We start from the raw sequence: 57671 nt of genomic DNA, 5'->3' as shown, positions 1-57671 counted from the left end.
ATATCAGGTGACTTCAATACAGCCAGACTCGCATACACAGGTTTTTTCGAGTGCAGGCGCGTCACACGTCCCATCTCGGCTAGCACTTTTAATGCCAGTTTATTGCCTTCGGTTTGCGAATGGCTAAATTGTAAATCCAATACAGTTTGGCTCACGTTACGATCATTATTATTACGCGCAAGAAGCTCACCACCCCCACCGAGAAGCTGTGATTGTTCTTCTTTTTTCACCACCCAACGACCAATTTCGGTATTTGCACGGCGCGTACTTAACACAAACACAGAACCGCCACGTGGTCTTGGCGATGTAAAGCTATCAGCGTGAATAGATAGCAATAACAATGACTTGTTACGACGTGCAATACGTGAACGCTCATCAAGGGTGACAAATTTATCACTGCTACGCGTCAATACTGCACGCATGCCCGGGGTGGCATTGATCTTGGCTGCGATCTTTTTCGCTATCGCTAAGGTCACGTGTTTTTCTTGGTTACGCCCAGGACCAATTGATCCTGGATCTTTCCCGCCATGACCCGCATCAATTGCGACGACAATTGGTACACTACTTTGAGTGTAAGTCTTAGTTGCAACTGGGGCTGCGGTTTTAGTTGTGGTCGTAACTGCTTTGCTCGCAGGAGCAGTTCTAACTTGCGTTGTTACCGTGCTCGTATTGAGCGCAGAACCACCGGATCTTGGCGTTAAATCAACAACCAAACGACTTTTTGCAGCGCCAGATGGGCCTAAAGTGAAAGCCTTAAAACTGGCTGCACGCGTCAAATCAAAAACCAAACGATAAGATCCAGCACGTGCAGGCGTACTTTTACGGATCTGGCTAACTAAATTACTTTTTGGGACACGATAAGGCAGATTCATCCCAAGGTTGGTATTGTCTAAATCTAATACTAAACGATCAGGCCCAGTTAAGGTTGAGATCTGATACGTAGTTTTATCTGATAATTCAATCACAATACGCGTCTTATCTGGATATGCACCCGTACGCATATTTTGTAGCGTTGCAGCTATGCTAAATTGAGAAAAACTAAATAAAGCTAAAAAGATAAATGTAAACAAGCTGACTTTAATTGTATTGCTACACAGGCCTAACTTTTGGCCTTGGGTTTGAAACTTTGAAAAATATCTCAACACTTTGATAATCGCTCTAATAAGTCCTTTCCATATTCAGAGTGCGCCGTGAGGGTAAGTTCGCGCGCTTGATCGCGATATTTCAATGTCAGCTCTAAATCCGCTGTTGGTAAAATACCTTCCCCTTTCTCTGGCCACTCCACCAAGCAAATCGCATCATGCGAAAAGTAATCTCGGATCCCCATAAATTCAAGTTCTTCAGGATCAGCAAGACGATAAAGATCGAAATGATAGACCTGCCAATCTTTTAGTTGATAAGGTTCGACTAGTGTATAGGTTGGGCTTTTTACATTACCTTGATGGTCTAAAGATTGGATAAATCCACGGCTAAAGGTTGTTTTGCCTGCGCCTAAATCTCCATGTAAATAAATTGTCGTTTGCTGACTACAGATATTGGCTAATTGCGCACCAAATGCCACGGTTGCCGCTTCATCGTTAAGGATGGTTTGATAATTTTGCATGGATCACTAACTCTAATATTTAAACGAACAAATATTCTACCATTTCATATTGATTTGTCTTGAAAAGATTTAGTCATCTGAGTAAGTTTTTATCCTCTAAATGAACAAAAGATCGTCGCATCTTGTGAAAAGATCCTTTATAATCTCGCCCCCTCATTTGTCTCAAGAGCGCTTTATGACCAAGACATCCTCTCAACCCCAAGATTTAGCGGCAACTCAAGATCTCGCGCAAAACTCAGATCTAGCGGTAACGCCTGCGCAGCTTTCAAAGCTAATTAAAGAATGGGGAAAAGAGATTGGTTTTCAAGCGATTGGGATCACAGGTGTTGACTTAAAAGCACATGAAGCTTATTTGCAAAAATGGCTAGATAATCAATATCATGGCAGCATGGATTGGATGGCTCGACATGGCATGATGCGCGCAAGGCCAGATGAATTACACCCTGGCGCAATTAAAGCGATAAGTGTGCGCCTAGACTACCTGCCACCAGAAGCTAAGTTTGCTCAAAATCTTGCGGATGATTCACAAGCTTATGTCAGTCGTTATGCGCTTGGGCGTGATTACCATAAGCTTATGCGCCAAATGCTGAATAAGCTTGGTAAAAAAATAGAACAAGAAGTTGGTCAACTTGGCTTTCGCCCTTTTGTTGACTCTGCGCCAATCTTAGAAAGACCACTTGCAGCCAATGCAGGCCTTGGTTGGGTTGGTAAGCATTCTTTGCTCTTACATCAAGATGCTGGCTCTTGGTTTTTCTTAGGCGAGCTGCTTGTTGATATTCCGCTTGTAGAAGACGAGCCAATCGAGGAGCAATGTGGCAAGTGCAAATCTTGTATCACCTCTTGTCCAACGGGCGCGATTGTCGAAGATAAAATCGTGGATGCTAGACGCTGTATTTCTTATCTAACAATAGAATATTCAGGCGTGATCCCTTTAGAATTTCGCCCTTTAATGGGGAATCGAATCTATGGTTGTGATGACTGCCAGTTAGTATGCCCATGGAACCGACAAGCTGAAATCACCAAACAAGCAGATTTTCATTTGCGCCCAGCGTTAAGCTCACCAGATTTATGCAGTTTGTTTGCATGGACAGAAGAAGAGTTTCTCAGCAAGATGCAAGGCTCTGCGATTCGACGCATTGGGCATGAACAATGGCTACGAAATTTATCTATCGCGATGGGGAACGCCAGTGCCAGTCCAAGTATCCTTGCTGCCCTTAAATCACGCTTAAATCAATCAGAGTTATTGGATGAACATATCAAGTGGGCCATTGCAGAGCAAGAGTCAAAGATCCTTCAAAGTGCGCCTCAAAACACTAAACTGGCACGATTGATTCGAATTGTAGAAAAAGGCCTACCCCGCGATGCTTAACCCTTCCTTAGGAATAACTGAATAAACTTATATACAGCAATGTGGAAAACCTTTGGTAAAGCAATCAATTTTGTTTTCATTGTAAAAGTTAAGCACAACCAAAAAAACCACTAAAGATCAAGCAAAGATGATAAAAAGATCAAAAAAAATAACTGTATATTTGATCATGTAATTTATCAAAAACATAAGAATCAATGACTTATACTTGTTTTCATATTTGATTTTTGATTTTTTAAAATTGAAGATCTTTATAAAATCAATAACAAAGTAGGCTAGAATACAAGTTATGAACTGAGTTATCCACAAAATATAGCCTGTGAATAAGTCTGTGGGCTTTCGCTTGAAAAGAGGTTTTTAGGTAGGTATAAGTTTACAGATTTTGGCTTAAAATTTTCTAGCTCAGACTAGATTGTAAATGGTTACTTACTCCAATCACTGAACGATCTAAAGGATCCTTTATGATCATTTCTTCTTACCTTACTAGCAACATCTGACTCTAAGCTTGTGTATAAATCTACTCACACTTTAAGGCATATTCAAAGCTCAAATAAGAGTATAGATAAGAATAAAAGACTAGCGAATAAAATAGCTAAATAATTTAATCAAAGCTGATTCTTTAGATTGAATAAGTATTGTATGTGGGAGAAGACTATCTCAGATATGCTTAATTTTAAGCATAAAAAAACACCTAATCCATAGGTGCTTTTTTTTAATTTGGAGCGACATACGAGGTTCCCTATCTTCTAGGTATCAGGCGTGACCTCAACCCTGGTAAGGTTGCTCGACCATATAAATAATGGTATTCGCTTTAAAACTTGGAGCGACATACGAGGTTCGAACTCGTGACCTCAACCTTGGCAAGGTTGCGCTCTACCAGCTGAGCTAATGTCGCATAAATTCTGGTAATCACTTTTAAAGTAAGTGAGAACTTAAATTGGTTGCGGGGGCCGGATTTGAACCGACGACCTTCGGGTTATGAGCCCGACGAGCTACCAAGCTGCTCCACCCCGCGTCCGTGCTAACTTTTCAGTTAGTTGTGTTTTTGAAGATTTTTCACTTCAAAATTTAAAGCCTGAATAGATTCAAACTTTTAAATTTGGAGCGACATACGAGGTTCGAACTCGTGACCTCAACCTTGGCAAGGTTGCGCTCTACCAGCTGAGCTAATGTCGCATAAATTCTGGTATTGGTTGCGGGGGCCGGATTTGAACCGACGACCTTCGGGTTATGAGCCCGACGAGCTACCAAGCTGCTCCACCCCGCGTCCGTGCTAACTTTTCAGTTAGTTGTGTTTTTGAAGATTTTTCACTTCAAAATTTAAAGCCTGAATAGATTCAAACTTTTAAATTTGGAGCGACATACGAGGTTCGAACTCGTGACCTCAACCTTGGCAAGGTTGCGCTCTACCAGCTGAGCTAATGTCGCAAATGCTAAGCTTTTCGTTGAAGCAATGTTTTTGTTTTCAACTGCTTAGGGCTGCGTATTATAGGGAGTTTTTTAGAGATGGCAATACTTTTTTCAAAAAAAATTAAAAAAAATTGCATTTATTTTTCATAGAACCCCAAAATACAGACTAAGCAGTTGATTTTAAACTATATTTTAAACACAGTTTGACGATAATATTTTAGCTCATTGATGGATTCACGAATATCATCCAAGGCTAAATGCGTCCCTTGCTTTGAAAAACCATCTAAAATTTCTGGCTGCCAACGACGCGTTAGCTCTTTAATTGTACTCACATCAAGGTAACGATAATGGAAGTACTCTTCAAGCTTAGGCATATGACGATATAGGAAGCGGCGATCTTGCCCTATGCTATTGCCACAGATTGGTGATTTCCCTGCGGGTACCCACTCTTGTAAGAACTCAATCGTTTGACGCACAGCTTCTGCTTCATCTACTTTACTTTCTTTTACGCGTGCAACAAGGCCACTCGCTGTATGGGTGTTGGTACACCAGTCATCCATCTGCGCAAGCACATCATCACTTTGGTGAATTGCAAGCACCGGCCCTTCTGCAAGGATATTGAGCTCACTATCTGTCACGATAGACGCTATCTCTATGATTTTGTCTGTATCAGGTTCAAGACCTGTCATTTCCAAATCAACCCAGATCAGGTTGTCTGCACTATATGCTGGATTTTTTTCCGTGGACATAAGGGGAATTCACCTATTTTGTTAGATATGGGTGTATTATACTGGTCAAATAGAATTATTTAAATGAATTACGGAGCCTATGTGGCAAAGAAGAAGAAACTGACTAAAGGCCAAGTTCGCCGTGTACGTCAAAACCGTCATAAACACTTAAAAGCAGAAGATAACTTCCAGTGGGATGAAGAGATGCTAGGGCAAATGAAAAAAGGCCTAGTGATCACGCGTTTTGGACAACATGCTGATATTGAAGATCTTGAAACCAAAGAAGTACATCGTTGTAACTTAAGACGCGGTATCGAAACCTTAGTTTCAGGTGATGAAGTCATGTGGCGCCCAGGACTTGAGTCTATGGCTGGCATTTCTGGCGTTGTCGAAGCCGTTGAGCCAAGAAAGTCTGTTCTCACCCGCCCTGATTATTATGACGGCTTAAAACCAGTTGCAGCCAATATAGATCAAATGATTATTGTCTCAGCTGTGCTTCCGGAATTGTCTTTAAATATTATCGATCGTTATCTAGTCGCCGCTGAAACCCTTTCTATCTCACCTGTGATTGCTTTAAATAAAATCGATTTGCTAACCCCAGAGCAACTTGCGGATTACAAACAGCAGCTAAAAATCTATCAAGACATAGGTTATAAGGTGTTATTTGTCACCCGTGATGATAAAGAAAGCCTGACTGAGCTTGAAGCTATGCTGGTTGATAAAACAAATATCTTTGTCGGCCAATCTGGTGTGGGCAAATCTAGCCTTGTAAATGTGATCATGCCTGAGCTTGAAATTGAAGAAGGCGCCGTGTCTGAAAACTCAGGGCTTGGACAGCACACCACGACCGCTGCACGTCTTTATCATATCCCAACAGGTGGTGAACTGATTGACTCTCCTGGAGTGCGTGAGTTTGGTCTATGGCACTTAAGCCCTGAAGAAGTCACCAATGCTTTTGTTGAGTTTCGTGAATATCTAGGTGGCTGTAAGTTCCGCGATTGCAAACATAAAGATGACCCGGGCTGTCTGCTTCAAGAAGCGATTGAAAGCGGTAAAATTCATCCGAGCCGTTTTGAAAACTACCATAAAATCATTGATAGCATGGGTGAAAACAAGGCCAATCGAAACTTTTCACGTAATAAAAAAGACTTGTGATTCAACCTATTAGGTTGATTTAGACAAAGCTTATAAACTTGCGTAAAATCACCGCCCTATATTTTATTATTTTAAATGGTATTTGAAGTGCTAGATTCATTAAAAATTAAGTTTCAACACCTATTGCCAAAGCAATTTGTCACCGAAGCCGCAGGTAAGCTTGCAGGCGCCAAACTTGGCTTTGTGACCACGGCTATGGTGCGCGGCTTTATTAAAGCTTATAAAGTTAATATGCAGGAAGCACTTCATAGTGATCCTAAGCATTATCAAACCTTTAATCAGTTCTTTGTGCGTGAGCTAAAGCCTGATGCGCGTCCGATTGATTCGGCTGACGATGTGATTGTGCACCCTGCCGATGCACGTGCGAGCCAATTTGGCCCGATTGAAGATGGTCGCCTTATTCAAGCCAAAGGACATGATTTCTCTGCGCTTGATTTATTAGGTGGTGACAAAAAGCTTGCTGATGAGTTTATCGATGGCGATTTTGCAACACTTTATCTTTCACCAAGTGATTATCACCGCGTGCATATGCCGTGTGATGGCACCTTACGCCAAATGATTTATATTCCGGGTGATTTGTTCTCGGTAAGCCCGTTAACGGCTGAAAATATTGAAAACCTATTTGCGCGTAACGAGCGTTTGGTGTGTATTTTCGATACGCAGTTTGGCCCGATGGCGCAAGTCTTAGTCGGCGCAACCATTGTTGGAAGTATTGAGACTGTATGGCAGGGTTTGATCACGCCACCTCGCGGTAACTCTATCTACAAATGGGATTATCAAAGTGAAGGTGAGCAAGCGGTTAAGCTGAAAAAAGGCGAAGAAATGGGTCGATTCCAGTTAGGATCCACTGTGATCAACTTGTTTGCGAAAGATAAAGTGAGCTTTGATGAGTCTATGGCGGTTGGCGCTAAAACCACTTTGGGCACTGCATTCGCTAAGATTAAGTCTTCTCAGACTTCTGAGTAAAAGCGAACCCCATCCCCGCTTCCCCTTGAATGCGCTCTGTTCAATATTTGAATATTGCGTGCAAGGGGAAGAGCTTTAAAGCAACGCAGCTGCCGCTTGAGCTATGCTGCTAAATTAAAGTCTTCTAGGCTTCATTTAAAGACTAACCCCATCCCCGCTTCCCCTTGAATACGCTTTGTTCAATATTTGAATATTGTGTGCAAGGGGAAGAGCTAAAAGCAACACAGCTGCCGCTTGAGCTATGCAGTTATGTAATAGTCAAAATAGTTTAAGTAGCAGCAAGGCAACAAGATGATAAGACCCTAGGAGCATATAAGCATATGTGACTAGGGCGAATCAGCGCAGTTAACGCAGCTGCCGCTTAAACTATGCAGATTATTTAGATGCCAGCGCCATCCACAAGCTTATGCTCACCATTAAAACACTGATCCATATCCAATGACGGCTTTTCACTGTCTGGGCGGCCGACTATTTTGGCTGGCACCCCTGCGACTGTTGTATGAGGTGGAACTGAGTTTAGCACGACGGAACAAGAGCCAATTTTTGCGCCCTCGCCAACTTGAATATTACCAAGAATTTTTGCACCTGCACCTATCATTACGCCTTCACCGATTTTCGGGTGACGATCGCCACATTCCTTGCCTGTTCCGCCTAGTGTCACATCTTGTAAAATCGACACATCATTACCGACGACGGCTGTTTCTCCGATGACGATACCTGTGGCGTGATCCAGCATGATCCCATGGCCAATTTTAGCCGCTGGGTGAATATCCACTTGGCATGCAACTGAGATTTGATTTTGCAAATAAGTCGCAAGCGCCATGCGTCCGTTTTGCCATAGCCAATGCGCGACACGATACCCTTGTAAGGCGTGATAACCTTTTAAATATAATAATGGGATCAAATGCATATTGACGGCAGGATCGCGAGTGACAGTTGCAATAATGTCTTTCGCAGCAGATTCAGCTAGCTCACAATCGGCAAGCATCGCGCCTTCGATCACTTCTCGCACTGTCATGGCTGGCATCGATGCCGTATTCAGCTTATTAGCAAGAATATAACTTAAAGATGCAGCCAAACTATCATGATTCATGATGGTAGCATGATAGAAACTTGCTAGCATGGGCTCTTGTTCAGCCATTTTCTTTGCTTCAGCAACAATTGCTTGCCAGACGATATCTTGTTGATATCCCATATAAAAATCCTTTTATTCTTCTTTTAATTATATGAACTTGTTGTGTTAATTTCTGGGGAAGTTTATCTATTTATGCGCCTTCTGACTTTTTATCGCGCGCCAGCAAATCTTTTGCCGCTTGCTTTGCATCCTTACCTTGATACAAAACTTGATAAATCTGCTCAACGATTGGCATTTCAACACCCATACGCTTCGCAAGCACATAAACTTCTTTGGTATTACGATAACCTTCAACCACTTGACCAATGTCTTGTTGCGCGCTATCTACATCTTTGCCGGCGCCAAGCGCCATTCCAAAGCGGCGGTTACGCGACTGGTTATCGGTACAAGTTAGCACAAGATCGCCCAAACCTGCCATGCCCATAAAGGTTTCTTTTTCAGCGCCAAGAGCTAAGCCTAAACGCGTCATTTCCGCAAGGCCTCGGGTGATTAACGCAGTGCGCGCATTGGCGCCAAAGCCTATCCCATCAGACATACCTGCGCCGATGGCAATCACGTTTTTGACTGCGCCGCCAAGCTGCATCCCAGTGAAATCTGAGTTGGCATAGACGCGAAAAGACTTACTACAGTGAATGGTTTCTTGCAGCTCTTCCAAAAACACAGGATCATTTGATGACACAGCAATCGCTGTTGGCATGCCTGCGGCAAGTTCTTTGGCAAAGGTTGGGCCAGATAGCACCGCAAGTGGCACAGCATCACCCAAAACTTCTTGGGCAACATCTTTAAGCAGGCGACCCGTTTCTGGCTCAAGCCCTTTGGTTGCCCAGCAAATGCGATGCTTAGGCGTTAAATAAGGTTTGATTTGTGCGAGGACTAATCCAAAGACATGGCTTGGCACAACGATTAGCAAATCATGGCAGGCATCGATAGCAACTTTGAGATCGGATTCAATCACAAGGGATTGCGGAAACTGCACACCCGGCAAAAATTCATGGTTAGCGCGCTCACTCTCAAGTTTTGCCATATGATCGGCTTCATGACCCCATAGCAGCACTTTTGCGCCATTACGCGCGAGCGCTATCGCCAAGGATGTCCCATAAGATCCTGCCCCAATGACAGTCATACTGGTCTCTTGATCTGCGATATTTAAGTCTTGCTTTTGCGAAGTAGCCATAATTCTACCTTATTAAATATAAAAAATGCACATACGTGCTTGCATGTGCATTTTTGAATGATTTACAAAATTTATCAAATATTTCATTCGCCCTAAGCGTTAAACCTAGAGCAAATTCAATTTATATGATTAAGCTTCGCCTTCTTCTGCTGGCGCTTGTTCTTGCGCTTGGCTTTGAAGATAGTTCATGAACAATGCATCAAAGTTTACAGGTTGAAGGTTAAGTTGCGGGAAAGTACCTTTGATCACAAGGTTAGAAATCGTTTCACGCGCATATGGGAATAGGATATTCGGGCAGAAAGCACCTAGGCAATGTGCAAGTTGACCTTCGTCCATATTTGTTACTGTGAAGATACCTGATTGTTGAACTTCACAAAGGTAAGCTGTTTCGCCTGCGCTTTTCACTGTTACAGTTAGACGTAATACAACTTCATAAACGCCTTCACTTAGTTCACGGCTTTTAGTGTCTAAGTCTAGTTGAACGTCTTGATCCCACTCTTTTTGAAAAACTTGAGGAGAGTTAGGCGCTTCAAAAGAAACGTCTTTTAGGAAGATACGTTGAATTGCAAAGTTTTGTTGTGCTTCTTGTTGTGATGCGTCAGACATACTGAACTTTCCTTTTTATAATCTTAAATTTCCCATCTGGGGTATCTTTTTAATTTGGGGATGGGTAAATGAAATATCAAGTACCCACACTCATTTATTGATTAAGCTTGGGTCGCTTTTTTAGCTTTTTTCTTTGAAGCTTTGGTTTGCTTATCACTCACAAGCGGCAAACTACCTTCATTCCAAGAGATTAAGCCATCTTTAAGAACCGAAACATTTTCAAAACCAGCCGCAACAAAAGCCGCTGCATTCGCTTGCGCAGTTTGTGATGTTTTACACACTAGGATAATAGGGTTTGATTTTTTAGACTCGATGACACCAAAATTGCCTTCTTTGATATCTGCCGGCAATAAATTGATTGAATCTGTAATATGACCACGTGCAAACTCTTCTTTTGAACGTAAATCAACCACTACACCTTGTTCACGGTTCATCAAAAAGGTGAGTTTATTTGGATCAATAACCTTATATTTGGCTGTTAAAGATTTAAAAATCGTCACAATTAAAGTTACTGTCACACCTAGCCAGATTAAGACTAAGATTTTATTTTGCATGAAAAAATCGTTAAACTCTTGCATAACTCGCTCTTTTTTATTTAAGAATGAATACCAATTACAGCAATAACCGAAAACATCTAGCGATTAAGCTATTTTTATTGCATTCTTACTTTAGATATAGATAACGCTTGCAATACTTTAACAAAACAAGATTGCCAGCACAAAAACAGCGCCTAGTATATACCTAAGTCGCTTGAAGATGCCATTTCCAAAGAAATAAAATCCAAGATAAAGAATAAAAGTGGCACAAATGAGAAGATCTGCGCAAAATAATTGATGCAGCAATCGCTTCACTGTAAAATCAAAAGTAGATTTATTTTATTTCATTAAAAATTTACTCACTAAATGAGGTTACCATGTCAAATAAAAAACCTATGGCACTTGTCATCCTTGATGGCTGGGGTTCGCGCGAAGACAACGCAAACAATGCTATCGCCAATGCTAACACACCTGTATTAGATGCACTTTTTGCCAATCAGCCAAACACGCTTATCTCTGCATCTGGTATGGATGTAGGCTTGCCTGATGGTCAAATGGGTAACTCTGAAGTTGGTCACACCAACATCGGCGCTGGCCGTGTGGTATATCAAGACCTAACTCGTATTACTAAATCAATCGCTGATGGCGAATTTGCACATACGCCTGCACTTGTTGAAGCTGTTGATAAAGCAGTGAAAACTGGTAACGCTGTACACATCATGGGTTTAATGTCTCCAGGTGGCGTACACAGCCATGAAGATCACATCAAAGCGGCTGTAGAAATGGCAGCAGAGCGTGGCGCTGAGAAAATCTATGTGCACGCATTCCTAGATGGTCGTGACACGCCGCCACGTAGCGCGCAAAATTCACTCCAAGCTTTCCAAGATCTATTTGATAAACTAGGCAAAGGCCGCGTTGCATCATTGATTGGTCGTTACTATGCAATGGACCGTGATAACAACTGGGATCGCGTGCAAAAATCTTATGATCTATTAACGCAAGCTAAATCTGAGTTCACAGCAACATCTGCTGTTGAAGGTCTAGAAATGGCGTATGCGCGTGATGAAAATGATGAGTTTGTGCAAGCGACTCAAATCATCGCTGAAGGTCAAGAAAGCGCAGCTATCCTTGATGGCGACGCAGTTATCTTCATGAACTACCGCGCGGACCGTGCGCGTGAAATCACTCGTTGTTTCGTGCCTGAGTTTGACGGCTTTGAACGTGAAGTATTCCCAAGCATCGACTTTGTGATGCTGACTCAATATGCTGCTGATATTCCACTAAAATGTGCTTTCCCACCAGCATCACTAGAAAACACTTTCGGTGAGTGGTTATCAAAAGCAGGTAAAACTCAGCTACGTATTTCTGAAACTGAAAAATACGCGCACGTGACTTTCTTCTTCAACGGCGGTGTTGAAAGCGAATTTGAAGGCGAAGAGCGTCAGCTTGTTGCATCACCTAAAGTAGCAACTTATGACCTACAACCTGAAATGAGCGCACCTGAGCTAACTGACAAACTTGTTGCGGCTATTAAATCAGGTAAATTTGATACCATTATCTGTAACTATCCAAACGGCGACATGGTTGGTCACACTGGCGTTTATGAAGCAGCAGTGAAAGCATGTGAAGCAGTTGACTCTTGCATCGGCCGCGTAGTGGAAGCAATCAAAGAAGTTGATGGTCAGCTACTTATCACAGCCGATCACGGTAACGCAGAAATGATGGTTGACCCTGAAACAGGTGGCATCCACACAGCGCACACTAACTTACCTGTGCCACTAGTATACGTAGGTTCTAAAGATCTAAGCTTCAAAGAAAACGGTAAGCTTTCTGATCTAGCGCCAACTATGCTTGCACTTACTGACATGGAAATCCCGCAAGAGATGACAGGTCAAGTATTGGTTGATTTAAAATAAATCTTCCGTAGAAGAAGTAGGAAGGTTTAAAGATAGATGAAGCCATTTTTTGAAATTAATCAGGTTCAAGTATTAGACTTACAATCTAAATTTCAGGCAAAAAAATTCATCCCACAAAAGGCTAGCAAAGTTTGCGCTAGTCTTTTGTTGTGTATGTCTTTTGGCCTTCCTAGCTATTTTCTGTCATCGAATTTAGCGCATGCAAACTCAAGTTCAGATTTAAAAGGCATGGCGAGTCAAATATCGCAACATGCCTCTCAAATTGCTAAGCAGAAAAAAGAGCTCAACTCTTTGCAAAGTGATTTAAAAAAGTTTGAAACCTCGATTGCAAATATCAACAAAGATATCAATCAAACGTCGAAAGAACTTGCCACAGTTAAAGCTAACTTAAATAACTTAAACAAACAAAAGCAAGACCTTGAAGCGACTAAAGCGAAGCAAACGCACGATCTTGAAGAGCTTATTCAAGCCTACTACCTGACCTCTCGTCCGCAAGATATCACTAAACTTTTTCAAGCTGGAAGCTCAGTGGATACCGACCGCATGAGTCAGTACTACCAAGCCATCGCTGCTGAGCGTAGTAAAGCGATTGAAAAACTTGAAGCAACCACGCGTGAGCTTGAGGCAAAAGAGAAAGAATTAAACGCTCAACAGAAAAAACAAGAACAACTTCTAGCTCAGCAAAAATCTAAACAAGAAGAGCTGCAAGGGACGCAGAAAAAGCGTCAAACCACTTTGGCTAGCATGAAAAAGAGCATTCAAAGTGATGAAGTTAAACTTGCTGAGCTACGTAAGAACGAAGAAGCACTAAAACGTAAGATTGAAGAAGCAGCTAGACGTGCGGCCGAAGCCAGACGTAAAGCTGAGCTTAAACGTAAGCAAGAAATTGCCCGTCGTAAAGCCGAAGAAGAACGTCGTCGTAAAGCGGCAGAAGCGGCGAAAGCGGCAGGTAAAGCTGCGCCAAAAGAAGCGCCAATTGAAGAAACCGCGCCAGTTAGTTTAGTCCGTGGCCCATTAAATGGATTAAGCAGTCAGAAAGGCCGTTTACCTTGGCCACTCAAAGGCACAATTTTGCACAACTATGGCAGTATTCAAAGTGGGCAAATCACATGGAAAGGTTTAGTTATTGCGGCTAACCCAGGGATGAATGTGCGCTCGATTGCGCCCGGTGAAGTCGTCTTTGCCGATTGGCTACGTGGTTATGGTTTAGTGATCTTGGTCGATCATGGACGTGGTGACATGAGTCTTTACGGTTATAACCAAAGCTTACTGAAAAAAGAAGGCGATCGCGTCGCCGGTGGTGAGCCAATTGCCAAAGCAGGTAGCTCTGGTGGGCAAGACAGAACCTCGCTGTATTTTGAGATCCGCCGTAACAGTAAGGCGCAAAACCCAAGAAGCTGGCTAAGCCGTTAGGCCCCATATGCATAAGTTAATTCAGCTGTCTTTATGTCTTTTATTATCAGCCAGTACTCAGGTGTTGGCTGATACTTATGACTCAAGTTATGACTTGAAATGGGACAGTGCGCGCCGCCATACTGCTGACGATCCACATCAAGAGTGGGTTCAAGGTAAGAATAAAGCACAAGACTCTGCGTTAAATAGCGATAAAGTTGCGCCCTATTCCTATGAAACCCCGACAGAAGAGCCAGATAAAGCGCAAGAGAAACAAAACCAACTCAAAGCGCCGTATGAGTATGAAGTCTACCCAGATGGAATCAGGCCTTATACAGATGAGCCACAGATCCCTTGATGTTTATTTATCTATTTGTTGGTGTGAATCCAGCATGAAATTTTACTTATTTAGATAAACCAGATTCTATTTCTATACATCACTCACCACAAGATTAAACAACCCCATCCCCGCTTCCCCTTGAATCAGTCTTTGCAAATCTTTGGCTTTCACTGGCAAGGGGAAGTGCTTATTAAGCCTATTTGTTAGTATGAACCTAGCGTGAAATTTTACTTATTTAGATCAACCCAATTCTATTTTTATACTTTACTACCCACAAACTCAGGGTCAAAAAAGCACTTCCCCTTACCCGCCGTGTTCAATAATTAAACCAAAATAACATAAGGGGAAGCGGGGATGGGGTTAGATTAATCACTCAAAATTAAACAGTTATCACCACTTCATATCCCTGCTCAACTTTCACAAAATCAACAAAGTTTTGCACCGCAGGTAGGCTATCTTCTAAGTGATGCGTGACGTATAGAAGCTGGCTTAGATTTTGCTGCGCAACCAAATTTAAGCTCGTATGAATCAAACGACGGCTTAAAAAATCCAACCCTTGGTATGGCTCATCTAAAATTAAAATAAGCGGCTGCTTGATTAAAGCCCGTGCAATCAAAAGCAAACGTTGCTGACCATAATCCAACGACTTAAAACCGACCTTGGCATACTCTTGCATTGAAAATAATTCAAGCCACTGCTGGGCTAGTTTAATCTGCTTTAAACTTGGTCTTTGATACAAGCCAATCGAATCAAAAAGCCCGGATAACACCACATCTAAAGCGCTACAATTGACGCGATATTGCAAATGCAGACTCGATGAAACTATGCCGATATTTTGCTTAATTTGCCAAATGCTTTCACCGCTGCCACGTTTATGGCCAAAGATTTCAATATCATTGCTATAGCATTGCGGATGATCACCTAAAATAAGCCCGAGTAAGGTACTTTTACCGCAACCATTGGGACCGCGAATTTGCCAATGTTCACTAGCTTTAATTTGCCAATTCACATCTTTAAAAATAAGCCCATCTGTATATTCAACCTTGGCGTTATGCAGAGCTATTAAAGGATCAGGCAGTTCTTCTTTACAACTTTGCTCAGCCTTAACGAGTGTGATTAACGCATCGGTTTTCTGATTCGACATTGCGTTGAGTTGGCGCAAAATCGGGCTATCAAGCCATGCCTCACGGCTCATTGGTTTACTTAATTGATACTCCAATTTATCTTGTACTGAGGTTTGGATAAAAGATAAAACATGACTAATGCACTCAGGCAACTGCTCTTCACGTGAACTCACCATCATGATTTGAATATGCGCAGAAATCTCATCTAAAAACCCTGTTAGCCAAGCTTGATGCTCCAAGTCGAGCCCTGCATAAGGATCATCTAAGATCAAAAGTTGTGGCTGCTTTGCCAGTGCCAGCGCGAGCATTAAACGCCGCGTCTCACCTGTTGAAAGCAAACGAAAGCCGCGATCTTTCAGGTGAGTTAAATGAGTCAGTTCTAATAACTGCTCTGGATTTTGAAACTTAGACTGAGCCGAAAGGGATTGATTTAAGCGCAACTCATTTTCAATAAAACTCAGTACGCTATGCCCGTGATCTAGACTATCTTGAAAATCTGTTTCATCGGTTGCAATTTCTTGCTCGAGGATCTGCTGCTGAATGGATAAAGAGACAGCGCCAACCCGCAAATCAAAGTCTGGCAAATCCCCTTTAAGTAACTCGACTTGTTTATTAAATAAAGCAATAAACTGTTCACCGACTTGGCCTTGTGTGGCAAAAATAAGCCAATGTTGAGCTGTTTCAAGAAGCCAATCAGTGATCACAAAGCTCGGCTTTTGTAGCGCTTGGCCTTGCGCCGCTTGCTGACTTAAGGTGAGTTGACGTGGCTGCTTGGAAGCAGGTTTGGCTCTAAAAGTTAACCCTTGAAAGTGGATCGAATCACGCATGGCAAGTCCTTTGCTTTAAAATAAGAGATATGAGTATGCTTGTTTTTAAATCTCAAATAAAGTACTGCAAAGAATCGATAATATAGAAAGCAAAAAGCCCGTCACATCAGATGACAGGCTTAATCGTTTGAATGAAATGGATGAATGCTTAGGCGGCGGAGGTATCTAAATCTTTTTGTGCTTTTGCCTCAGCTTGCATGTTTTCAGTTGAAGTATTGCTAACAAAAGGCGCGATATAATCTGTAATGCGCTCAACCGCCTCTTTATCCAAAGTCAGGCCAAGTTTAGTTCGGCGCCATAAGACATCTTCTGCTGTGAACGCAAGCTCTTGATTAATCATATAATCAATCTCAATTTGATACACGCCTTGAGCAAATCTTTCACCCATTTGGCTTTCATTTTCAATCCCTTTTAGCATTTCAAGAGTCAAATCACCAAATTGTCTTACCAAGCGCTGAGCCGATTTTTGATCAATCCAAGCACATTGTTGCGTCACTTTATCGACAATCTCTTGCGCCGAGTAATTTGGTGTATTTTGCGCACCAGGCAGACAAGATTTATCGGTCCAACTTGGTTTCATATTCGGGAAAAATGGCGCCAATTGCTTCATCGCAGCCTCACCAAGTTTTCGATACGTTGTTAACTTTCCGCCGAAAATAGAAAGCAATGGCGCTTGATCGCCCTCTTGTTCTAATGACAGCGTGTAGTCACGGGTGATTGCTTGAGGCGAATCCGATTCATCATCACACAAAGGTCGCACACCAGAATAAGTCCATACGACATCTTCACGCGCAATTTGATTGATAAAGTGTTTATTTGTCACTTCAATCAAATAGTTAATTTCTTCTTCGCTAATTTTTGCTTCACGTGGATCGCCATGATATTCCACATCTGTCGTACCAATAATCGAGAAATCATCAAGATAAGGGATCACAAAGACAATGCGCTGATCATCATTTTGCATAATGTAAGCTTCTGGTTCTGCGTGAACTTTTGGTACAACAATGTGCGAGCCTTTAATCAAACGTATGCCATAAGGGGACTCGGCTTGCATATTTTCAGTGATAAAGCTTTTTACCCAAGGGCCTGTTGCATTGACTAAAGCATGGCATTTGCGTTCGAAACTTTGATTGGTGCGTTTATCCACTAAACTCACATGCCAAATGTCAGCCACGCGTTTCGCCGATACCACTTCGCAATAGTTCATCACTTCTGCGCCTTTGTTTTTAGCGTCTAAGGCATTTAATAAAGTTAAGCGTGCATCATCGACCCAACAATCAGAATACTCAAAACCTTTGGTGATCTCAGGCTTTAAGGTTTTTGTTTTAGTAAAATCAACACTATGGCTCGCCTTTAAGGTTGTGCGTTTGCCTAAGTGATCATATAAAAACATCCCTGCACGTATCATCCAAGCTGGGCGTAAAAATGGACGATGAGGCAAACGAAAACGCATAGGCTTGGTGATATGTGGCGCCTTGCTTAATAAGACTTCACGCTCAGCCAAAGACTCACCAACAAGGCGAAATTCATAATGTTCTAAATAGCGTAACCCACCATGAATAAGCTTGGAACTTGCAGATGAAGTCGCACTCGCAAAGTCTTTTGCCTCATACAAACCAACAGATAACCCACGTCCGGCCGCGTCCAGTGCAATGCCTGCACCATTGATGCCACCCCCAATAACAATTAAATCAAGTGTTTTGTTTAAATCAGCCATAGTATTACCTTTAATTTGTATGAATGAACTACTTTTAATGTTCGTTCGAGCAATAACAAACAATATATATGAGTAAATCTGTTTGTCCAGCATTTATACTTTTTATTAAAAAACACCTAAAACAAGTGTAAGCATATGAAAAATAATTATTATTCTCTTATTTTGTTGATTTTAAGAATAATTACACCCAAAAATGCAAACTTATTTTTATGAGCGATAACACACTTTATACTTTCCAATCTTTACATTGAACCCAGATATTATAGGTTTAACTCGTTACATAAACATAACAATATAAAAACGAGCTTTACTTTACTTTCCAATAACACAATAAGGATTCAAGACGATGAGACAAAAAAATCAACTCTTGGGTGAATGCATTGCCGAATTTATAGGTACAGGGTTACTTATCTTTTTCGGAGCCGGCTGTGTCGCGGCATTAGTTTTAACCGGCGCAAGCTTTGGCCAATGGGAAATCAGCATTATTTGGGGTTTAGGTGTCGCAATTGCCATCTATTGCACTGGTGGCGTTTCTGGCGCTCATATCAATCCAGCTGTGACAATTGCCTTAACTCTATTCCATGGTTTTGAAAAACATAAAGTTTTACCTTATATTAGTGCCCAACTGCTCGGTGCATTTTCTGCAGCAGCACTAGTATATGGCTTATATAGCAACTTATTTTATGAGTTCGAAGCTGCGCAAGGGATCACCCGTGGCTCAGTTGAAAGTTTAGCAACCGCTGGGATCTTCTCCACTTACCCACATCAAGCCTTAAGCTTTTTCGGTGCATTTGCAGTTGAATTTGTGATAACAGCAGTCTTGATGTTCGCTATTTTAGCTCTTGGTGATGATAAAAATGGTGCACCAAATAAAGCCATGACTCCGCTTTTAGTTGGTATTTTGATAGCAGTGATCGGCGGCTCACTCGGCCCATTAACTGGCTTTGCAATGAACCCAGCGCGTGATTTTGGTCCAAAACTCTTTACTTTCTTGGCGGGTTGGGGCGATGTTGCGCTCACTGGCGGGAAATCGATTCCTTATTTTATCGTACCAATTTTGGCGCCAATTTGCGGTGCATGCTTTGGCGGCTGGCTATATCCAAAAGTAATTTCGCCATACCTTGAAGCAGAAGAAGAACAGCCAAAAGCGACGCTAAAAGAAAAATCTTTATAACTACAAACAAACATAGACGTGAAAGAAATGATACAAAGTTTAGAATTTGATAACTACCAAGAAGATAGTTCAACACACAAGGACACCCCTACCATGAATAAAAAATATATTGTTGCACTCGATCAAGGTACGACTAGCTCGCGCGCTGTGATTTTGGATAAAGATGCCAATATTGTCTGTAGTGCGCAGCGTGAATTCACTCAAATCTACCCTGAAGCAGGTTGGGTTGAGCATGATCCATTAGAAATCTGGGCATCGCAAAGTTCGACATTAATTGAAGCGCTTGCAAAGCAAGGTATTCGTTCAAATGAAATCGCCGGAATTGGAATCACCAACCAAAGGGAAACCACGATAGTTTGGAACCGTGAAACAGGTAAGCCGGTTTACAATGCGATTGTTTGGCAGTGCCGTCGTACTGCTGAAATCTGTGAAGATCTCAAACGCCGTGGTTTAGAAGAATATATCCGAGACAATACCGGCCTTGTGGTTGACCCTTACTTCTCTGGTACAAAAGTGAAGTGGATTTTAGATAATGTTGAAGGTGCGCGCGAACAAGCTGAGCGTGGTGAATTAGCCTTTGGTACTGTTGATACTTGGCTGATCTGGAACATGACTCAAGGCCGTGTCCATGTGACCGACCCAACCAATGCAAGCCGAACTATGCTATTTAATATCAATAGTTTGGAATGGGATAAGAAACTTCTCGATGAGCTTGGTATCCCAGAATCCATGATGCCTGAAGTAAAATCTTCATCTGAAGTGTATGGTCAAACCAATATCGGTGGTAAAGGTGGCACGCGTATCCCTATCTGCGGCATTGCAGGAGATCAGCAAGCAGCGCTCTTTGGCCAAATGTGTGTTGAAGCCGGACAAGCTAAAAACACTTATGGCACAGGCTGCTTCTTATTGATGAATACGGGTAAGAAAAAAGTCAATTCAAGCAATGGCTTATTAACAACGCTAGCTTGTGGTCCAAAAGGTGAAGTGAGCTATGCGCTAGAAGGTGCAGTCTTTATGGGCGGCGCAGCCATTCAATGGCTAAGAGATGAACTGCGTTTAATTAACGACGCTTCAGATACTGAATACTTTGCGACCAAAGTTGAAACCTCAAATGGCGCTTATGTGGTGCCAGCCTTCACCGGCCTTGGCGCGCCACATTGGGACCCATATGCACGTGGCACCATTGTTGGCTTAACCCGTGGCGTAAACCGTAATCATATTATTCGCGCAACTTTAGAAAGTATTGCTTATCAATCACTTGATGTTATCTCTGCGATGCAAGCGGACTCAGGCATCAAGCTTGATTTCTTGAAAGTTGATGGGGGCGCGGTTGCGAACAACTTCTTGATGCAATTCCAGTCTGACGTTCTGAACACTCAAGTCCAACGCCCTGTTGTGACCGAAGTGACAGCGCTTGGCGCAGCTTACTTAGCCGGCCTTGCAGTGGGCTTTTGGGAAAGCATTGATGAGTTAAAAGATAAAGCAGTGTTAGATCGAAAATTTGATCCATGTGCTGATGATGGCAAACGTGAACGCCGCCATAAAGGTTGGCAACGTGCGGTGCAATGCTCAAAAGGTTGGATAAGCGAATAATATCCTTCTCTGAGCAAATAAAAAAGAGAGCTAAGTTTCCCCTTAGGTCTCTTTTTTTGTGTCTTGAATCACTCGATGAAGCCAGCTAAATAATGATTATGTAAGTGGCACTATCTCAAGCTGGATCTCTTGCTCTTTCAATAAATTACATAGCTCTTTTGGTGGCGTTTTATCTGTTACAACTAAATCCACATCTTTAATTGAGCCTAAATTAACCATCGCATTGCGTCCAAACTTAGAGTGGTCGGCAGCTAAAAATACCGCGCGGCTATTTTCAATAATCGCACGTTTAACTCGCACTTCATGATAATCAAAGTCTAATAACGATCCATCATAATCGATCCCGCTGATCCCTAAGATCCCAAAGTCTAAACGAAATTGTGAAATAAAATCTAAAGTCGCTTCACCTGTCACGCCACCATCTTTGTTGCGCACTTGGCCACCAGCTAAGATTACATGAAAATCCGGTTTCGCCATTAAGATCATTGCGACATTTAAGTTATTGGTCACGATACGTAATTGATTGTGCTCATGCAGTAATGCTTTGGCAACCGCTTCTGGGGTCGTGCCGATATCAATAAATAAGGTAGAGCCATCCGGAATATGCTTGACCAAGGCTTTTGCGATCAAATCTTTTGCCTGCTGATTCATCACCTTTCTATCTTGATAAGAAGAGTTTTCAGCGCTATTAGGCATAGTTGCGCCACCGTGATGACGGCGAATTTGATTGCTATCTGCCAGTTCGTTTAAATCTCGGCGAATCGTCTGCGGACTGACTTCAAACATCTCAACTAAATGCTCAGTGCTGACATAGCCTTGCTGATGAACCAGTTCGATAATCTTTTGATGTCTTTGCGTTGCTCTCACTGTATATCCCTCAAATAAAGCCTTCTATATGGACAATTTTTATTTATTTGCTTTCGTTCGTCCAATTGATTTGCGCTATTGAGCATATAGGATCTGCTTAAGTTTGAAAATCTTTAAAGCATAAAAAAGCCCCAGAGATATCAAAAATAATACTCTCTGAGGCTTAATTATCTTAAACGCCTAATAAAGGCAATTTAATGGCTTGCTCGGGTTACATCATACCACCCATGCCGCCCATTCCACCCATGCCGCCCATATCAGGCATAGCAGCAGCGTCATCTTTAGGTAGCTCGCTCACCATTGCTTCTGTTGTGATCATAAGACCAGCAACTGATGCAGCAAATTGTAGTGCGCTACGTGTTACTTTTGTTGGATCTAGGATACCCATTTCGATCATGTCGCCATATTCGCCAGTTGCAGCGTTGTAACCATAGTTACCTTCACCCGCTTTAACATTGTTCGCAACCACTGATTCTTCATCACCAGCATTGGTTGTGATTTGACGAATCGGAGCTTCCATTGCGCGTAGTGCCACACGGATACCTACGTTTTGCTCTTCGTTGTCACCTTGAAGCTCAGTTAGTTTTGAAGCCGCGCGGATAAGTGCAACACCACCACCAGCAACAACACCTTCTTCCACTGCAGCGCGTGTTGCGTGAAGTGCATCTTCAACACGGTCTTTCTTCTCTTTCATTTCAACTTCAGTTGCTGCGCCAACTTTAATGACAGCAACACCGCCTGCAAGTTTAGCTACACGCTCTTGAAGTTTTTCTTTGTCGTAATCAGAAGTTGCGTCTTCGATTTGTTGACGAATTTGCGCCACGCGACCTTGGATCATCTCTTCTTCACCCACACCATCAATGATAGTTGTGTTTTCTTTGGTGATAGTGATGCGTTTTGCTTGACCTAGATCTTCTAGGGTTACTTTTTCAAGCTCAAGACCAATCTCTTCAGAGATAACTGTACCACCAGTTAGCACTGCGATGTCTTGCAGCATAGCTTTACGACGATCACCAAAACCAGGTGCTTTGACAGCTGCAACTTTCACGATACCGCGCATGTTGTTGACAACTAGTGTTGCAAGCGCTTCGCCTTCTACATCTTCAGCAATGATAAGCAGTGGACGTGATGCTTTAGCAACAGCTTCTAGCGTTGGAAGCAGTTCACGGATGTTAGAGATTTTCTTGTCAACCAATAGGATGTATGGGTTTTCTAGATCCACACTGCCTGCTTCTTGGTTGTTGATGAAATATGGTGATAGGTAACCACGGTCAAACTGCATACCTTCCACAACGTCTAGCTCATCTTGCAGCGCTTGGCCTTCTTCAACCGTGATAACACCGTCACGGCCTACTTTTTCCATCGCTTCTGCAATGATGTTACCAACAGTGCTGTCAGAGTTTGCAGAGATAGTCCCTACTTGTGCGATTGCATTTGAGTCTGCGCAATCTTGAGATAGTTTTTTAAGCTCTTCAACCGCTGCGATCACAGCTTTGTCGATACCACGTTTTAGATCCATTGGGTTCATGCCCGCAGCAACAGCTTTTAGACCTTCAGTGATGATAGATTGTGCCAGTACAGTTGCAGTTGTTGTACCGTCACCGGCTGCATCGTTTGCTTGTGATGCAACTTCTTTTACCATTTGTGCGCCCATGTTTTGGAACTTGTCTTCAAGCTCGATTTCACGTGCAACAGACACACCATCTTTTGTGATTGTTGGAGAGCCAAAAGATTTGTCTAAAACAACGTTACGACCTTTAGGGCCAAGGGTAACTTTTACCGCGTTTGCTAGAACATTCACGCCTTCAAGCATTTTAATACGTGCGTCATTACCAAATTTTACTTCTTTTGCAGCCATTTTAATTTCCTTTCTAAAAATTATTAAAACTTAAATTAATATCCTGATATCACAGATATTTTATTCGACGATAGCCATGATGTCTGACTCAGATAGAATCAAAACTTCTTTACCATCAATTTTTTCAGTTTTAGTGCCATAGCCTTCAGCAAAAATAACTTGGTCGCCAACTTTTACGTCTAAAGGTTGAACGCTGCCGTTTTCAAGAATACGACCTTTGCCAACAGCAAGAACCTTACCGCGAGTTGATTTTTCCGCAGCAGAACCAGTTAAAACGATACCACCGGCAGATTTTGACTCAACTTCTTGGCGCTCAATAATAACTCTGTCATGTAAAGGACGAATGTTCATTTGTGCATTTCTCCTGATTAATACTCATATGATTTGGATTGCCAATTCCGTTGTGTGTGGCAATCGCTATCGGGTTAAAGTATAAGTTTTATGTTTTATTGGGATTAATGAAAAACCGTTTTTATGCTTTTCATTCAACTGCTTTAGATCTTGGGGACGTTTTGGAAGATCCCAAGGGGCAAGCGTAAAAATTTTTTCTTCTAAAGCGATTTTTTTGTGATCTGGAGCGGGGTTTAAATCGATAAACCTAAACCTTTAAGTCTGAGCATTTATCTTCGAGGGTTAAATTTGTCCTAAAATACATTGTCCTTAATTTAAAAAGTGTCCTAAGTTAGACTATAATGTCCTAAAAAGAGTTACTTTTCGAAGAAGAACCTAAGCTAAAGGAACAAGCATGAGCCAAGCAGACCAAATACATTTTGAGCTATTAAGCATTGAATTGCTTGTAAATAAAGAACTAGCGCCTCTGTCGCGAAGCCAAATCAAAGCCAAGCTTGGGTTAAATATTCACGATAAAACCCTTCAAAGACGCCTCAAAACACTTGTCGATGAAGGACGTATTCAGTCCCAAGGGAATCGCAGTGGGCTAAGATATATGTCTCTAAAGCCGGCTCATCTTTCAACCGATGATAATATTGAACGTGAGACGCACTTCAACCCAGCAAGGCAACTACGTTCACCTAAAGCGCCTAATTACACAGCATCAAATGATAATAGTCTCACTCAGCTTATTTTATCTCGTTCATCACGTGAAAAATTCAAGCACTTTGATACGCCATCATACGCGAGAGAAAAGACGCATTATGACCTCTCTTTTATTGAAACCTACATCCCAAATAAAAGCCGCTATCTATCAGCTGAAACTTGTATGCAGTTGCATCAACTTGGAAAGCGTTTCAATAAAAAACTTGCCGCTGGGACTTATGCAAAAAATATCACCCAAAGGCTGTTGATCGATCTGTCATATAACTCAAGCAGACTTGAAGGCAATACTTATTCAATCTTAGAGACGCAAAGGCTCTTAGAGCTGGGTGAAGCTATCGACGGTAAGTTTGATGACGAAACCGTTATGCTGCTGAACCACAAAGAGGCGATTTTATTTTTAATTGAAAATGCACCAGAGCTGTCACTTAATAGTTTTGTGATCCGCAATTTGCATCAAATTTTAGCGCAAGATTTATTGCCAAAGCCCGAAAGTTGCGGGCAGTTGAGAAAAATAGATGTAAAAATTACCCAAACTTCTTACACACCTTTAAGCGCAGGCTTGCAACTCGAAGAAGCCTTTCAACTTTTGCTTAGAAAAGCGAGTCAGATTTTAGACCCTTTTGAGCAATCATTTTTCCTCTTGATCCATATATCTTATCTGCAAGCCTTTGAAGATATAAATAAACGTACCGCTCGTTTAAGTTGTAATTTACCTTTTATACAAGAAAACTTATGTCCTTTAAGCTTCATTGATGTCCCAAAAGATGATTACATCCAATCTATGATCTACTTTTATGAAACTGGTGATCACCTACCTATGCTCGAAGTATTTATCTGGGCATATCAACGTTCAAGTCAGCAATATCAAATCGTAGAAGAATCCTTAGGAAGTATTGATAGTTATAGAATTTTGTACCGCGTCCAAAGAAAGCAAGCTATTGGCGAAATTATTCACAAAAATATTGTCAAACTCCAAGCCATCGAAGATTTTTTAAGTGATTTTTGCCATGATAAACAAATTGAAAATCCAGATAAATTTATTGCAATGACGCTTGCAGAGCTAGACTCGCTCCACACTGGCGCCTTAATAGCACTTGGTGTGACAGAGAGATCATTTTTAGCTTGGCAACAAAGCTATCTTCAGCAAGCTACTATTCATAAAAAATAAGCTATAAAAAATAAGCTATAAAAACTAAACCAATCTAAACCCAAAATAGTTGAAGATGCAGCAAGGCAACAAGCGATGAGACCCGATGAGCATATTGTAATATGTGATTCGGGCGATAGAGCGCAGTTAACACAGCTGCAGTTTCAAATATAAAGGGTATAAACCATTAACATAAGGCGCTTTATGCAAGATAAACACGGCCTACTGACAGCGCCAATCAACCAAGTCCTAATGGGAATGACCTTGCCTATGGTTTTTGGCATGGTCGCCATCTTGATGTTTAATCTTGTCGACACTTATTTTATCTCACGCCTTGGCACCAGCGCACTGGCTGCGATTAGTTTCACCTTCCCTGTCACCTTTGGCGTAAGTTGCATCACCATGGGCGTAGGGATGGCAATTTCTGCTAATGTTGGGCGCTTTTTAGGTCAAGGCGACACCAAAGGCGCTGCGCAGTTTTCCACTCACGGGATTTTATTAGCATTAGTATTAGTTAGCCTTGCCGCAGCTTTGGGCTTTTTTACGATTACACCTTTATTTCGGCTCTTAGGTGCGAGTGACGATCTCATCGACTTAGTCAGCCAATATATGCAAGTTTGGTATCTGACCATTCCGCTGCTCGTGATCCCGATGACAGGTAATAGCGCGATCCGCGCCAGTGGTGACACCAAAACCCCAGCGCAAATCATGCTCTTATCTGGGGTGATGAATGGCATTTTAGATCCTCTGCTTATTTTTGGTATCGGCCCTTTTCCCGAGCTTGGGATCCAAGGCGCAGCAATTGCCAGTGGGATCAGCTGGTCCTTCGCCTTGCTTGCATCGCTTTGGGTATTAATCTACCGTGAAAAGCTCTTATGCAAACTCAAGCTTTCACAAATTATTCCAGATTGGCAACAGATCTTAAAGATAGGGATGCCGGCTTCATTTTCCAATGCCATGAGTCCACTTTCTGGCGCCATTATCATGAGTTTTTTAGCTAGCTTTGGCGCAAGCGCAGTTGCATCCTACGGCGCTGCGCAACGGGTTGAATCTTTAATGCTTTTAGTCATGATGTCACTCGCCTCCAGCATGACGCCTTTCATCGCACAAAATATGGGCGCGGAGCAATATAAGCGCAGCTTTAAAGCCTTATTTAAAGGCATGCACTTTGCCATCGGCTTTCAATTTCTGTTATTTATCATGATGGTGCCGCTGAGCATTCCGATTGCTAACATGTTTAGTCAAGACACCCAAGTCCAAGATTTATTATGGATATATTTATTGATTGTCCCCATTAGCTATGGCGCACAAGGCATGGTGATGCTTTTAGTCAGCAGCTTAAATGCCATGCACCTGCCGCTAAAGGCTTTTGCTTGGAACTTTGCGCGCCTGTTCTTATTTAACTTATTCTTTGCTTGGATTGGGATGCAGTTTTACGCAGTAAAAGGTTTATTTATTGGGATTTGCTTGGGGAATTTAAGCTCAGGGATTTGTGCTTATTTGTATGCGAGAAGGCTGAGGAAAGAGTATGTAGAGCCATTGAATGTTGCACCATAACCCAAGATGCGCTTCACTCTAAAGGCTCAAAGTCAGGTTGCCTGACAGATATGTGAAGATAAGGTAAAGATTTCAACTTATTGGGAATTTATACACACTTCACCTATCTTATTTAAGTTCCCTATCATAACGAGGCTTATTCATGAAAAAACTTCTTTTAACTGCTATCGCAATTTCAACGACTTTTGCCGCAACCTCTAGCTTTGCATTCGGTTTTAGCGAGGACAAGTGCAACATTGGTGGAGACAAGGTTATTTTAAAGCAACTTGAGTTAACTGATGCACAACAAAAGAGCCTTGCAGATGTAAAAGATAAAGCCACTGCAGCGAAAAAAGCGAGTATGCAGACGAATATGCAAGCTGCGCAAAAGGCGCTCAAAGAAATGGCTGATATTGTCTATGCTGATAAATTTGATGAAGCCGCTGCGAAACAAGTCGCAACTGAAGCATCTAGCTATCAAGTCAAAAACCAAGTGGAAGCTGCCAAAGCACGCTATGATATGCTGCAAGTCTTAACCCCAGAGCAGCGTACTAAATTTCGTGAGCTTGAAACCAAAAATGCACAGAACTGCATTAAAGAATTTCAAGAGAAAAAAGCGAAATGGGAAAAGCGTTTGAATAACTGATTAGCTTAGAACTAAAAAAACCCTTATTGAATACAAGTAAAATGCTCAATAAGGGGATGCTTAGATTAAAATTTGTAATAACAACCTAGTCACTACCAAACAAATCACGCGTATAGACTTTGTCTGCCACATCAGAGAGCTCGCTCGCCATGCGGTTGGATACAATCACATCAGAGATTTGCTTAAATTCTTCTAAATCACGCACCACACGTGAGTTGAAAAACTCATCTTCTTTTAAGACAGGTTCATATACCACAACCTCAATACCCTTCGCCTTAATACGCTTCATAATTCCTTGAATGCTTGATGCGCGGAAGTTATCTGAGCCTGCTTTCATGATAAGACGATAAACCCCAACGATTTTAGGCTGACGGCTGATAATAGAGTCCGCAACAAAATCTTTACGTGTACGGTTCGCATCCACAATCGCGCCAATAATATTATTCGGTACGCTGTCATAGTTAGCAAGAAGCTGCTTGGTATCTTTCGGTAAGCAGTAACCACCATAACCAAATGATGGGTTGTTATAGTGATCCCCGATACGCGGATCAAGCGAGACACCTTCAATGATTTGTCTTGAATCTAGACCTAGTGCTTCAGCATAAGAATCTAACTCATTGAAATACGCCACGCGCATTGCAAGGTAAGTATTAGAGAAGAGTTTTACTGCTTCAGCTTCAGTTGAATTCGTAAACAGCACATCGATATTCTCTTTTTGCGCCCCTTCAACCAAAAGATCAGCAAAGATCTTCGCTCGCTCTGATTGCTCACCAACAATGATACGTGATGGGTTCAAGTTATCATATAGTGCGCGCCCTTCACGCAAGAACTCTGGTGAGAAGAGAATATTCTCACAGCCCATGTCTTGTTTGATTTGCTCTGTATAACCCACTGGTACAGTTGATTTAATTACCATCACAGCATTTGGGTTAATCGCAAGAACGTCTTTAATCACAGCTTCAACCGATGACGTATTAAAGTAGTTGGTCTTGACATCATAATCAGTTGGAGTCGCAATCACGACAAACTCAGCATCTTGATAAGCTGTGTTTTTATCTGTGGTCGCGGTTAGGTTTAAGTCTTTATTTGCTAAAAAATCTTCAATCTCAGCATCTACTATTGGAGACTTTTTATTGTTAATCAATTCAACCTTTTCAGGGATGATATCGACGGCAACAACTTGATGATGCTGCGCCAGGAGCACTGCGTTTGAAAGGCCGACATAGCCAGTACCTGCGATTGCAATTTTCATGTTATACCTTAAACCTATTTAAGTTTTGGATTTTAATGCTTTTTAGTATTTGTATCTGTCTTGATTCTATCACCAGAGCCTTTGCCAAATACAGTCTGAAATATATATTTGAAGTAATGGGTAGTGTTTAATGCATCAATCATTTGCTTATCTACCTCAGCAAGCTTTTGCGGCGTCGACATATCAATGCCATTAACTTGCGCAAGGCCTGTGATCCCTGGACGCACTTTATACACCCCATTAGCTTCACGCGCTTGAATGAGTTCGGTTTGATTAAATAAACACGGCCTTGGACCGACAAGACTCATTTCACCTTTGAGCACATTCCAAAGTTGTGGCAACTCATCTAATTTAGTGCGACGTAGAAAATGGCCAATTTTTGTTACCGAAGAGGCGTCTACTTCATGAGTTGCAACTGATTTTGTGCTCTCACACATAGTACGAAATTTATATAAAGTAAAAGGCTTTTGCCCCCGTCCGACACGCTCTTGCTGAAACACTGGCGTCTTACTATCTTGCAGGCCAATTAAATAAATAATAATAAAAATCGGCCAGCCAAATAAAATACCTAAAGCCGCAAAAATAAAATCAAAGCTGCGTAATAAAAATGCCGTTTGCTTATTCAGCCCTTTTGAGCTTGCGGTTTGCTTTTCGGCCAAGGGTTTCGCTTGGATATAATCTTCTACTGTCGCAGCAAAGCCTTGTTCGACACTATATTTGGCTTGCCAGCCTAGCAATGTTTGCGCTTTGGTTACATCGACCTGTAAGCCTTGGGTCAAACGTTGTGCAACCGCCTCTTTGCCTAAGCCTTTGGCAAGAGTAGTTAAAGCTTTTTGCGGCAAATGAATTAAGCGCGATGGACGCCCCATCACAATCGCAAGCTTTTGTAGAATTTGTGCCAGCGATAAATCCGCACCGTCACTTATCACAAAGGTTTGGTTCGCAGCAGCTGGGTGATCGACACAGGTAAAAATAAAATCAACCAAGTTATCAAGGTAAATTAAACTACGTTTTTGCGAGCAACTAGCCAAGGGTAAAGGCAAGCCCTTATCCACCCATTTCATCATGGATGCAAAGTTCGCTTTAACGCCCTTGCCATAAATCAGTGGCGGTCGAATAATCACAACTTGCATATCGGTTTGCTTCGACATTTCAATTAAAGCAAGCTCAGCTTTATATTTACTTAAGCCATATGGGTCGCTCGGTGGTGTGCTGATTTCTTCATTAAAGCTTTGATCTGGCGCTGTGGTTTCACCATTAACTTTAATTGAACTTAAGAAGATAAAACGCTTTACGCCAGCATCTGCAGCTTGCTTGGCAAAGTTCACACTTGCTTGATGATTCATCTCATCATATAAATGCTCAGAGCCTGATTGCATTTGATGCGTAAGCGCTGCGCAATGAATGACGCACTCAATACCTTGTAGGGCTTGCGAGTAATCAAAATCTGGAGTAAGTTCAAAGCTGACCGTATCTAGGCCATTGAAGCTTGATGCAAGTGGCGATGCTGTGCGCAGCCCAAGACGTAAATCCTTTCGATAGTCCGATGCAAGGCAGGCAATACGCTGGCCAACAAAGCCTGTCGCACCGCTTAATAAAACTTTAGATAACACTTTAGACAAAACTTGCCTCACAAATTAATTTCAATGGATAATCCCTTCCAAAATAAGAATTCAGTAATAGGGTCTAGATAATGTCAAAATTATACCTTAGCTTGTGCATATATGGCTATCCACGCCAAAGCATATTACAATAGCATGTCACTCAAATATAAATAAGAATTATGATCCAAGCATTTAAGCAACTTCTCAGCACAACCAAACAACAAAAACGCCTTCTTACCATTTGTTATGATATTTGTGCCATCACTTTAGCCTTATACCTTTCTGTTGCTGTGCGCCTAGGTACTTTTTCTTTTGAAATTACCCCACGCGAGTACGCCAGTCTTGCAGTCACGATAGCTGTGACCATTAGCGTATTCATCCGCACTGGGATGTACCGCGCGGTAATGCGTTATATGATGCTGCCTGCGCTTGGGCATATCTTCATGGGCGTGACCATCTCAGCTATGACCTTGGCTGTTTCTAGTTTTTATTTTTATTCCTTTGTGCCGCGTAGTGTACCGCTAATTTTTATTGGCTTTGGTTCGATTTTACTCGGCTGGCCACGTATTTTTGTACGTAACTATTACGATAATGTGTATAAAAAACGTAAGCCAAACGTCTTTATTTATGGCGCTGGCTCAACTGGCCGTGAACTCACCTACGCTTTAATCAATGGTAAAGAATACAACCCTGCGATTTTATTTGATGACGATCCTGCAAAAGTTGGCCAAATTATTTGCGGCATTCGTGTCCATCACCCGCGTGAATTTGAAAAACAAAGAAAGCTATATGAACCGATCAAAGTCTTGCTTGCAGTAAATAATATCCCGCAAACCGATCGCCTAGCTTTATTAAATCGCATTTCAAATTGGCCACTTCAAATCCAATCTGTACCTTCGGTTGAAGATATTGCCACTGGTCGCGCTAAAATAGCTGATTTAAAAGATTTAAATATTGCAGATTTACTTGGCCGTGCTGCAGTGGAACCTGACCAAGATTTATTAAAACGAAACATCAGCCATCAAGTTGTTATGGTCACTGGTGCAGGTGGCTCGATTGGTAGTGAATTGTGTCGCCAAATTATGCTCCAGCGCCCTGCGAAAATCATTTTATTTGAATTAAATGAATACAATCTTTATAAAATTGACCAAGAAATTCACTCGATGAAGCAAAGCATGAAGCTTGATACGCAGATAGTTTCTGCCCTTGGCTCTGTGCAAAAGCAGCATCGCTTGCAGATTTTAATGCAAAAACATAAGGTAGACAGTGTTTATCATGCTGCAGCTTATAAGCATGTTCCACTGGTTGAAGATAATATCATTGAAGGCGTGCGTAACAATATATTCGGCACCCTCTTTTGCGCGCAAGCTGCAATTGAAAGTGGAGTGCGTAACTTTACCTTAGTTTCAACAGATAAAGCCGTGCGACCAACCAACATTATGGGCGCAACTAAGCGCATGGCTGAGCTAGTGCTCCAAGCTTTAGCAGAAAAGCAAGATGGTACTATTTTCACTATGGTTCGTTTTGGTAATGTGCTCGGCTCTTCTGGCTCTGTTGTGCCACTGTTTAAAAACCAAGTCAGACAAGGTGGGCCTATTACCGTCACGCACCCTGAAATCACCCGTTATTTTATGATGATCCCAGAAGCGGCGCAGCTCGTTATCCAAGCCGGTGCCATGGGCATGAATGGGCAAGTCTTTGTGTTGGATATGGGTGAGTCAGTCAAAATTTTAGAGCTTGCCAAACGTATGATTCATTTAATGGGTAAAAAACCTTATATCCCAGAGTTTGAAGACTGCGCAGAGGAACACGGCAAACAAAGTGATTGCATTCAAATTGAATTTACTGGCCTTAGACCTGGCGAAAAGCTTTATGAAGAGCTATTAATCGGGGATAATGTCGAACAAACGTCTCATCCTAAGATTATGACGGCAAGTGAAGTGAAGCTAACTTGGAATGAAATGGAAAAGATTCTAGGTGAGTTAGATAAAGCTTGTCATGTGTTTGATGAGGAAGGGGTTAGACGCCAAATAAAATTAGCGCCTAGTGGGTATGTGGGAACAAAGTAATATATAAATAGGAATTATAATGTCAAAGGTCTTAGTTTGTTCTGGCTTTCATCGTAGTGCAACATCTGCAACAGCTAACTACTTACATGATGCAGGGTTGAACATGGGAGTTAATCTCATGGGAGGAAATATCTCAAACCCCAAAGGACATTTTGAAGACTGGCCTTTAGTTAATTTGCACGATGAACAACTTGCTTTATCTGGTACAACATGGCAATTTCATGATGAAGTAGAATTAAATCCACAAAACAATTTCCTTTCTAAATATATTAATACGCGTTCACAGCATAGTGAATATTGGGGGGATAAAAGACCCTAGAAGCTGTTTATTTTTAAATGAATGGCATGAATCGCTAAATTCTAATGGTCATTATTTATTAATAATTCGTCATTGGGCAAGCTGCATTGAATCATTATTACATCGAAGTAGTCGAGAACTTGCACATAATCTTCCTGAGAATTTAAACAATAATATACACATTAACTTTTGGATAGATCCTGAACTGGCTGCAAAAATGTGGCTTGCGTATAATAAAAAATTTCTTAGTTTTGCTAAAAGCACCCAAGCAAAATTATACTTGTCACTCAAAGATCTTTGTTTAATCAAGCTCCTATAATTAAGGAAATCAATCAAAAATTTGGATTTCAGTTAGATGAATCTATAGCATCGCCATATAATCCTAATCTTTTAAGGGATACAGCGAACGAAAATATACTTCAAAATATATCTACTTCACTGAATGTAAAACTAAACCTAGTTTGGAATGAGTTACTTAATTTATCTACTTTTAAACATTCGGACGAAGAACCTGTCTTTTATACGCCTAAACCAAGTGAAATAGTAAAAAGTAACAAGTACCTACAAAACATCCAAGATATTCAAAAGATAGAATTAGATAATGAAATAAGTCATCACTCAAATACAGAAAACATTGACTTTAACTCTTTCACAGCGAAAGATCTTAAGAGTTTTATAATATCTAAACAAAATAATAATTCAGTAATCAAAAATGAAGATGCTGATTTAATTTCAAATATCATATCAAATAAATTCAATACCGATGGATTAATTCACTTAGAGCTAGCAAAACTATTAAAAATCAAAAAGATGTACTCTCAGGCAATCAAATTTTTCTCTCAAGCAAAACTGCTAGGTAGTTATGCTCCTTATGTAAGCATGCTAGTTGCTGAATGTTATGAAAAATTAAATAAACATAAAGAAGCTATATATTTTTATAACCGAGCAATAACAGACAATTCAAATAATTCTGTATTTTATATACAGAAGTCAGCATTTTTAATAAATCAAGGTGAAGAATTAGACTCTCTCAATACACTAGAAAATGTATTAAATAAATTCCCTGAAAATATGAATATAGTTAATTGTTATATATCACTATTACTAAACCAAAAAACTACTCTAAAGCTAAAGATACCATTCAAAAATACAATCAAGATGAGCTAATAATAAATCATTTAAATAATCGATTAAATTTAGAATTAGGTTATGAAAATGGTATTCTAAATTATAAAGAGATGATAAAAAGGAAGTTAGAAGATAAAGACCTTATATTTTGGATATCTAAGACATCAACAAAAATAAAAAATAAAAATATTGAAATGGATTTTTTAGAGCGGTGTGAGTCTAATTGGAATTAATGTTACTATCACTATAAGATATACCCGTGCTCATTGAAGATGCTTGATTTTCTCGATGAATAGGATCATGCTAGTCAACATGAAAATTAAACTGTCCAATCAAAAGAAAAAACAACTTGAGCGTATTCATGATTCTGCTCGCGACGGCCGTGTGCGTGATCGCATTAAGGCCGTTTTGCTTTCATCTGAAGATTGGTCTGTTCCTATGATTTCGCAAGCATTGCGAATTCATCAAACAACAGTGATTTGTCATCTTAATGATTATCTACAGTCTAAAATTGGCTCCTGAAAATGGTGGTTTACAAAGCAAACTAAATGCTGCTGAAACGATGTCATTGATTGAACACTTAACAGAACATACCTATTTTCATACTCATCAGATCGTTGGATACGTTCAAAATGAGTTTAAAGTTACCTATACGGTCGCTGGAATGAATAAATGGTTACATCATAATGGTTTCTCTTATAAGCAACCTAAAGGTGTTCCACATAGGTTTAATCCTGAAGCTCAAAATTCTTTTATTCAATATTATCAGGAGCTAAAAAACAAAACGAACCTATTTTGTTTATGGGTGCTGTGCATCCAAGTCAAGCGACCAAGATTACTTATGGTTGGATCCGCAAAGGTAAAGACAAAGTGATTGAAACCACTGGTAGTCGTACTCGATTGAACTTTGTTGGTGCGCTACATCTAACTGATATAGCTGCTACTGTGACTGAAAGTTATGAAACGATTAATAGTGAAAGTATTGCTCGTTTCTTTTAGAAACTCAAAAAAGAACATTATTCGTTGGGGCAAAAGGTCCATGTCATACTTGATGGTGCAGGGTATCATCGAAGTCAGTTGGTGAAAGATTTTGCCTTTATGCTAAATATTGAACTGCATTATTTACCGCCATACAGTCCAAATTTAAATCCAATTGAGCGACTGTGGAAGGTCATGCATAAACATGCCAGAAATAATGTTTACTTCCCTACAAAAGCATCCTTTAAGGATGCAATAATTACATTTCTCCATGTGACTTTACCAAAAGTTGCAGGCTCGCTTACGACCCGAATTAACGATAACTTTCAGGTTTTGAAACCTGCAACTCCAAGTTGATGGGTATACAAAAATTCAAAATAAAGAAATAAGTACAACGAAATTGAAGTTATCTTTATTATCTTGCACCTATTATACACATTTAGATATTAATTGTTCATTATTCTTTTAAGCCTTATATTCAAAGGATGTTCAATAAATCTAAATGAGAGGTACGCAGTGAGAATACTTAAACTTATAAACGAAAAAAGATACAAGTAGACACTCTCAAAATTAAACCTATTTAACCACATTAAGATAGGCATATGTAAAATATACAAAGAGTATGATATTTTACCTAAGAAATCACCAAATTTATTTGATAGAAATTTATTATCTTCTGGAATTAAAAATAAAAAAGAAAAGAAAGTTAATGAAATTACGGTCCAAACTCCAACATCAGCCCACATTTTATTGCCAAAGCCCGTTATTTGAGAATAAATACTAGGAAACATCATAGGTATTATTAGTAGTGTTAATATAAACCAATTACTCTTTAACCTTTCAGGTATATTGAAATTCACATATAGTCTACCAAAAGCAACACCAGTTAAGAAATAAGGAAAACTAAAAAATAATGCGAATGAATATGGAACACCCAAAATATTACCTTTAGGGTTAGCTGTATATCCAAAGAATAGAAGGATTATAGAGGCAGCCAATAACACATAGACATAGTAATTAGGCTTATTTTTCTCTAATCTCCATATAAATAGAAATAAAACATAGAATTGAATTTCAGTTCCTACGGTCCACAGAACTGATATACCATTGATTAATAAAAGGTGTGATAATAATAACTCAATTGATGGTATGTTATATAAGATACTATTGAAACCAAAACAATGAAAAACATAAGATAATATTACAACTAAAATAAACAAAGGTAAAACCCTTGTAGCTCTAGAAACTCCATATTGTATTATATTATGCCTGCTGTATTCCTTCCCTATATATAAATAAGACATTAAAAATCCACTTAATATAAAAAATAGCATAACACCATACTGCCCAGCACCTCTACCCAGTAGCCCCCCCCATATACCAGTATTGTTACTGAAGTGAGATATTACAACAATTAATGCTGCCAAACCTCTCATTGCATTTAACTTTCTAATTTCCATACTAAATTCTATTTATTAAATTAAAATAAAAATTAAACTATACTATAAAGTACAGTAAACATAACTTACTCTGGTTTATAAAACACTTATATTTATCATATTTAAAGCTTTCAATGCACTTAAGTCTAAGCTGACTAATAATTGTGCACCGTTTTTTCATTCTACTGTTACTAACCCATTTTGCAAATAATTCCTTCATAGCTTGAGTTTCAAGAGTAACATCTGTAAAAATCTTTTTAAGCCTAATATTTTCTTCTTATAACTCTTTGACTTGTGCTAATTCAGATACATCTAAACCACCTGGGATTTCCATTTGTAGTAGATAACACTGCTTATTTCATATAATTCTTCGACTTTCACACCTACATAAGCTTCCTTAAGAATGTTGATGATCTGAATTTCTGTAAAACGTAATTTTTCATAGATATCTCATCCATTTAATTATGGCTAAAATTTCTATTTCAACATATCTTATTTTAAAGGAAGTTAACATAACCTAAAATTTTGATTAATTAATAATTAATTACTTCTATATATTTCATCAAAACGCTTACAAATGATCTCCTTCTGATATTTATCGAGTATAGTCCAATACAAATTATTTGATATTTTAATACATTTTTTTTTATCAAGATTCTCTATTAAAGATAAAAAGTCATGTTTATTTTCAATAAGAAATCCTGTTTCATTATGTGATATAAGCTCGTTACAACCAGCTACATTTGTTGTGATAACTAACCTTTTAGTCGCTCCTGCTTCTAATAGGATTCTTGGAATACCCTCGCCATAACGAGTAGGGAGCGCAACTATGTCTACAGAATTTAATAGTGATTGCATATCATCTATTTGTCCTAAAAACTCTATAAATGGATATTTTTTTATTCTAGTTAAAATATCATCTAATTTATATGAACCTCTTACATCTTGATCAAAAATACCAGCTATTTTTAACCTAACATCAATACCTTTATTATGAGCTACTATAACTGTATCTATAACTAGATCTAGGCCTTTATCTTTTAAAAGACGAGCTGCAAATAAAACTGTAATACATTTATTTTCTAAAATTTTCGATGTAGGATAGAACTGAGAAGTATCAATTCCCGCTCCAGGTATATGGATTAATTTATTTCTTCCAGAAAGACACTCTGAACTAAATAAAGTTAAATCATATTTATTTTCAAATATATATACACTATTAGCATCAAAACTTGAATGTTTATATAATTTCTTTACTATATATTTTAATATTCTATAATGTAATTTATTATTGGAAAATATGGCGCCAGTTCCTGTAACACTTCGTATCAGCTTTATATTTTTTCTTTTATTATAAAATCCAGAGTAGATATTTGGCTTTATTGTAATAGAATGTATAACATTAGGATTAATACTATTTAAAATATTCTTTAAAGATTTATATGATTTAAATTCTCTATAAATTGAAAGACTGGAGCGCTTCAAACTCCAGTCAATACACTTTATATCTAAACTTTCAAAGTACGATTTATTTCCTTCAGATGAGAATTTAGTTACTAAGTAAACTTCAAAGCCAGCTTTTTGTGCAGTTAAAGCTCTATCAATCCAATGAAGCTTAAAGTACCAATCAACATTAACAACAAACACTAATTTATTCTTGATATTTTCCATACTTGCCTTTTAATCCATGGTAAATACCAAGAGTAATTGCTTTAAAATGTTCAAACCTAGGCTTAAGAAACAAACAAAAAATTAAAGCTTGAATACTTGATTTAATAAATACGTAAAATTTCCAAGATATAGGTATGTAATTTCGTTTCAGTAAGTGATAAAAATTTCGATAATAATAATAATGCCGTATTGGTGGATGAGTCGTTAAGTCTTGACCAAATAATCGCAAAGGTACTCCTCCTATTTTATGATACATCTTTGCATCTTTAGCAATTAAATGTGAATATCCTTTAGATTTAGCTCGATAACACCATTCAATATCTACACAATCAATAAATAAATTTTCATCCATGAAACCAACATCTAATAAGACTTCAATTGGAACCAAACTCCCTGATGATATAATAAAGTCGGGATAGATTTCTTCAGTAGTATTATCAACATTTAACTTTTCTAATTTATTGTTATTTGTTTGAATAAAAATAGAGCTTTTTCTTGTATCTTTATCTATATGAACGCCCCCAACAGAGGCAATCTTTCTAGATACTTCACTCTGCTTTGCATTTAATAATGCGTTTATAAAGCCAGGTTCAGGTTTGCTGTCTTGATCAAAGAAGACAACATCAGATACACCTAACTCTATTGATTTTTCGATACCTTTATTTTGAGCAAAGGCAATCCCATGATTGCCTTGCAAGTTAATAATATCGAATTTATCTGATTTAAGTATATTATTGTTGTTATTTACAACAATAATAATGTCAATATCATTTTTTATACCATCATAGAGAGACTCTAAATCAGATAAACTTGCTTTATATAAAGTAATAATAGCTGAAATCAATTTAATTATTTAACTCTTAGGTTAACTCTAAAGAACTTATATTTAATAGGATATTAACTTTCAGTCCAGTTTTTATGCCAAAGACCTATTTTTTTGCACTCATTGAGTTCATGGGACAATTTTTTTAGTGCATAATCTCGCCATTCTTCGGGCATTGTAAAGTTTTTTGTTGTATTTACTTTTTTGTTTAGATTTTTAAATTCAATATTATCTATGCCTACATTCAAGAATTCTTGTATCTCCTGAAGTTTTTTTATTGGATCTTTTATAATATCTTCAAAGTAAAGGATCATTAATTCATCGTCTTTTAAAGATTTAGTTAAAAGTTTATAGTTTTTTGCGTAAAGAGCGTTATTCCAAAAGAAAGGTTTATTTAATAACTCTTTAAATCTTTCAAAACCAGAGTCTAATACTTTATCTTCTTCATTTATCCATTTCATATGAAATTTATAATGTGACCATAATCTATCCAAAGGATCTCTTAAAGTGTAAATAACCTTTATATTTTTTGATGATTTCCTTACATTTAGCCATCCTTCAGAGCCCATTTGACAATATAAATTAGAGAAATCTGCACAATATTTCTTATCTGGATTAAATCTAAAGAGATTACTATACCATTCATTATTTATTTCAGCAGTAGAAACCCTACCAAACTCACTATACCAAGCAATTTCTTCAGCATTTTCAGCAATATATAATATATTTCCATTGTGAAATTTGTTTAAAGTCGATTTTAATTTTACTACTCTAGATTCATGGCTCATTTCATTATCAATACCTACTTTTTGAGCAAAATAATGAATTTCTTTTTCTGGTGTGAAATAAATATCTGGATGATCTTTTAGCTGAGTAAAGAGCCAAGTAGTACCTGCTTTCATAGCTCCAACACTTAAAAATAAATTATTAATCATTAACATATACCTTAACTAACTCATCAACTTGTTCACTGGCTAAGCGCAGCTTAGTATTTTTAACTATATTCTTATATAACGTATCGCTTAAACTAATATTTTTTATGACTCTAAGAATATTTTCTTTATCTGGTGAGATAACAAAGCCTGTCTCACCTTCTATCACATCTTCACCGATCCCACCTAAATTACTAGCAACAACCCAACAGCCACAAGCAGCTGCTTCTCTTGTTACAAGGCCATAGCTTTCTGGCCACATAGAAGGAGCAAATAACACATCAATTTGCTTATATAAGTCAACGATTTTATCTTGTGCGACCCTTCCGATTACTTTAACAGGAACTTCACCCCAGAATGTTAAATTAACATATCCTTCTGGCTTAGAATGATCAACTAAAAGCATCTCTATATTTTTAGGTTGTAAATCAGTAATAGCTTCTTTAAGTAAATAATAACCCTTGTGTGAAGACATGCCACCAATATGTCCTAATACAACATTATCAGTATATAAAGTATTCTTATCTTCCCATTTTATCGATGTACTTAAACCATTTTTATTAACTTTTATACCTTCAATGCCATTCTTTCGATAAATATCTGCAAAACCCTCCGAAACAGTTAAAACTTCATCCGCATCTATTAGTAACTCTTTTAAGTATATTAATCTATCAATTGAATCACTTTTTGTTACATTTTTTGGAAGAGGTCTATCTTCAAACATATCTTTATGTCCATCAGCGTAAACCTTACCATTATCATCAACTAAGAATTGATAATCAGAGATCCACCAAGCATCATGGACAGTTACAATATAAGGAATAGACCTATCACGAGCAGCTTCAACAACTGATGCAGTTAATCTCTGTACACAATGAAAATGAACTAAGTCTGGTTTTTCAAATTCTAAAAATTCATTAAATAGATCATAAATTTCGGGATCTCTAGGATGCCAATCCATATTTTCACGATGTAAAATCGTAGTTTTATAAACTTTTATACCTTTATAATTATAAGCACTTAATTGGTGTGGTGTAGTGCAGTGAGTATCAGAAGTGAATGCAACAATCTCAAATTCATCACTATATTGCTCTATTAAAACATCTAAATTATCAGAAAGAACTCTTGTTGCGCCACCAATCGACTCCGGCGGGAAAAAGACATTAACTAATGCTATTTTCTTTTTCTTCTTCACTGGTTGCTCAACGATATTATCTAAATTTGATACCAGCTCTTTACCCAGCGTGTCTATTGAGTACTCAGTCAAAACTTTTTGATGAGCTTTATTTGCGATACTTTTTCTTCGTTCATGGTCATGAATAAGTAATTCAAATGCATTATGCCAATCCTCAGGAGTAGATACAAGAATTGCATCAACACCATCGTCAATAACATCTCTATAATTTGATGTTGAACTCAAAATGGACGGTATATTAAAACAAGCAGCCTCAAACCATTTAAGTTCACTTTTACAGCCATTAATTAAATCATCATTTAAAACAGCAATATTAATATCTACTTCTTTTAGTACTGACCAATATGCTTTCATACTTGTGAGCATTGGTATTTCAACTAATTGCTGTGAAAAATGGGTAATAAAATACTTAGGTAAATTCAAATAACCACAAACAACTAATCGAACATGAGAGTTATTTTCTAATACATTCTCTATAGCAGGTAAAACCTGTTCAATAAAGTCACTATTATGTGCCTGCGTTCCACTACCATAGAAAATATCTATTGTATCTTTTTGAAAATGTCTCTTGCTTTTTATAATATTTAAACTATCAAGTCCATTTCGATGTAAAATTGTTTTTCTTTCACTCACAAGCTTAGATAGCTCTTGACACAAAGGCTTGGTTGAAGATATTCCATATTTACATAAAGAAGCTACCGCATAAAAACTACCCATTGACTTCATTAATTCGATATAAGTTTCAGTATTAACGAAGCCACCAAATGAATCTATTGGCGCTGGATATGATATATCAAATAACAAATCATCAATTTCATAAATAGAAACTCTTCCTAAAGCGTTTACGTTTGCTATCGTTTTTATGATATTTACCATTGAAGGTACTCGGTAAAATATAACACAATCATGAAAAAGTATTTCATTTTTATGTTTATCTAGTTCAGTCCAATCAATTGTTGTAACTTCTTTTCCTTGTGCTTCCAACTGTTCAACTTTCTGATTAATTCGGTATCGCTCACATTGTTTAACATGATAGTCACCAATAATTAGAATCTTATTCAAATTAAGTTTGTTTTTGTATTCTTGGAAATTATTTTGATAAAAAGAAAAATATATATCATATACCTTAGATGCAAATTCCTTTGTTATAATTTGAATATTATCTCTATTTCCTAAAAATGCATTAGCGTGTACACTAGATGATACGAAAAAATAAAGTTTATTAAAAAAACGTTCATATACATCAATTAACGCTGATATATTAACTAATTTAAATCTATTTTGATGTAAAAACTCAAGACCTTCATCAAATCTATTTAACTCTTCAAAACACACTAAAATATTATTTAAGTCATCGAAATTAATATTATTACTATTTTCAACACTATTCAAATATATATTTAACGCTGTATTGAAATCTTTTGTTTCCATAAAGAAATAACATGCACAACTATAAGAAGGTGAGTTTTTATTGAATAAAAGTGATATTCTAGAGTAGTTCCTCATTGCATTTAAATTAACTTGGCACTTATTAACCTGATATTTTTCATAGGCATATTTTGCCAGTTCAAAATAATACAAGGCATTTTCTAGGTTATTAGATGTAACTTTTATTGGCTTTTTTATTTCCCCTGTACAAATAGATATAACGTCCAAAAAATTGAAACTTTCGTTGTATCTATTTATTTTTTCAATAGGTAAATTAGAAAAATCAATGTAAGCCTCTAATCCATGGTACTTTTGATACTCTTTAAATGTTCTAAATCTTTTTTCTTGCTTGCCAGATATATTCCAGTGAATTTTTGCTTGTTTCTCAGTTCTTATTCCCGCTTTTTTTAAATCTTCATAAAAAGAAAGATAAAAAATCAGATCTAAATCATAATCAAAAGACTGGTACGCTTCTTTAGGTAAACTAGATAGTCTTCCCTCTGCAGCACCAAAATTTATCCAGTGCTCAAATAAGTCAACATCACTTAAAGAAGATAAATCAGAATAATAGTTACGGTAAAATTCCAAATCTAATTTATTTTTTAATTCTTGTTTATCTTTTTCAAATTGATTAGGAAATCTTTTTTCTTGTTTGCCAAATTTATTCCAATGTTCTTTTAATTCTTTATCCGTCAGCTGATTTAAATCACTATAAAATTCGCGATAAAATTTCAAGTCTAGCATTATTATCCCTTGAAAATTAATAAAAAGTTAAATTTCAGATGTTTTATACAAAAAATACACTGTCATATATTATATAATTTAAATATTTTCTCTTCATATTCTTTAATTTTATTTAATATAAAAGGTCCTTTTCTGTATTTACTAGCATTTAACATCGCTTTATATGCACTTAATATGTTTTTATTTTCGATAGAGACAGAAAAGTCTCTATACATATCAGCGCTCTTATCATTATCTAATTTTAGACTGAAAATGTAATTATCTACATAATCAAAAAGATTTTCATCATTTATTTTTTCAGAAAACTCTATTCGTTGATCCATAAATTCAGCTCCTAAATTATTTTTTAAGTACTCATTTTCTAAATCAACTTCCTTTTTAATTAATAAATATTCAATCTCTGTTAATAAAAACTTATTACCGTCATTGGAATGAGGTATACTAATAAACCTTTCATTTATTTTACCATTAACTATTTGAGGGTTAAATTTATTTAAGCACTTTTGTCGCCTAACAGATATGTTATCTATACCTTCATTTACTCTTTGAATGGTGAATTGCTTGCAATCTATTCCCATAACATCAAAAATAGATCCAACAGGACCATATTCATGGCTTAATGACAAATCAAAGCTAACAAATTTTATCTTGTCATCAAAAATTTTTTTTATTTTATCTATTTTATTCTTTTGAGTATTAAAATTAAAAAAACCAACTCTAAAACCTTGTTTGGCTCTCTCTTGTATTTCAGAACAATGGTATTGATATGGACTTCGAACACATATGATAGGAATTAATTCTAAATCTTTCTCTAAAAAATAGTTTTTTAAATTTAATAATTCTTTTTCATTTAAACTACTCATATCTTCCCCAGAAATAAGAACATCATATGGTAGTTTTAAAAAACCGTCTAATTGAGATAAGTAATATTTATTTAAATCTATAGTATCTTTCACTCCCCATCTTATATTTACATGATATGAATTAGGATTTTCACTAAAGATAGAATACATCGGTATTGAGTGATTAATAATTTCATCGACTTTAATACCTTTAGCTTTGAATTTGGGGTAGTATATGCCTTGATTTCTTAATTTTATATCATTTTCTTTGCAAGTAGCCTGAAAGGATGAGCTACCAGTCTTATGAAAACCTAAATGTAAAAATACTTTTTTCACTGAACTCTCCATCTGATTTATCACAGCTATTTAAAATAGCCTTGGAGGCCAAGATAATGATAAATCCTCACTGATTATAGATAAATTAACATTATACGCTGAATCATATTTTAGATTATTTTGCCAATAATTAAACATATATTGTTTTTCTTTTTCAAAACGAGCTATTTTTTCAAGATTATCTTCATATCCACGGGATACGGATTCATGATGATATAATTCTGAATATGGTGTCCATACATTACGCAGCCCTAATTCATGATGAAGTTTTAAACAAAAATCCACATCATTAAACGCTACAGTAAGATTTTCTTGATTTAAACCACCAGCTTTTTCAAACTTATATTTACTGACTACAAGGCAAGCAGCCGTTACTGCTGTATATTCACTTACCATTTGCAGCCTGCCCATCAAACCAGAATGGTTACGAGGATATCCCTTATGCGAATGCCCTCCGATACCACCAATACCAATAATCACACCCGCATGTTGAATCGTATCATTTGGATAATATAATTTAGCGCCAACTGCACCAACATCTGGTTGAATTGCATATGCAACCATTTCACTCAACCAACCTGGAGAAATTACTTCAATATCATTGTTTAATAAACAAATAATTTTACCATTAGAGTACTTAACTGCTTCATTATTAATTCGTGAGTAATTAAATTCACCATTATCACGAATTAAACGGATAATATTCTCTTTTTCTAAATATTTAAAATAACTAATAGCATCTTCAGCATCTGAGTTATTATCAACTAATATTATTTCATAGTTGTTATACGTTGTTTTGTGACGTATGCTTTGAATGCATTGTTCCACAAGATCTTTAGCATTTTTAGTTGGAATGATAATGGAAACTAACGGTTGTTCTTCAGGCAAATGATAATGGGTACGATAATGATGGCCAACCAACTCAGAAGTTGCATTTAAACCGATTCGTTCAAAGTGAGCATTTAAAGCCCTTTCACCAGCAACCATTGCATATGGTTTAGCATCATCAGTTGAGCTAGCCGTGCTTTCAGGATGTGCTCGCCAATGATATAAAACTCTTGGAATGTGGATGATCTGTTCATCATTGATTTGTTCAATGAAACGCAAAACAAGATCATAATCTTGTGCGCCTTCCATGCCAATTGTAAAACCATTAATTTTTTTAATAATAGACATGTCATATAAACCTAAATGACAAATCATATTGTGAGAATAAAATAACTCCCTATTCCAGTCCGTTTTAAAGTATGGTGAAAACCTATTATTATTTTCATCAATTTTATCTTCATCTGAATAAAATAACTTACCTTCAGGATTATTATTAATAGCCTCAACCATGAAATAAAGCGCATAAGGAGGTAATAAATCATCATGGTCTAAAAGAGCCATCCAGTCACCAGATGCTAGTTCAAGAGCGCTATTTGATGCTTTGGAGATATGTCCATTTTCTTTTCGATAAACAACTTTAATTCGTTTATCAATTTCTACTGCCCTATCTAGAACCTCTTTAATACCTTGTTTTGTTGACTTGTCATCTGCAATGCATAACTCCCAATTTTGATACGATTGATTCATAACTGAAGCAACCATTTCTTCCAACCAATCAGGATTAGCATTATAAACAGGAACAACAATAGAGATTAATGGTTGAATTTCCCACTCTTTACTTAACAAAGTCTGTTTAGACAAGTCTTCTTCAGAAAAAGTATCATACTTTTTAATCCAGTAAGGATAATCATTTCTATCATGCCCATCAGATTCAGGTACTGGTAAGTTAACCGGTCCTTGGTGTGGCACTCCATGAGCTTCTACATTACTCAATCCGTGTTTAAGACCTGCAATCCCATTTTCCTTAAACAAGCTGAATGCTTTTTTCGAAGCCGGAATAACGCCACCTGTTAATTTTACCGACTTACCTGCGAGCAATGATAATCTAACAACTTTTCTTAAATTGTTTTCAATAAAACGTAACGGAGCAGATAACTTCCAAGTATAAGAGCTATTTACTTGTAAGTAATAAGCATTTCTATGATTTAACATATTTTCTATATTTAGAATATGATTATCTTTATCTTGAATAGCTTTTTCTAAAGCTTTTATTTTTTTGTCTTTCAGATAACTTTCATACTCTAATTTATTATCGTCTCTGGACGGCATATTTATAAACCTCGAATGTTATCTAAAGATACACCTTGTTCATCCTTTGCAGATAAGCTCAAATACTCATTCACTAAATCAGGCCATTGAATACCAATTGAAGAGTCACTCCATAATATTGATTCTTCAGCATTTGGATTGTAAAAATCAGTACACTTATATACAAATTCAGCTTCATCACTCGTAACATAAAAACCGTGAGCAAAGCCTTCTGGCACCCAAAGCTGACGTTTATTCTCAGCCGATAAATATTCACCAACCCATTGCCCGAATGTAGGCGAATCTTTACGAATATCTACAGCGACATCAAACACTTCACCAGAAACGACTCGAACAAGTTTACCTTGTGTATTTTCATATTGATAATGCAGCCCGCGTAAAATACCTTTTTTCGACTTTGAATGGTTATCTTGCAAAAATTGGGTTGGTTTACCTGTAACAAGTTCTTCAAATGTTTTTTGACTCCATGTTTCCATGAAAAAGCCACGCTCATCACCAAAAACTTGTGGCTCAATAATTTTTACATCAGGAATTTTTGTATCGATAACTTTCATCTTTAACCTTATTGATAATCTTTTAATTGATTTAAAGCAGCCTGCCAGTCACTGGCTTGAACATGATAATCTTTAAAAATTTTACTTGTATCTAATTTTGAGTTTTCCGGTCGTTTTGCTGGCGTTGGGTATTCTGAAGTAGCAATTGCATTCACTTTTGGAGATTTATCTAAAATACCTTGCTCAAGGGCTTTATCAAAAATATTTTGTGCAAATCCTGCCCAACTTACATGAGGTAAACCAGAGAAATGATAGATACCATATTGTGATGAAGCATTTGTTTGTAATTCATCGACGATTCGGATTAGTGCATCTGCAATATCACCTGCATATGTTGGGCCGCCAAATTGATCACCAACAATACCTAATTCATCTCGATTTTGCGCAAGACGAAGCATGGTTTTAACAAAGTTATTTCCATGCTCTCCAAACACCCAAGCCGTTCGTAGAATAATGACTTTAGAGCAAGCTTCTAAAACTGCTTCTTCACCGGCAAGCTTACTCGCTCCATACACCCCTTGAGGCTCTGTAGGATCTGTTTCTAAATACAAACCATCCTTATTGCCCGCAAAAACATAATCCGTTGATATGTGAAGCAAACTAGCATTCAATTTTTCAGCTTCTTGGGCTAAATATTTTGGTCCATCTCGGTTAATTGCATAAGAAAGCTCAACTTCTTCTTCCGCTTTATCAACTGCGGTATGTGCTGCAGCATTGATAATAAAATCCGGTTTAAAAGCTTGAACTGTCTCTTCAACTTGGCTTTGATTTGTTATATCTAGCACATCACGATCAACAGCCAGCACTTCTACATCATCACGTTGCTTTAGCTTTGAAGTTAAGTCACTACCAACCTGGCCATAAGCACCAGTAATAAGAATTTTCATCGATTATTTACCTTCTTCGGCTAAACTTTTTAGATAACGACCATATTCATTTTTCATCATAGGTTTAGCTAAAGCTAACAACTCTTCCGACGTCAACCAACCTTGTCGCCATGCTATCTCTTCCAAACAAGCAACTTTTAAACCTTGAACATTTTCAATGGTCTGAACAAATGCAGATGCCTCATGCAGGCTTTCATGAGTACCAGTATCAAGCCATGCGAAGCCACGGCCAAGCAGTTCAACATTAAGCTCAGCAGCTTCAAGATACATTTGGTTGATAGACGTGATTTCAAGTTCACCACGCTCTGAGGGCTGCACTTGCTTTGCATATTCCACAACTTTATTGTCATAGAAATATAAGCCAGTCACTGCGTAATTAGACTTCGGCTCAACTGGTTTTTCTTCAATTGAAATGGCCTTGTTGTTTTCATCAAATTCAACCACACCAAAACGCTCAGGATCTTTTACTTGATAACCAAATACTGTTGCCCCAGACTCACGCGCAACTGCATTTTTTAATGTTTCACTAAAGTGCTGCCCGTAATAAATGTTATCACCTAAAACAAGGCAAACATCATCATCACCAATAAAATCTTCACCAATGATAAACGCTTGGGCTAAACCATCTGGGCTAGCTTGAATCGCATACTCAAGGTTAATGCCAAAATCACTTCCATCCCCTAACAAACGCTTAAAACCTGCATTATCTTCAGGGGTTGTGATAATCAAAATATCTTTGATTCCGGCAAGCATAAGGGTTGAAATAGGGTAAAACACCATTGGCTTATCATAAATAGGCAAAAGCTGCTTTGATACACCACGAGTGAGTGGGTATAAACGCGTACCTGAGCCACCGGCTAAAACAATACCTTTCATCTTATTTCTCCATCCCTAAGCGCTCCAAACTGTAAGAACCATCTAAAACTCGGCTCCACCATTCCTTGTTATTTAAATACCATTCCACTGTTTTGCGAATGCCTGATTCAAATGTTTCCTCTGGCTTCCAACCTAGCTCTCGCTCAATTTTTGAAGCGTCAATCGCATAACGCACATCATGTCCAGGACGGTCGGTAACATAAGTAATTAAATCTGAATACGCAGCCACACCTTGTGGTTTATTCGGCACAAGCTCTTCAAGCAAACTACAAATAGTTTTCACAACGTCAATGTTCGCTTTTTCGTTATGCCCACCTATGTTATAGGTTTCACCAACCAAACCTTCCGTTACGACTTTATAAAGAGCACGAGCATGATCTTCTACAAATAACCAATCACGGATTTGCATACCATCACCATATACTGGCAAACTCTTGCCATCTAAGGCATTTAAGATCATGAGTGGGATAAGTTTTTCTGGAAAGTGGAAAGGACCATAGTTATTTGAACAGTTAGTCACTATAGTAGGTAAGCCATAGGTACGCTGCCAAGCACGAACCAAATGATCGCTCGATGCCTTTGAAGCAGAATAAGGGCTAGAAGGCTCATAAGATGTTTCTTCCGTAAACAAATCATCAGTGCCTTCTAAATCACCATACACTTCATCTGTTGAGATATGGTGGAAGCGAAACGCTTCTTTCGCCTCATCAGAAAGTGTATTCCAATACTGACGTGTAGCTTCTAAAAGCGTATAAGTACCAACAATATTGGTTTCGATAAAATCAGCAGGCCCATCGATTGAGCGATCAACGTGTGACTCCGCTGCAAGGTGCATCACGGCATCAGGCTTATGGGTTGCCAAAACTTTATCTAACGCTGCGCGATCACAAATATCAACTTGTTCAAAACTATAGCGCGGGTTTTCTGCAACTAAAGTTAAAGACTCAAGGTTTCCTGCATAAGTTAGCTTATCTAAGTTAACCACTTCATCTTGAGTGTTTTCGATAATATGGCGTACCACTGCTGAACCAATAAAACCAGCCCCGCCTGTTACTAATATTTTCATTCAAAAATCCTACGCGTTGTTTAATTTAATTTTAAATAGTTTCTCTTCGTTTCCATGACGAGTAATTGAAATAATATTTTCTTTACCTAACTCTAAAGCACCTTGAGTATATCTAGCATTGGCAGAATTGATATAATTAGGATGTTTTTTATGATAACCAGGAGTCGGTATACCTATTGTAAGCAGATTAGCGTTGCAAAGTACCTTATCAAAATGTTGAGCTGATTTATTTAATAAAATACAAGTAAATAATACACTCTCCCCTACTTTCTTAATCGTTTCAAAAATCAAGATATAATCAGAACTTAATTTATCAAAACATTCTATTTTTAAGCCTAAGCCAGAAAAACGAACATTTAAATTATATTCAGGAAATACTTCACTTGGTTTCCCTTCTGCTCGCACTTTCCCTGCATCAATCCAAATCACTCGATCCGCTAAGCGAGATATTTGCCCTTCAGAATGGGAGACAATAATTACAGTCGTATCAGAAGCAAATTTATCTTCTAGTGCAGCTTCTGCTTTTCCTCTAAAACTTGCATCACCAACACTCAATACTTCATCAATAAGTAAAACATCAGGAGATGTATACATCGCAACCGCAAATCCAAGCTTTGCACGCATACCTGACGAATAGGTTTTCACTGGCTTTTCAAAAAAATCACCTAATTCTGAAAAGTCCTTAATATCTTCCAGTAAAGAAAGGGTTTCTTTTTTTGAATACCCTATCAACATCCCACTGATAATGGCATTTTTACGCCCAGATAAATTTGGATCAAAACCTGCTGCGAGCGCCATCAGCGATACGCTGTTTGTATGATGTGTAATTTGCCCAGAATCAGGCTTAATAATCCCAGCAAGAATTCGTAATAAGGTAGATTTACCTGCGCCGTTGTGTCCTATGACTCCTAAAACATCACCTTTATATACATCAAAGCTAACATCTTTTAGTGCTGTGTAAGTTTGTGTTTTAAAGAGTTTACGTTGCTCTTTGAAGGTCACCGCAACATTTTTTAATTCAATAATTTTATCTGACATCATCATTCCAATACAACTCTAGGGAGAACTTTGTCTAAAATCTTATATAACAAAACGGCAACGATAGATAAAATAGTAGATAAAATAAATACGTATTCCAATTGGGAAAAGTCAGGCAATGTTTGATTGATAATCACATCTCGATATGCTTGTAATAAGACGGCCATAGGATTTAAGAAAAATAAATCATAATGATTTGAAGAGATATCTTTAGGATTAAAGAAAATACCAGAACAAAACATCATAAACTGAAGACCCGTTGGGATCACAAAAGTCATATCTCTGATGAATGGGACTATTAAGGCACACATCAACCCACATCCGAGCGTAAATAAAAACTGCAAACATATGATAGGGATAAGCCAATACCAAAGCTCTGTTGGCCTATAACCACTAACAAATAAAAAAACACCGAAGATGGCAAATACAAATATTTGCTTTACACCATCTTGTACAAGTACAGTTAAAGGAAAAAATAGCTTATTAATATAAAGCTGATTCATCAACTGCTTGCCGCCCACTATACTATTCATTGCATGACTGACAGATTTAGAGAACCATAACCAAGGAACCAAGCCAGATAATAAAAAAAGTGTATAATTATCTCCACCTCGATTTAAAAGATAACCAAAAACAATATAGTAAGTCGCCATATGCATCAGTGGCTCAATAATCCACCATGCATAGCTCAAATAATTAACGGATGCTTCTGATCTTAAATTAAGGCTTGCTTTCGTCCAAATGAGGTTTAAATTTTTTCTAAAACCTAAAGATTGCATAATTTACCAATGGATATAAAAATAAAGGCTAAGCCATTGACTTATAACTTAGCCTATAAATAGTTTTAAACCGCCGCACAGCCCCATTCAGGATAATGCTTACGAATATAGGCATTTAGATCTTTATCCGCTTGTGTATATTCACGGATCATTTCATCTTTATGCTCTTTAGTTGTGGTAACCATACCTGCGCCAACAGTGACGTTAGAATGACGGTCAATCACAATGAATGCACCTGTCTTTGGTAAGTCTTCAAACTTATCCAGCACAATTTTTTCAGAAAGTTGAATCGATGCAGAAGCAATTTCATTGAGCATCACAGCATCAGAGCTTTCATTTAATTGCTCCAGTGTGTTCACATCTACTTTGTGGTGCAGTTCTGTCACCTTACCAAAGCAGTTTTTAGTGCCAAACTTGAAGTTATATTCTTTGTTGGTACGTAGTGGGGTTTCACCCATCCAAACGACATGAGCCTCACAGTGGTTGGTCACATCTACTTTTTGACCAGTATGGGTGATCACATCACCACGGGAGATATCAATCTCATCATTCAATGTTAATGTAATCGCCATGCCTGGGTAAGCGACTTCTAACTCACCATCATAAGTGTAGATAGATTTGACTGTGCTGACTTTACCAGATGGCAACGCCATCACTTCATCACCCACGCTCACAACACCAGAAGCAAGTGTGCCACAGAAACCACGGAAATCTAAGTTTGGACGGTTCACATACTGAACAGGGAAACGCATGTGCTCAAGATCTTTATCTTGGTCAATTTTCACGGTTTCAAGCAGCTTCATTAATGTTGCGCCAGGATACCAATCCATCTTCTCACTTGGGGTCACCACATTATCACCCATCAATGCAGAGATAGGCACAAAACGGATGTCATCAATATTAAGATGTTTAGCCATTTCGCGGTAATCCGCTTTAATTTGCTGATAAACCTCTTGGCTATAATCCATCAAGTCCATTTTGTTGATGGCAACGATGACATGCTTAATCCCAAGTAGGCTACAGATATAGCTATGACGACGGGTTTGGGTTTGAATGCCGTGACGCGCATCAACCATTACAATCGCAAGATCTGATGTTGACGCACCCGTTGCCATATTACGCGTATATTGTTCATGCCCTGGAGTATCAGCAATAATAAACTTACGCTTATCCGTTGAGAAATAACGATAGGCTACATCAATGGTGATGCCTTGCTCACGCTCAGATTGCAGACCATCCACAAGTAAAGCTAAGTCAAACTCTTGGTTCGTGGTATTGAATTTTTGCGAATCTTTTTCAATGGCAGCCATTTGATCTTCATAAATCAACTTGCTATCAAAAAGCAAACGACCGATTAAAGTTGATTTACCATCATCGACGCTACCACAAGTAATAAAGCGTAATAAATCTTTGTTTTCATGAACTTTTAGGTAAGCTTCAATATCCGTTGCGATAAGCTCTGAACTATGTGACATTTTATTTCCTTTACAATTTAAGCGTAAAAGTCAGATAAGACTTGAATAAATTTTTCTACATCTGCTTTTGGTAATTGGTTGATGCCTGCTGCGGCTTTGCGACCACCACCGGTTGCAAATTGTGAACACACTTCATCTGCGCCAGTTCGGTTATCAAGTGGTGCACGCACGCTCACTAAGTAAGTGTCTTGACCTTGCGCATCCTTGTCTTGATTCAAGGTTAATACTGCATGTGCACGGCTTGGATCAAGATTGGCTAAATCATTACCAAACACACCGCTCATGCGCCTTGCCCAGGTTTGACAAGGCAGGCTATACACACATGCGGAGTCATCTTTATGCACTGGTGATAAGGCTGCAATTTCTTCACTGTCTGCCGCGTACCCTTGTTTGAGCTGATAATACACAGAAGAAGTATCCGCGCGTAAGGCAAATGGATCTGGGTATTGCAACAAAGCTTGATAAAGCTCAACAGGTGAAATATGCAGATCAGAAAGGCTTGCACCATAACCATTATAATTGATTAAAATCCCAAGCTCTTTTAGAAACTCAGTGTCTGTGTCAGACAGACCAAGTTGCTCCGCTTTAGCGTAAGCTGGTTTTAATAAGTTATCCCCAAATGCTGCTGCAATTGCCCAAGTTTGATATTGACCTTTTAGCTTTTGATTAATCAAAAGACTGGTACATACTTCGGCATCTAGATTAATTAAAGTATCTAAATATTCAGATTCAGGCACATCACCAGTTTTATGATGATCGCAATAAAAGGTTGGCACTTGGCGCGTTAATAACTCATTGAGTGCTTGGCTATTTTTCTCCATCGACACATCAAGTACAGCGACACTTGTCGCATCCAAGCCCACTTGCTTGACCAAGGCAATATCACGTTTCACACCTGTGATAAGCGTCGAATCTTTTGGCTCATTCAGGCGAAGCTGCAATAAAGCAATAATGCCATCCGCATCGCCATTAAATACATCGTAATGCATAGTCTTCCTATTATTTACACGCGCAAAGAATTAAAAAGGGAAAAGAAGTTGAATCAAAACTAATGCTGAAATTGAATACATTAATGATACCTTCCAGCCCACGCGCACAAAGTCTTTAATTTGATAGCCGCCTGCATTCATCACCATGAGGTTAGTCTGATAACCAAATGGGCTAATAAAACATGCGCTCGCACCAAAGGTCACCGCCATCACAAAAGGTGAATAACTCACTTGATAGGCGCTCGCTAATGACATTGCAATCGGTATCATAATTGCCGCCGCTGCGGTGTTGGTAATGATTTCAGTTAAAAGTAAAGTGCAAAAGAAAATTGCAATTAACCCAACACTTGCCGGCATATCACCCAGTAAACTAAAAATATGTTCACTTATCCAAAGCGCTAAACCTGACTGCTCAAAACTCGTGGCGATAACTAAAGCGCAAGTTAAAATTAACCATAACTCGAACGGAAAGCGACGTCGAACAGTACTGGTATCGACAACATTCGTCACGACCATAGCTAAAACATAAGCAAACATGGTGACAAGCAGCGAAATATGCCAAATCACAGAGGTCGCAATCGCAGCCATAAAGCCGCCAACAGCGAGGTAATTTTGCCAAGGCTTTAAAGATGAATTAACTTGCTTAGCAGATAAACTAAAAAAGTTGCGCTGCAAGTTATGCCTTTGCTTGAAGTCATCACCGACGGCTAACACAAGTTTATCGCCAGCTTTAATCACTTGATCGCCAATTTTACCTGACAGGCGTTGACCTTGACGTTGAATAGCAACTACTGCGGCATCAAAACGGGCACGAAAACCTGAATTTTTTAGCGTCTTACCAATTAAGACAGATTCAGGACTAACGAGAACTTCTTCAAGGTTGCTCTCAAGTAAATCAATCGCCCCCGCAAACACTTCGACCCCGTCAAGGTTTTGAATTTGCTGCACCTGTGACACATCGCCAGCAAAGATAAGCTTATCTTTGGCTTCAATTTGGGTTTGCGGCTTAACAGGTGAGATCAACTGCTGCCCACGGACAATTTCAACCAAGAACAACCCATCTAAGGCACGTAAACCATTTTGTTGCACGCTGCGCCCGATAAGTTTGCTTGTCTCTTGTACTTCAGCGTCAAGAAAATACTTATCTGAAATATCTTCTTCAACTTGCCTTGAGGCTAGTGTGCTACCTATCCATAAAACCACTGGAAAACAACACACAAACACGCCAAGTCCAACCAAACTAAACTCGAAAAAGCTTAACCCTGGCTTGCCTTGCGCAATTAAAAGACCATTAATCACCAAGTTGGTGGAGGTCCCAATCAAAGTCATGGTGCCACCAATAATGGCAAAATATGACAAAGGAATAAGCAGTTTCGATGCAGGGTGATCTTGATTGCGGCGCACGCAAGACATCAAAGTCGCAACCACAGCCGTATTATTTAAAAATGCTGAGCTCAGCGCTGTTGAAAGCCCAAGGCGCAACACAGTTTGCCAATAACTCGCTTGGAAAATTCGACTCGACACCCAAGCGAGTAAAGCTGAGCGCTCTAATGCCAATGAGGCAACCATCAATAAAATTAAAGTCAGCACAGAAGTATTGCTCATTTGCGCAATAATATCCTGCTGCGTGACCTCACCAAAGATGAAGAGCGCCACCACAGCGCAAATAAAAATAAGCGTCGGTGATAGGCGCGTACTAACGAGCGCAATTAAAAGCAGTGCAATAACGACTGCAGTGATAAGCATGATGTTTGCCTACTTCGACTTAGAAGTAACCTTCGCGCTTTTTCTTCTCCATTGAGCCAGATGAATCATGGTCAATCGCGCGGCCTTGACGCTCAGAAGTCGTTGTCAGTAGCATTTCTTGGATGATTTCAGGTAATGTTGCCGCTTCAGATTCAACCGCACCAGTTAATGGGTAGCAACCAAGGGTACGAAAGCGCACCATTTTCTCTTGAATCACTTCCCCTTCTTTCAGTTCCATGCGCTCATCATCACGCATAATAAGCATGCCATCACGCTCAACCACTGGACGCATTTTTGAGAAGTAAAGCTCAGGAATTTCAATGCTTTCAAGGTAGATATATTGCCAGATATCAAGCTCTGTCCAGTTTGAAAGCGGGAAGACGCGAATACTCTCGCCTTTGTTTACCTTACCGTTATAAGTATCCCAAAGCTCTGGACGTTGGTTTTTCGGGTCCCATCTGTGCTGCTCATCACGGAAAGAATAGACACGCTCTTTGGCACGTGATTTCTCTTCGTCACGACGCGCACCACCAAATGCTGCATCAAAGCCGTATTTATCAAGCGCTTGTTTAAGACCCTGAGTTTTCATGATATCGGTGTGCTTAGAGCTGCCGTGGACGAATGGGCTGATTCCCATTTCAAGCCCTTCAGGGTTTTGATGCACAATCAGCTTCATTCCAAGCTTGTTCGCCATGTAATCACGAAATTCAATCATTTCTTTGAATTTCCATGTGGTGTCCACATGCATTAATGGAAACGGTGGAATGCCTGGCGCAAAGGCTTTTTTAGCCAAATGCAGCATAACCGAAGAATCCTTACCTACAGAGTAGAGCATGACCGGGTTATCAAACTCCGCCGCTACCTCGCGCATAATATGAATAGATTCAGCTTCCAACTGCTTTAGGTGAGTCATTCTTTCTGGTGTGATTTTCATTTATTTACCACTACTCTATAAATTAAGATGTTTAACATTAATTAGTTACGTGTACTTTAATTTAGACACGCTACCGCCCTAAGGTTAACCGCACCCTCAAGACGTATATTCTAGATTTATAGGCTTAGTATTCTTACTTATTCAAGCATTTTTCCATAAAGCCTAATATTAAATTTTGCTTCAAACTTTAACATAAATTTGAAGAAATATCACAAAAAAAACATAGCTAGACACTGAATCAACCTTGCTTGCTTTTTGTATAAAACTCATACAACGGTAGCTTTTTTACTTGAGTCCGCTAAAATCTACCACAACTCCATAGACTACTAATCTTCAGGCCTTTACATGTCAACTGAATTTAATTTTTCGCAAATACAATCTAATTTTATTGCAGCACACCCCAAAAGAAGCTTGATCACAAGCCTTGCGGCGATGCTTGTGCCCCTGCTTATATTAAGTTACGGAAAAGGTCACAACATTGCAGGGATACTCATGATACTTCCTGCTTTATTCCTCGCTTTTCCGATCAAAAAAAGCATGCTGCCACAAGAGTTTAAAT

The 57671-nt window shown here is 38.6% G+C and carries 46 protein-coding genes, 5 tRNA genes and 2 pseudogenes (2 of these 53 only partly in view); 16 read left to right on the top strand and 37 right to left on the bottom strand.

The features are described 5' to 3' along the window. Positions 1-1070 carry the 5' portion of an N-acetylmuramoyl-L-alanine amidase gene (locus AC2VOY_RS08215; protein ID WP_491830839.1) on the bottom strand. The gene continues 145 nt to the left of window position 1, outside the view, so 1070 of the gene's 1215 nt are visible here — the first part of the coding sequence; the start codon lies at positions 1068-1070; its stop codon lies off the left edge, out of view. 68 nt (positions 1071-1138) lie between these two features. Next, on the bottom strand, positions 1139-1603 hold the full coding sequence (tsaE, locus tag AC2VOY_RS08210) for a tRNA (adenosine(37)-N6)-threonylcarbamoyltransferase complex ATPase subunit type 1 TsaE (RefSeq protein ID WP_491830838.1): 465 nt from the start codon (positions 1601-1603) through the stop codon (positions 1139-1141). 175 nt (positions 1604-1778) lie between these two features. On the opposite strand from tsaE, the gene queG reads away from it, so the two are divergent. Continuing rightward, positions 1779-2972: a tRNA epoxyqueuosine(34) reductase QueG gene (gene queG, locus AC2VOY_RS08205; protein WP_491830837.1), complete on the top strand. Its 1194-nt coding sequence runs from the start codon at positions 1779-1781 to the stop codon at positions 2970-2972. A gap of 816 nt (positions 2973-3788) precedes the next feature. Here the strand turns inward: queG and AC2VOY_RS08200 are convergent. The 6 genes from AC2VOY_RS08200 to orn all read right to left on the bottom strand — a co-directional run bounded on the left by AC2VOY_RS08200 (position 3789) and on the right by orn (position 5128). Beyond that, positions 3789-3864, bottom strand: a tRNA-Gly gene (locus AC2VOY_RS08200). A gap of 43 nt (positions 3865-3907) precedes the next feature. Then, positions 3908-3984 (bottom strand) — tRNA-Met (locus tag AC2VOY_RS08195). A gap of 85 nt (positions 3985-4069) precedes the next feature. Then, positions 4070-4145: transfer RNA gene (locus AC2VOY_RS08190), tRNA-Gly, on the bottom strand. Between the two features lie 14 nt (positions 4146-4159). Continuing rightward, positions 4160-4236 (bottom strand) — tRNA-Met (locus AC2VOY_RS08185). Between the two features lie 85 nt (positions 4237-4321). Beyond that, positions 4322-4397, bottom strand: a tRNA-Gly gene (locus tag AC2VOY_RS08180). Positions 4398-4564: 167 nt separating this feature from the next. Then, positions 4565-5128 carry an oligoribonuclease gene (orn, locus tag AC2VOY_RS08175; protein WP_491830836.1) on the bottom strand — a complete coding sequence of 188 codons (564 nt, stop codon included), beginning with the start codon at positions 5126-5128 and terminating at the stop codon, positions 4565-4567. Between the two features lie 81 nt (positions 5129-5209). Here orn and rsgA point away from each other — a divergent pair, with 81 nt between their 5' ends. Together rsgA and asd are read left to right on the top strand one after the other, a co-directional pair. Further along, positions 5210-6262 carry a small ribosomal subunit biogenesis GTPase RsgA gene (gene rsgA, locus AC2VOY_RS08170; RefSeq protein ID WP_491833054.1) on the top strand — a complete coding sequence of 351 codons (1053 nt, stop codon included), beginning with the start codon at positions 5210-5212 and terminating at the stop codon, positions 6260-6262. Between the two features lie 105 nt (positions 6263-6367). Further along, positions 6368-7228, top strand: coding sequence for an archaetidylserine decarboxylase (gene asd / locus AC2VOY_RS08165; RefSeq protein ID WP_491833053.1), 861 nt, complete (start codon positions 6368-6370; stop codon positions 7226-7228). Positions 7229-7607: 379 nt separating this feature from the next. On the opposite strand, the gene cysE is transcribed toward asd, so the two are convergent. From cysE to AC2VOY_RS08145, 4 genes are all read right to left on the bottom strand, one after another. Further along, a complete protein-coding gene (gene cysE / locus AC2VOY_RS08160) occupies positions 7608-8423 on the bottom strand; it encodes a serine O-acetyltransferase (RefSeq protein ID WP_491830834.1) in 816 nt (271 codons plus the stop codon). A gap of 70 nt (positions 8424-8493) precedes the next feature. Further along, the gene (gpsA, locus tag AC2VOY_RS08155) at positions 8494-9537 is read right to left on the bottom strand and encodes an NAD(P)H-dependent glycerol-3-phosphate dehydrogenase (protein WP_491830833.1); all 1044 of its coding nucleotides are present in this window, start codon (positions 9535-9537) and stop codon (positions 8494-8496) included. A 129-nt stretch (positions 9538-9666) separates the two neighbouring features. Continuing rightward, a complete protein-coding gene (gene secB, locus AC2VOY_RS08150) occupies positions 9667-10143 on the bottom strand; it encodes a protein-export chaperone SecB (RefSeq protein ID WP_491830832.1) in 477 nt (158 codons plus the stop codon). 101 nt (positions 10144-10244) lie between these two features. Continuing rightward, positions 10245-10721: a rhodanese-like domain-containing protein gene (locus AC2VOY_RS08145; RefSeq protein WP_491830831.1), complete on the bottom strand. Its 477-nt coding sequence runs from the start codon at positions 10719-10721 to the stop codon at positions 10245-10247. Between the two features lie 335 nt (positions 10722-11056). Here AC2VOY_RS08145 and gpmM point away from each other — a divergent pair, with 335 nt between their 5' ends. Genes gpmM through AC2VOY_RS08130 form a run of 3 tightly spaced genes read left to right on the top strand, consistent with a single transcriptional unit; the run spans position 11057 to position 14345 of the window. Further along, complete coding sequence (gene gpmM / locus AC2VOY_RS08140) at positions 11057-12595, top strand: 2,3-bisphosphoglycerate-independent phosphoglycerate mutase (RefSeq protein ID WP_491830830.1); 1539 nt, start codon at positions 11057-11059, stop codon at positions 12593-12595. A 36-nt stretch (positions 12596-12631) separates the two neighbouring features. Continuing rightward, positions 12632-14008, top strand: coding sequence for a murein hydrolase activator EnvC (envC, locus tag AC2VOY_RS08135; protein ID WP_491830829.1), 1377 nt, complete (start codon positions 12632-12634; stop codon positions 14006-14008). Between the two features lie 7 nt (positions 14009-14015). Beyond that, positions 14016-14345, top strand: a complete 330-nt coding sequence (locus AC2VOY_RS08130) for a hypothetical protein (protein ID WP_491830828.1) — start codon at positions 14016-14018, stop codon at positions 14343-14345. Positions 14346-14706: 361 nt separating this feature from the next. On the opposite strand, the gene AC2VOY_RS08125 is transcribed toward AC2VOY_RS08130, so the two are convergent. Together AC2VOY_RS08125 and glpD are read right to left on the bottom strand one after the other, a co-directional pair. Continuing rightward, complete coding sequence (locus tag AC2VOY_RS08125) at positions 14707-16278, bottom strand: ATP-binding cassette domain-containing protein (RefSeq protein WP_491830827.1); 1572 nt, start codon at positions 16276-16278, stop codon at positions 14707-14709. A gap of 148 nt (positions 16279-16426) precedes the next feature. Further along, positions 16427-17995, bottom strand: a complete 1569-nt coding sequence (gene glpD / locus AC2VOY_RS08120; RefSeq protein WP_491830826.1) for a glycerol-3-phosphate dehydrogenase — start codon at positions 17993-17995, stop codon at positions 16427-16429. A gap of 346 nt (positions 17996-18341) precedes the next feature. Between glpD and AC2VOY_RS08115 the strand changes: the two genes are divergently transcribed. Both AC2VOY_RS08115 and glpK read left to right on the top strand, forming a co-directional pair. Continuing rightward, positions 18342-19169, top strand: a complete 828-nt coding sequence (locus AC2VOY_RS08115) for an MIP/aquaporin family protein (RefSeq protein WP_491830825.1) — start codon at positions 18342-18344, stop codon at positions 19167-19169. 93 nt (positions 19170-19262) lie between these two features. Next, entirely contained in the window at positions 19263-20762 is a 1500-nt protein-coding gene (glpK, locus tag AC2VOY_RS08110; RefSeq protein ID WP_491830824.1) for a glycerol kinase GlpK, read from the top strand. Between the two features lie 96 nt (positions 20763-20858). Here glpK and AC2VOY_RS08105 read toward each other — a convergent pair whose 3' ends face one another. The 3 genes from AC2VOY_RS08105 to AC2VOY_RS08095 form a co-directional block, all read right to left on the bottom strand. Continuing rightward, positions 20859-21629 (bottom strand): DeoR/GlpR family transcriptional regulator, encoded by a 771-nt coding sequence (locus AC2VOY_RS08105; protein WP_491830822.1) that lies wholly within the window; start codon positions 21627-21629, stop codon positions 20859-20861. Positions 21630-21840: 211 nt separating this feature from the next. Next, on the bottom strand, positions 21841-23487 hold the full coding sequence (gene groL / locus AC2VOY_RS08100) for a chaperonin GroEL (RefSeq protein ID WP_491830821.1): 1647 nt from the start codon (positions 23485-23487) through the stop codon (positions 21841-21843). Positions 23488-23547: 60 nt separating this feature from the next. Beyond that, the gene (locus AC2VOY_RS08095; protein ID WP_491830820.1) at positions 23548-23838 is read right to left on the bottom strand and encodes a co-chaperone GroES; all 291 of its coding nucleotides are present in this window, start codon (positions 23836-23838) and stop codon (positions 23548-23550) included. Positions 23839-24232: 394 nt separating this feature from the next. On the opposite strand from AC2VOY_RS08095, the gene AC2VOY_RS08090 reads away from it, so the two are divergent. The 3 genes from AC2VOY_RS08090 (at position 24233) to AC2VOY_RS08080 (ending at position 27872) form a co-directional block, all read left to right on the top strand. Next, the gene (locus AC2VOY_RS08090; RefSeq protein WP_491830819.1) at positions 24233-25711 is read left to right on the top strand and encodes a Fic family protein; all 1479 of its coding nucleotides are present in this window, start codon (positions 24233-24235) and stop codon (positions 25709-25711) included. Positions 25712-25894: 183 nt separating this feature from the next. Further along, positions 25895-27247: an MATE family efflux transporter gene (locus AC2VOY_RS08085; RefSeq protein WP_491830818.1), complete on the top strand. Its 1353-nt coding sequence runs from the start codon at positions 25895-25897 to the stop codon at positions 27245-27247. Between the two features lie 142 nt (positions 27248-27389). Beyond that, positions 27390-27872: a Spy/CpxP family protein refolding chaperone gene (locus tag AC2VOY_RS08080; RefSeq protein WP_491830816.1), complete on the top strand. Its 483-nt coding sequence runs from the start codon at positions 27390-27392 to the stop codon at positions 27870-27872. Positions 27873-27957: 85 nt separating this feature from the next. On the opposite strand, the gene AC2VOY_RS08075 is transcribed toward AC2VOY_RS08080, so the two are convergent. The 3 genes and pseudogenes from AC2VOY_RS08075 to AC2VOY_RS08065 form a co-directional block, all read right to left on the bottom strand. Next, positions 27958-29124, bottom strand: a complete 1167-nt coding sequence (locus AC2VOY_RS08075; protein WP_491830815.1) for a nucleotide sugar dehydrogenase — start codon at positions 29122-29124, stop codon at positions 27958-27960. A 32-nt stretch (positions 29125-29156) separates the two neighbouring features. Continuing rightward, positions 29157-29750 (bottom strand): sugar transferase, encoded by a 594-nt coding sequence (locus AC2VOY_RS08070; protein WP_491833052.1) that lies wholly within the window; start codon positions 29748-29750, stop codon positions 29157-29159. Positions 29751-29828: 78 nt separating this feature from the next. Further along, positions 29829-30737, bottom strand: a pseudogene (locus AC2VOY_RS08065) (NAD-dependent epimerase/dehydratase family protein); the annotation flags it as partial. A gap of 170 nt (positions 30738-30907) precedes the next feature. Here AC2VOY_RS08065 and AC2VOY_RS08060 point away from each other — a divergent pair. From AC2VOY_RS08060 to AC2VOY_RS08045, 4 genes and pseudogenes are all read left to right on the top strand, one after another. After that, complete coding sequence (locus tag AC2VOY_RS08060) at positions 30908-32797, top strand: polysaccharide biosynthesis protein (protein WP_491830814.1); 1890 nt, start codon at positions 30908-30910, stop codon at positions 32795-32797. A gap of 19 nt (positions 32798-32816) precedes the next feature. Next, complete coding sequence (locus AC2VOY_RS08055; protein WP_491830812.1) at positions 32817-33116, top strand: hypothetical protein; 300 nt, start codon at positions 32817-32819, stop codon at positions 33114-33116. A gap of 276 nt (positions 33117-33392) precedes the next feature. After that, positions 33393-34262 (top strand): tetratricopeptide repeat protein, encoded by an 870-nt coding sequence (locus tag AC2VOY_RS08050; protein ID WP_491830811.1) that lies wholly within the window; start codon positions 33393-33395, stop codon positions 34260-34262. A gap of 273 nt (positions 34263-34535) precedes the next feature. After that, positions 34536-35558, top strand: a pseudogene (locus AC2VOY_RS08045) (IS630 family transposase). Positions 35559-35647: 89 nt separating this feature from the next. Here AC2VOY_RS08045 and AC2VOY_RS08040 read toward each other — a convergent pair. The 17 genes from AC2VOY_RS08040 to cysD all read right to left on the bottom strand — a co-directional run bounded on the left by AC2VOY_RS08040 (position 35648) and on the right by cysD (position 57112). Beyond that, the gene (locus AC2VOY_RS08040; RefSeq protein WP_491830809.1) at positions 35648-36661 is read right to left on the bottom strand and encodes an acyltransferase family protein; all 1014 of its coding nucleotides are present in this window, start codon (positions 36659-36661) and stop codon (positions 35648-35650) included. A 519-nt stretch (positions 36662-37180) separates the two neighbouring features. Then, positions 37181-38311, bottom strand: a complete 1131-nt coding sequence (locus AC2VOY_RS08035) for a glycosyltransferase family 4 protein (protein ID WP_491830808.1) — start codon at positions 38309-38311, stop codon at positions 37181-37183. Beyond that, entirely contained in the window at positions 38292-39155 is an 864-nt protein-coding gene (locus AC2VOY_RS08030) for a rhamnosyltransferase (RefSeq protein WP_491830807.1), read from the bottom strand. The genes AC2VOY_RS08035 and AC2VOY_RS08030 overlap by 20 nt, the downstream gene beginning before the upstream one ends. Before the next feature lie 53 nt (positions 39156-39208). Continuing rightward, positions 39209-40069 (bottom strand): sulfotransferase domain-containing protein, encoded by an 861-nt coding sequence (locus AC2VOY_RS08025; protein ID WP_491830805.1) that lies wholly within the window; start codon positions 40067-40069, stop codon positions 39209-39211. Further along, positions 40062-43433 (bottom strand): glycosyltransferase, encoded by a 3372-nt coding sequence (locus AC2VOY_RS08020; RefSeq protein ID WP_491830803.1) that lies wholly within the window; start codon positions 43431-43433, stop codon positions 40062-40064. The genes AC2VOY_RS08025 and AC2VOY_RS08020 overlap by 8 nt, the downstream gene beginning before the upstream one ends. Positions 43434-43495: 62 nt before the next feature. Beyond that, a complete protein-coding gene (locus tag AC2VOY_RS08015; RefSeq protein WP_491830802.1) occupies positions 43496-44611 on the bottom strand; it encodes a hypothetical protein in 1116 nt (371 codons plus the stop codon). Between the two features lie 30 nt (positions 44612-44641). Beyond that, positions 44642-46768, bottom strand: a complete 2127-nt coding sequence (locus tag AC2VOY_RS08010; RefSeq protein ID WP_491830800.1) for a glycosyltransferase family 2 protein — start codon at positions 46766-46768, stop codon at positions 44642-44644. 2 nt (positions 46769-46770) lie between these two features. Further along, positions 46771-47322, bottom strand: a complete 552-nt coding sequence (gene rfbC / locus AC2VOY_RS08005; RefSeq protein WP_491830799.1) for a dTDP-4-dehydrorhamnose 3,5-epimerase — start codon at positions 47320-47322, stop codon at positions 46771-46773. A gap of 8 nt (positions 47323-47330) precedes the next feature. Next, on the bottom strand, positions 47331-48209 hold the full coding sequence (rfbD, locus tag AC2VOY_RS08000) for a dTDP-4-dehydrorhamnose reductase (protein WP_491830798.1): 879 nt from the start codon (positions 48207-48209) through the stop codon (positions 47331-47333). Between the two features lie 3 nt (positions 48210-48212). Continuing rightward, positions 48213-49085, bottom strand: coding sequence for a glucose-1-phosphate thymidylyltransferase RfbA (rfbA, locus tag AC2VOY_RS07995; RefSeq protein WP_491830797.1), 873 nt, complete (start codon positions 49083-49085; stop codon positions 48213-48215). Between the two features lies 1 nt (position 49086). Next, complete coding sequence (gene rfbB, locus AC2VOY_RS07990) at positions 49087-50151, bottom strand: dTDP-glucose 4,6-dehydratase (protein WP_491830796.1); 1065 nt, start codon at positions 50149-50151, stop codon at positions 49087-49089. Between the two features lie 9 nt (positions 50152-50160). Continuing rightward, positions 50161-51189, bottom strand: a complete 1029-nt coding sequence (locus AC2VOY_RS07985) for an ABC transporter ATP-binding protein (RefSeq protein ID WP_491830795.1) — start codon at positions 51187-51189, stop codon at positions 50161-50163. 2 nt (positions 51190-51191) lie between these two features. Further along, on the bottom strand, positions 51192-51968 hold the full coding sequence (locus tag AC2VOY_RS07980) for an ABC transporter permease (RefSeq protein ID WP_491830794.1): 777 nt from the start codon (positions 51966-51968) through the stop codon (positions 51192-51194). Positions 51969-52033: 65 nt separating this feature from the next. After that, complete coding sequence (gene cysN / locus AC2VOY_RS07975; protein WP_491830793.1) at positions 52034-53443, bottom strand: sulfate adenylyltransferase subunit CysN; 1410 nt, start codon at positions 53441-53443, stop codon at positions 52034-52036. Positions 53444-53460: 17 nt separating this feature from the next. Then, a complete protein-coding gene (locus tag AC2VOY_RS07970) occupies positions 53461-54432 on the bottom strand; it encodes a DHH family phosphoesterase (RefSeq protein WP_491830792.1) in 972 nt (323 codons plus the stop codon). Positions 54433-54462: 30 nt separating this feature from the next. Next, a complete protein-coding gene (locus AC2VOY_RS07965; RefSeq protein WP_491830791.1) occupies positions 54463-56178 on the bottom strand; it encodes an SLC13 family permease in 1716 nt (571 codons plus the stop codon). Between the two features lie 19 nt (positions 56179-56197). Then, a complete protein-coding gene (gene cysD, locus AC2VOY_RS07960) occupies positions 56198-57112 on the bottom strand; it encodes a sulfate adenylyltransferase subunit CysD (RefSeq protein ID WP_491830790.1) in 915 nt (304 codons plus the stop codon). Positions 57113-57457: 345 nt separating this feature from the next. Between cysD and AC2VOY_RS07955 the strand changes: the two genes are divergently transcribed. Beyond that, positions 57458-57671, top strand: the 5' end (the start) of a protein-coding gene (locus AC2VOY_RS07955) for an O-antigen ligase family protein (RefSeq protein WP_491830788.1). 1121 nt of this gene lie beyond the right edge of the window; the window shows 214 of its 1335 coding nt (coding positions 1-214); its start codon is at positions 57458-57460; its stop codon lies beyond the right edge, outside the window.

Source organism: Vibrio sp. KMM 9700, from assembly GCF_058545285.1.
Note: the sequence above shows the minus strand (reverse complement) of the source record. Positions and strands in the feature narration are given on the sequence as shown.

What these genes read in the sequence shown, in the direction of transcription:
- tsaE (WP_491830838.1), bottom strand. Translation starts at nt 1,603, where the DNA reads ATGCAAAATTATCAAACCATCCTTAACGATGAAGCGGCAACCGTGGCA.
- queG (WP_491830837.1), top strand. Translation starts at nt 1,779, where the DNA reads ATGACCAAGACATCCTCTCAACCCCAAGATTTAGCGGCAACTCAAGAT.
- orn (WP_491830836.1), bottom strand. Translation starts at nt 5,128, where the DNA reads ATGTCCACGGAAAAAAATCCAGCATATAGTGCAGACAACCTGATCTGG.
- cysE (WP_491830834.1), bottom strand. Translation starts at nt 8,423, where the DNA reads ATGGGATATCAACAAGATATCGTCTGGCAAGCAATTGTTGCTGAAGCA.
- gpsA (WP_491830833.1), bottom strand. Translation starts at nt 9,537, where the DNA reads ATGGCTACTTCGCAAAAGCAAGACTTAAATATCGCAGATCAAGAGACC.
- secB (WP_491830832.1), bottom strand. Translation starts at nt 10,143, where the DNA reads ATGTCTGACGCATCACAACAAGAAGCACAACAAAACTTTGCAATTCAA.
- AC2VOY_RS08145 (WP_491830831.1), bottom strand. Translation starts at nt 10,721, where the DNA reads ATGCAAGAGTTTAACGATTTTTTCATGCAAAATAAAATCTTAGTCTTA.
- gpmM (WP_491830830.1), top strand. Translation starts at nt 11,057, where the DNA reads ATGTCAAATAAAAAACCTATGGCACTTGTCATCCTTGATGGCTGGGGT.
- envC (WP_491830829.1), top strand. Translation starts at nt 12,632, where the DNA reads ATGAAGCCATTTTTTGAAATTAATCAGGTTCAAGTATTAGACTTACAA.
- AC2VOY_RS08130 (WP_491830828.1), top strand. Translation starts at nt 14,016, where the DNA reads ATGCATAAGTTAATTCAGCTGTCTTTATGTCTTTTATTATCAGCCAGT.
- AC2VOY_RS08125 (WP_491830827.1), bottom strand. Translation starts at nt 16,278, where the DNA reads ATGCGTGATTCGATCCACTTTCAAGGGTTAACTTTTAGAGCCAAACCT.
- glpD (WP_491830826.1), bottom strand. Translation starts at nt 17,995, where the DNA reads ATGGCTGATTTAAACAAAACACTTGATTTAATTGTTATTGGGGGTGGC.
- AC2VOY_RS08115 (WP_491830825.1), top strand. Translation starts at nt 18,342, where the DNA reads ATGAGACAAAAAAATCAACTCTTGGGTGAATGCATTGCCGAATTTATA.
- glpK (WP_491830824.1), top strand. Translation starts at nt 19,263, where the DNA reads ATGAATAAAAAATATATTGTTGCACTCGATCAAGGTACGACTAGCTCG.
- groL (WP_491830821.1), bottom strand. Translation starts at nt 23,487, where the DNA reads ATGGCTGCAAAAGAAGTAAAATTTGGTAATGACGCACGTATTAAAATG.
- AC2VOY_RS08095 (WP_491830820.1), bottom strand. Translation starts at nt 23,838, where the DNA reads ATGAACATTCGTCCTTTACATGACAGAGTTATTATTGAGCGCCAAGAA.
- AC2VOY_RS08090 (WP_491830819.1), top strand. Translation starts at nt 24,233, where the DNA reads ATGAGCCAAGCAGACCAAATACATTTTGAGCTATTAAGCATTGAATTG.
- AC2VOY_RS08085 (WP_491830818.1), top strand. Translation starts at nt 25,895, where the DNA reads ATGCAAGATAAACACGGCCTACTGACAGCGCCAATCAACCAAGTCCTA.
- AC2VOY_RS08080 (WP_491830816.1), top strand. Translation starts at nt 27,390, where the DNA reads ATGAAAAAACTTCTTTTAACTGCTATCGCAATTTCAACGACTTTTGCC.
- AC2VOY_RS08075 (WP_491830815.1), bottom strand. Translation starts at nt 29,124, where the DNA reads ATGAAAATTGCAATCGCAGGTACTGGCTATGTCGGCCTTTCAAACGCA.
- AC2VOY_RS08060 (WP_491830814.1), top strand. Translation starts at nt 30,908, where the DNA reads ATGATCCAAGCATTTAAGCAACTTCTCAGCACAACCAAACAACAAAAA.
- AC2VOY_RS08055 (WP_491830812.1), top strand. Translation starts at nt 32,817, where the DNA reads ATGTCAAAGGTCTTAGTTTGTTCTGGCTTTCATCGTAGTGCAACATCT.
- AC2VOY_RS08040 (WP_491830809.1), bottom strand. Translation starts at nt 36,661, where the DNA reads ATGGAAATTAGAAAGTTAAATGCAATGAGAGGTTTGGCAGCATTAATT.
- AC2VOY_RS08035 (WP_491830808.1), bottom strand. Translation starts at nt 38,311, where the DNA reads ATGGAAAATATCAAGAATAAATTAGTGTTTGTTGTTAATGTTGATTGG.
- AC2VOY_RS08025 (WP_491830805.1), bottom strand. Translation starts at nt 40,069, where the DNA reads ATGATTAATAATTTATTTTTAAGTGTTGGAGCTATGAAAGCAGGTACT.
- AC2VOY_RS08020 (WP_491830803.1), bottom strand. Translation starts at nt 43,433, where the DNA reads ATGCTAGACTTGAAATTTTATCGCGAATTTTATAGTGATTTAAATCAG.
- AC2VOY_RS08010 (WP_491830800.1), bottom strand. Translation starts at nt 46,768, where the DNA reads ATGCCGTCCAGAGACGATAATAAATTAGAGTATGAAAGTTATCTGAAA.
- rfbC (WP_491830799.1), bottom strand. Translation starts at nt 47,322, where the DNA reads ATGAAAGTTATCGATACAAAAATTCCTGATGTAAAAATTATTGAGCCA.
- rfbD (WP_491830798.1), bottom strand. Translation starts at nt 48,209, where the DNA reads ATGAAAATTCTTATTACTGGTGCTTATGGCCAGGTTGGTAGTGACTTA.
- rfbA (WP_491830797.1), bottom strand. Translation starts at nt 49,085, where the DNA reads ATGAAAGGTATTGTTTTAGCCGGTGGCTCAGGTACGCGTTTATACCCA.
- rfbB (WP_491830796.1), bottom strand. Translation starts at nt 50,151, where the DNA reads ATGAAAATATTAGTAACAGGCGGGGCTGGTTTTATTGGTTCAGCAGTG.
- AC2VOY_RS07985 (WP_491830795.1), bottom strand. Translation starts at nt 51,189, where the DNA reads ATGTCAGATAAAATTATTGAATTAAAAAATGTTGCGGTGACCTTCAAA.
- AC2VOY_RS07980 (WP_491830794.1), bottom strand. Translation starts at nt 51,968, where the DNA reads ATGCAATCTTTAGGTTTTAGAAAAAATTTAAACCTCATTTGGACGAAA.
- cysN (WP_491830793.1), bottom strand. Translation starts at nt 53,443, where the DNA reads ATGTCACATAGTTCAGAGCTTATCGCAACGGATATTGAAGCTTACCTA.
- AC2VOY_RS07970 (WP_491830792.1), bottom strand. Translation starts at nt 54,432, where the DNA reads ATGCATTACGATGTATTTAATGGCGATGCGGATGGCATTATTGCTTTA.
- AC2VOY_RS07965 (WP_491830791.1), bottom strand. Translation starts at nt 56,178, where the DNA reads ATGCTTATCACTGCAGTCGTTATTGCACTGCTTTTAATTGCGCTCGTT.
- cysD (WP_491830790.1), bottom strand. Translation starts at nt 57,112, where the DNA reads ATGAAAATCACACCAGAAAGAATGACTCACCTAAAGCAGTTGGAAGCT.